Annotated in this window: 57 protein-coding genes (2 of these 57 only partly in view); 23 read left to right on the forward strand and 34 right to left on the reverse strand. The window is 47.1% G+C overall.

Features of this window, described 5'->3' with window-relative positions; all coding sequences use genetic code 11:
* The 4 genes from HQ865_RS22190 to HQ865_RS22205 all read right to left on the reverse strand — a co-directional run.
* Positions 1-287, reverse strand: partial view of an SDR family oxidoreductase gene (locus HQ865_RS22190; RefSeq protein ID WP_173417004.1) — the beginning only. It extends 490 nt beyond the left edge of the window; 287 of the gene's 777 nt are visible here — the first part of the coding sequence; the start codon lies at positions 285-287; its stop codon lies beyond the left edge, outside the window.
* 126 nt (positions 288-413) lie between these two features.
* Positions 414-1,502, reverse strand: a complete 1,089-nt coding sequence (locus tag HQ865_RS22195; protein WP_237073546.1) for a glycosyltransferase — start codon at positions 1,500-1,502, stop codon at positions 414-416.
* A gap of 73 nt (positions 1,503-1,575) precedes the next feature.
* A complete protein-coding gene (locus tag HQ865_RS22200; protein WP_173417005.1) occupies positions 1,576-2,199 on the reverse strand; it encodes a lysophospholipid acyltransferase family protein in 624 nt (207 codons plus the stop codon).
* Positions 2,196-3,017, reverse strand: coding sequence for an alpha/beta fold hydrolase (locus HQ865_RS22205; RefSeq protein ID WP_173417006.1), 822 nt, complete (start codon positions 3,015-3,017; stop codon positions 2,196-2,198). The genes HQ865_RS22200 and HQ865_RS22205 overlap by 4 nt, the downstream gene beginning before the upstream one ends.
* Positions 3,018-3,272: 255 nt before the next feature.
* Between HQ865_RS22205 and fabF the strand changes: the two genes are divergently transcribed.
* On the forward strand, positions 3,273-4,511 hold the full coding sequence (fabF, locus tag HQ865_RS22210; RefSeq protein ID WP_173417007.1) for a beta-ketoacyl-ACP synthase II: 1,239 nt from the start codon (positions 3,273-3,275) through the stop codon (positions 4,509-4,511).
* A 279-nt stretch (positions 4,512-4,790) separates the two neighbouring features.
* Here the strand turns inward: fabF and HQ865_RS22215 are convergent, their stop codons facing one another.
* Complete coding sequence (locus tag HQ865_RS22215; RefSeq protein WP_173417008.1) at positions 4,791-6,353, reverse strand: Do family serine endopeptidase; 1,563 nt, start codon at positions 6,351-6,353, stop codon at positions 4,791-4,793.
* A 200-nt stretch (positions 6,354-6,553) separates the two neighbouring features.
* Between HQ865_RS22215 and dapF the strand changes: the two genes are divergently transcribed.
* Positions 6,554-7,339: a diaminopimelate epimerase gene (gene dapF / locus HQ865_RS22220; RefSeq protein ID WP_173417009.1), complete on the forward strand. Its 786-nt coding sequence runs from the start codon at positions 6,554-6,556 to the stop codon at positions 7,337-7,339.
* Between the two features lie 169 nt (positions 7,340-7,508).
* On the opposite strand, the gene HQ865_RS22225 is transcribed toward dapF, so the two are convergent.
* From HQ865_RS22225 to hpt, 9 genes are all read right to left on the reverse strand, one after another.
* Positions 7,509-8,087 (reverse strand): outer membrane beta-barrel protein, encoded by a 579-nt coding sequence (locus HQ865_RS22225; protein WP_173417010.1) that lies wholly within the window; start codon positions 8,085-8,087, stop codon positions 7,509-7,511.
* Positions 8,088-8,395: 308 nt separating this feature from the next.
* Positions 8,396-9,172, reverse strand: coding sequence for an enoyl-CoA hydratase/isomerase family protein (locus HQ865_RS22230; protein WP_173417011.1), 777 nt, complete (start codon positions 9,170-9,172; stop codon positions 8,396-8,398).
* Positions 9,173-9,301: 129 nt separating this feature from the next.
* Positions 9,302-9,724, reverse strand: coding sequence for a cobalamin B12-binding domain-containing protein (locus tag HQ865_RS22235; protein WP_173417012.1), 423 nt, complete (start codon positions 9,722-9,724; stop codon positions 9,302-9,304).
* Positions 9,725-10,053: 329 nt separating this feature from the next.
* Complete coding sequence (locus HQ865_RS22240) at positions 10,054-10,473, reverse strand: HIT family protein (RefSeq protein WP_173417013.1); 420 nt, start codon at positions 10,471-10,473, stop codon at positions 10,054-10,056.
* Between the two features lie 79 nt (positions 10,474-10,552).
* Positions 10,553-11,026 carry a transcription elongation factor GreA gene (greA, locus tag HQ865_RS22245; protein WP_173417014.1) on the reverse strand — a complete coding sequence of 158 codons (474 nt, stop codon included), beginning with the start codon at positions 11,024-11,026 and terminating at the stop codon, positions 10,553-10,555.
* A 199-nt stretch (positions 11,027-11,225) separates the two neighbouring features.
* Positions 11,226-12,152 (reverse strand): 2-hydroxyacid dehydrogenase, encoded by a 927-nt coding sequence (locus HQ865_RS22250; protein WP_173417015.1) that lies wholly within the window; start codon positions 12,150-12,152, stop codon positions 11,226-11,228.
* Positions 12,153-12,191: 39 nt separating this feature from the next.
* Positions 12,192-12,452 (reverse strand): type II toxin-antitoxin system RelE/ParE family toxin, encoded by a 261-nt coding sequence (locus HQ865_RS22255; protein ID WP_173417016.1) that lies wholly within the window; start codon positions 12,450-12,452, stop codon positions 12,192-12,194.
* Positions 12,436-12,675 (reverse strand): hypothetical protein, encoded by a 240-nt coding sequence (locus HQ865_RS22260; protein ID WP_173417017.1) that lies wholly within the window; start codon positions 12,673-12,675, stop codon positions 12,436-12,438. Before HQ865_RS22260 ends, HQ865_RS22255 begins: the two co-directional genes overlap by 17 nt.
* 167 nt (positions 12,676-12,842) lie before the next feature.
* A complete protein-coding gene (hpt, locus tag HQ865_RS22265) occupies positions 12,843-13,379 on the reverse strand; it encodes a hypoxanthine phosphoribosyltransferase (protein ID WP_173417018.1) in 537 nt (178 codons plus the stop codon).
* A 75-nt stretch (positions 13,380-13,454) separates the two neighbouring features.
* On the opposite strand from hpt, the gene HQ865_RS22270 reads away from it, so the two are divergent.
* The gene (locus HQ865_RS22270) at positions 13,455-14,684 is read left to right on the forward strand and encodes a M16 family metallopeptidase (RefSeq protein ID WP_173417892.1); all 1,230 of its coding nucleotides are present in this window, start codon (positions 13,455-13,457) and stop codon (positions 14,682-14,684) included.
* Between the two features lie 279 nt (positions 14,685-14,963).
* On the opposite strand, the gene HQ865_RS22275 is transcribed toward HQ865_RS22270, so the two are convergent.
* Positions 14,964-15,344, reverse strand: a complete 381-nt coding sequence (locus tag HQ865_RS22275) for an RNA recognition motif domain-containing protein (RefSeq protein WP_173417019.1) — start codon at positions 15,342-15,344, stop codon at positions 14,964-14,966.
* 259 nt (positions 15,345-15,603) lie between these two features.
* Here HQ865_RS22275 and HQ865_RS22280 point away from each other — a divergent pair, with 259 nt between their 5' ends.
* Complete coding sequence (locus HQ865_RS22280) at positions 15,604-17,994, forward strand: DUF2339 domain-containing protein (protein WP_173417020.1); 2,391 nt, start codon at positions 15,604-15,606, stop codon at positions 17,992-17,994.
* Positions 17,963-19,180 (forward strand): DUF3999 family protein, encoded by a 1,218-nt coding sequence (locus HQ865_RS22285; RefSeq protein ID WP_173417021.1) that lies wholly within the window; start codon positions 17,963-17,965, stop codon positions 19,178-19,180. The genes HQ865_RS22280 and HQ865_RS22285 overlap by 32 nt, the downstream gene beginning before the upstream one ends.
* 8 nt (positions 19,181-19,188) lie before the next feature.
* Here the strand turns inward: HQ865_RS22285 and HQ865_RS22290 are convergent, their stop codons facing one another.
* Positions 19,189-19,692, reverse strand: a complete 504-nt coding sequence (locus HQ865_RS22290; protein WP_173417022.1) for a GNAT family N-acetyltransferase — start codon at positions 19,690-19,692, stop codon at positions 19,189-19,191.
* Between the two features lie 257 nt (positions 19,693-19,949).
* On the reverse strand, positions 19,950-20,309 hold the full coding sequence (locus tag HQ865_RS22295) for an endonuclease domain-containing protein (protein WP_173417023.1): 360 nt from the start codon (positions 20,307-20,309) through the stop codon (positions 19,950-19,952).
* Between the two features lie 235 nt (positions 20,310-20,544).
* Here HQ865_RS22295 and hisS point away from each other — a divergent pair, with 235 nt between their 5' ends.
* Positions 20,545-21,924: a histidine--tRNA ligase gene (hisS, locus tag HQ865_RS22300; RefSeq protein ID WP_173417024.1), complete on the forward strand. Its 1,380-nt coding sequence runs from the start codon at positions 20,545-20,547 to the stop codon at positions 21,922-21,924.
* Positions 21,925-22,141: 217 nt separating this feature from the next.
* Here the strand turns inward: hisS and HQ865_RS22305 are convergent, their stop codons facing one another.
* Entirely contained in the window at positions 22,142-23,065 is a 924-nt protein-coding gene (locus HQ865_RS22305; RefSeq protein WP_173417025.1) for a coiled-coil domain-containing protein, read from the reverse strand.
* Between the two features lie 255 nt (positions 23,066-23,320).
* Between HQ865_RS22305 and HQ865_RS22310 the strand changes: the two genes are divergently transcribed.
* The 6 genes from HQ865_RS22310 (at position 23,321) to HQ865_RS22335 (ending at position 29,049) form a co-directional block, all read left to right on the forward strand.
* A complete protein-coding gene (locus HQ865_RS22310) occupies positions 23,321-24,871 on the forward strand; it encodes a glycoside hydrolase family 10 protein (RefSeq protein WP_173417026.1) in 1,551 nt (516 codons plus the stop codon).
* A 345-nt stretch (positions 24,872-25,216) separates the two neighbouring features.
* Positions 25,217-26,095 carry a lipoyl synthase gene (lipA, locus tag HQ865_RS22315; RefSeq protein WP_173417027.1) on the forward strand — a complete coding sequence of 293 codons (879 nt, stop codon included), beginning with the start codon at positions 25,217-25,219 and terminating at the stop codon, positions 26,093-26,095.
* 23 nt (positions 26,096-26,118) lie between these two features.
* The gene (locus HQ865_RS22320; RefSeq protein WP_173417028.1) at positions 26,119-26,670 is read left to right on the forward strand and encodes an RNA polymerase sigma factor; all 552 of its coding nucleotides are present in this window, start codon (positions 26,119-26,121) and stop codon (positions 26,668-26,670) included.
* A 1-nt stretch (position 26,671) separates the two neighbouring features.
* On the forward strand, positions 26,672-27,496 hold the full coding sequence (locus HQ865_RS22325) for an anti-sigma factor (protein ID WP_173417029.1): 825 nt from the start codon (positions 26,672-26,674) through the stop codon (positions 27,494-27,496).
* Between the two features lie 463 nt (positions 27,497-27,959).
* On the forward strand, positions 27,960-28,481 hold the full coding sequence (locus HQ865_RS22330) for a transposase (protein ID WP_173417030.1): 522 nt from the start codon (positions 27,960-27,962) through the stop codon (positions 28,479-28,481).
* A 397-nt stretch (positions 28,482-28,878) separates the two neighbouring features.
* Complete coding sequence (locus tag HQ865_RS22335; protein ID WP_173417031.1) at positions 28,879-29,049, forward strand: hypothetical protein; 171 nt, start codon at positions 28,879-28,881, stop codon at positions 29,047-29,049.
* Here the strand turns inward: HQ865_RS22335 and HQ865_RS22340 are convergent.
* From HQ865_RS22340 to map, 3 genes are all read right to left on the reverse strand, one after another.
* Entirely contained in the window at positions 29,042-29,362 is a 321-nt protein-coding gene (locus HQ865_RS22340; RefSeq protein WP_173417032.1) for a hypothetical protein, read from the reverse strand. The two genes, HQ865_RS22335 and HQ865_RS22340, sit on opposite strands and share 8 nt — an antisense overlap.
* 457 nt (positions 29,363-29,819) lie before the next feature.
* Complete coding sequence (locus HQ865_RS22345) at positions 29,820-30,437, reverse strand: hypothetical protein (RefSeq protein ID WP_173417033.1); 618 nt, start codon at positions 30,435-30,437, stop codon at positions 29,820-29,822.
* 41 nt (positions 30,438-30,478) lie between these two features.
* Complete coding sequence (map, locus tag HQ865_RS22350; protein ID WP_173417034.1) at positions 30,479-31,243, reverse strand: type I methionyl aminopeptidase; 765 nt, start codon at positions 31,241-31,243, stop codon at positions 30,479-30,481.
* Positions 31,244-31,590: 347 nt separating this feature from the next.
* On the opposite strand from map, the gene HQ865_RS22355 reads away from it, so the two are divergent.
* From HQ865_RS22355 to HQ865_RS22365, 3 genes are all read left to right on the forward strand, one after another.
* Positions 31,591-32,706 carry an acyltransferase family protein gene (locus tag HQ865_RS22355; protein WP_173417035.1) on the forward strand — a complete coding sequence of 372 codons (1,116 nt, stop codon included), beginning with the start codon at positions 31,591-31,593 and terminating at the stop codon, positions 32,704-32,706.
* 145 nt (positions 32,707-32,851) lie between these two features.
* Positions 32,852-33,721, forward strand: coding sequence for a DMT family transporter (locus HQ865_RS22360; RefSeq protein ID WP_173417036.1), 870 nt, complete (start codon positions 32,852-32,854; stop codon positions 33,719-33,721).
* 191 nt (positions 33,722-33,912) lie between these two features.
* Entirely contained in the window at positions 33,913-35,397 is a 1,485-nt protein-coding gene (locus HQ865_RS22365) for a lipase family protein (RefSeq protein WP_173417037.1), read from the forward strand.
* A gap of 259 nt (positions 35,398-35,656) precedes the next feature.
* On the opposite strand, the gene HQ865_RS22370 is transcribed toward HQ865_RS22365, so the two are convergent.
* Positions 35,657-37,528, reverse strand: coding sequence for a M1 family metallopeptidase (locus HQ865_RS22370; protein ID WP_173417038.1), 1,872 nt, complete (start codon positions 37,526-37,528; stop codon positions 35,657-35,659).
* A gap of 135 nt (positions 37,529-37,663) precedes the next feature.
* Between HQ865_RS22370 and HQ865_RS22375 the strand changes: the two genes are divergently transcribed.
* From HQ865_RS22375 to HQ865_RS22395, 5 genes are all read left to right on the forward strand, one after another.
* The gene (locus HQ865_RS22375; RefSeq protein ID WP_237073548.1) at positions 37,664-37,819 is read left to right on the forward strand and encodes a DUF433 domain-containing protein; all 156 of its coding nucleotides are present in this window, start codon (positions 37,664-37,666) and stop codon (positions 37,817-37,819) included.
* Positions 37,816-38,154: a DUF5615 family PIN-like protein gene (locus HQ865_RS22380; RefSeq protein WP_173417040.1), complete on the forward strand. Its 339-nt coding sequence runs from the start codon at positions 37,816-37,818 to the stop codon at positions 38,152-38,154. Before HQ865_RS22375 ends, HQ865_RS22380 begins: the two co-directional genes overlap by 4 nt.
* A gap of 217 nt (positions 38,155-38,371) precedes the next feature.
* Positions 38,372-39,091, forward strand: coding sequence for a pyridoxine 5'-phosphate synthase (locus HQ865_RS22385; protein ID WP_173417041.1), 720 nt, complete (start codon positions 38,372-38,374; stop codon positions 39,089-39,091).
* Between the two features lie 97 nt (positions 39,092-39,188).
* Entirely contained in the window at positions 39,189-42,098 is a 2,910-nt protein-coding gene (gene gcvP / locus HQ865_RS22390) for an aminomethyl-transferring glycine dehydrogenase (RefSeq protein WP_173417042.1), read from the forward strand.
* A gap of 85 nt (positions 42,099-42,183) precedes the next feature.
* Complete coding sequence (locus HQ865_RS22395; RefSeq protein ID WP_173417043.1) at positions 42,184-42,552, forward strand: hypothetical protein; 369 nt, start codon at positions 42,184-42,186, stop codon at positions 42,550-42,552.
* Between the two features lie 154 nt (positions 42,553-42,706).
* On the opposite strand, the gene HQ865_RS22400 is transcribed toward HQ865_RS22395, so the two are convergent.
* The 3 genes from HQ865_RS22400 to HQ865_RS22410 form a co-directional block, all read right to left on the reverse strand.
* Positions 42,707-43,720: a M64 family metallopeptidase gene (locus HQ865_RS22400; protein WP_173417044.1), complete on the reverse strand. Its 1,014-nt coding sequence runs from the start codon at positions 43,718-43,720 to the stop codon at positions 42,707-42,709.
* 393 nt (positions 43,721-44,113) lie between these two features.
* The gene (locus tag HQ865_RS22405; RefSeq protein WP_173417045.1) at positions 44,114-44,884 is read right to left on the reverse strand and encodes an NADAR family protein; all 771 of its coding nucleotides are present in this window, start codon (positions 44,882-44,884) and stop codon (positions 44,114-44,116) included.
* 20 nt (positions 44,885-44,904) lie between these two features.
* Positions 44,905-46,227, reverse strand: a complete 1,323-nt coding sequence (locus tag HQ865_RS22410; RefSeq protein ID WP_173417046.1) for an APC family permease — start codon at positions 46,225-46,227, stop codon at positions 44,905-44,907.
* A 69-nt stretch (positions 46,228-46,296) separates the two neighbouring features.
* Between HQ865_RS22410 and HQ865_RS22415 the strand changes: the two genes are divergently transcribed.
* On the forward strand, positions 46,297-47,037 hold the full coding sequence (locus HQ865_RS22415) for a class I SAM-dependent methyltransferase (RefSeq protein ID WP_173417047.1): 741 nt from the start codon (positions 46,297-46,299) through the stop codon (positions 47,035-47,037).
* Positions 47,038-47,075: 38 nt separating this feature from the next.
* Here the strand turns inward: HQ865_RS22415 and HQ865_RS22420 are convergent, their stop codons facing one another.
* The 9 genes from HQ865_RS22420 to HQ865_RS22460 form a co-directional block, all read right to left on the reverse strand.
* Complete coding sequence (locus HQ865_RS22420; RefSeq protein ID WP_173417048.1) at positions 47,076-47,405, reverse strand: response regulator receiver protein; 330 nt, start codon at positions 47,403-47,405, stop codon at positions 47,076-47,078.
* Between the two features lie 169 nt (positions 47,406-47,574).
* Entirely contained in the window at positions 47,575-48,297 is a 723-nt protein-coding gene (locus HQ865_RS22425; protein WP_173417049.1) for a pirin family protein, read from the reverse strand.
* Positions 48,298-48,522: 225 nt separating this feature from the next.
* Positions 48,523-49,107 carry a Crp/Fnr family transcriptional regulator gene (locus tag HQ865_RS22430; protein WP_173417050.1) on the reverse strand — a complete coding sequence of 195 codons (585 nt, stop codon included), beginning with the start codon at positions 49,105-49,107 and terminating at the stop codon, positions 48,523-48,525.
* A 48-nt stretch (positions 49,108-49,155) separates the two neighbouring features.
* Positions 49,156-49,773 carry a hypothetical protein gene (locus HQ865_RS22435; RefSeq protein ID WP_173417051.1) on the reverse strand — a complete coding sequence of 206 codons (618 nt, stop codon included), beginning with the start codon at positions 49,771-49,773 and terminating at the stop codon, positions 49,156-49,158.
* 153 nt (positions 49,774-49,926) lie between these two features.
* Complete coding sequence (locus HQ865_RS22440) at positions 49,927-50,247, reverse strand: hypothetical protein (protein WP_173417052.1); 321 nt, start codon at positions 50,245-50,247, stop codon at positions 49,927-49,929.
* A gap of 79 nt (positions 50,248-50,326) precedes the next feature.
* On the reverse strand, positions 50,327-50,698 hold the full coding sequence (locus HQ865_RS22445; protein ID WP_173417053.1) for a hypothetical protein: 372 nt from the start codon (positions 50,696-50,698) through the stop codon (positions 50,327-50,329).
* Between the two features lie 31 nt (positions 50,699-50,729).
* Positions 50,730-51,737: an NAD(P)H-dependent glycerol-3-phosphate dehydrogenase gene (locus tag HQ865_RS22450; RefSeq protein WP_173417054.1), complete on the reverse strand. Its 1,008-nt coding sequence runs from the start codon at positions 51,735-51,737 to the stop codon at positions 50,730-50,732.
* A 165-nt stretch (positions 51,738-51,902) separates the two neighbouring features.
* Entirely contained in the window at positions 51,903-53,246 is a 1,344-nt protein-coding gene (locus tag HQ865_RS22455) for an efflux RND transporter periplasmic adaptor subunit (RefSeq protein ID WP_173417055.1), read from the reverse strand.
* Positions 53,247-53,277: 31 nt separating this feature from the next.
* Positions 53,278-54,666 (reverse strand): TolC family protein, encoded by a 1,389-nt coding sequence (locus HQ865_RS22460; protein WP_173417056.1) that lies wholly within the window; start codon positions 54,664-54,666, stop codon positions 53,278-53,280.
* Positions 54,667-54,756: 90 nt separating this feature from the next.
* Between HQ865_RS22460 and HQ865_RS22465 the strand changes: the two genes are divergently transcribed.
* The gene (locus HQ865_RS22465; protein WP_173417057.1) at positions 54,757-55,374 is read left to right on the forward strand and encodes a polysaccharide deacetylase family protein; all 618 of its coding nucleotides are present in this window, start codon (positions 54,757-54,759) and stop codon (positions 55,372-55,374) included.
* A 267-nt stretch (positions 55,375-55,641) separates the two neighbouring features.
* On the forward strand, positions 55,642-57,671 hold the 5' portion of the coding sequence (locus HQ865_RS22470; RefSeq protein WP_173417058.1) for a 2-oxoglutarate dehydrogenase E1 component. It continues 775 nt past the right edge of the window; the window shows 2,030 of its 2,805 coding nt (coding positions 1-2,030); it begins with the start codon at positions 55,642-55,644; the stop codon falls past the right edge of the window.

The following is a 57,671-nucleotide window of genomic DNA, read 5'->3' on the forward strand; positions in this document are numbered from 1 at the left end:
GGGCCGCCGGCATTATTCAGCAGGATATCAACACGGCCGAATTTAGCGGCGGCTTTCTCTATAAAACCCTGCAATTCACCCGCCTGCGATACATCAACAGACATAGCAATTACTTCGTTCCCGGTCTGTGTACTTATTTCGGCAGCGGTTTTGCTGAGTTCGGCCCCATCGCGCGAGCCAATGATAACCTTTGCGCCTTCGGCAGATAAGGCCGTGGCTATGGCCCGTCCCAGGCCTTTGCTGGCAGCTAAAACAATGGCTACCTTATTGGTGAGTTTTAAATCCATGGTGATGTGTTTGTTTACTAAACTCGTCATTGCGAGGAACGAAGCAATCTCTAAGCTATACAGGGCAAATATAAAGGTTTTGGGTGGGTGTAGAGATTGCTTCGTACCTCGCAATGACGAAATAGTTTACACCCGCCTACCCTTCCACACTGTAGTCTTCGTTAAATACCGCTGTATCGATAAAAACGAGATCAGCATCAAACTAAACATTTGCAGAGGATGCAGCAGCACATTTTTCCACGCACTTTGCCCGGCCGAAAGCGATATCATAATACGGCTAAGGATGATCAACCCGCACATTAGCGCGATGAGCCCGGTATTTAGCGTGGTGAGAATAATAAGCGGGCCGCCAAGCAATATCATTAAATATACAAGCAGCGATAACACATTGTAATTAAATGCGGCCAGCACATCCCGGCTAAAGCCGTTCAGCGCGTCTTCATAACCTGTATAGGCCCGGCAGCTAATCAGTCTATTGGCCAATAATGTTTCCGCACGCAACCCTTCCTCTTTTACCAGGCGCATGATCTCCACATCTTCTACTACTTTTTGCTTTACCTGCTGATGCCATTGGTGGCGATGATAGGCCACGGCTTCAAACAGCATAAACTGCCCGCTGGCGGCGGCAATGGCCCGGTTCCTCACCAGATATACCAATTGCAGGGGCAGCAGATTAAGCAAAATATAATGCATTAGCGGCACTACCAGGTGTTCGCCCAGGCTGTGCATTTCCTGGTTGCTGAAAAGGCTTAGCATCCCCAGGTCCCGCAAATGCATACGGTGCAGCGCGCTGTTGATGAGGCCATCGGCTACCTGTTCGTCAGCATCAAGAAATAATAAATATTCGCCCTGCGCTTTTTTGGCTAACTGGTAGCAGGCATAGTTTTTACCAAGCCAGCCCGGCGGCAGCGGCTTGCCTTTTATCACACTGCATTTGGGGTGTTTTGCCGCAAAATCCTCACAGAGGGCAAGCGTGTCGTCGGTAGAGTTATCGTCAAGGATAATAACCTCGTAGTTGTGATAATCCTGCGCGTGAATAGATCGCAGCAAGTTAAGGATATTATGGGCCTCGTTACGGGCAGGGATAAGAATGGATACCTTATTATGATAAGGCTTATGCACGCGGCGCAACTTTGGGTCGGACATGAAATTAAACAGGCTGACCACAAAACGCAGGATAATAAAAAAGAAGATGACCGACAGTACTATAAACACTTTGATAAAATTATTGCCGTAGCGATGGGTTTAAACCCATCGCTATATTACATAAAATTCTATTGCATCCGCATCAGTGCTGCACATTAACCTGTTCTTCAAGGGATTTTTTATGGTGTTCGTTTATCTGCGCTTTCAGCCGTTCAAAGTCGAAGTCGCGGTTGGTGCCACAATCCAGCAGGTGGAAATATACCGATGGTTTAAAGCTTTCAAAATACTCGATAAAGGCGCTGTAGTAAATGATCTGGCAATCGCCTTTTATTTTTTTTACGATGTGGGCTATACCGCGCTCGATATTGATCCCGGTAGCATGATTAGACACCAGTTCGCCCTGCGGGAAAACTGTGACCATATTGTTGGGGTCGTTCAATAATTCGGCTGTATAATTAAGGGAAGTGATCACCTCTTTGGAATGACGGTCGATAGAAAAGCCACCCATATATCGCAGCCATTTGCGTGCTTCTATATGATCGTGCTGCATCATGATATGAAATTTGTGGTGCAACACTTTGGCGGTTATCCAATCAGACCAAAAACCGTCCCACCAGCTAAAATGGTTGCACAATAATAAAACAGAATGCCCCGGTTTAATATCAATGGTATTATGCTGTATTACCCTGAAATGCGTACGCATACGGAAGTACACATACTTGCGGAAAAGATATTGGGCAATATTGTTACGGCGATGCGTGATCATATACAACGACAATTTAGCAGATATTCGTCTAATTGCGATGTTACCAGCCAGTGCCCCATCGGCACCTCATGTATTTCGGCCCTTTTTATTTGGCTTAATACCGGCATAGCCGCGCTTTTTGGGAAAAGCAGATCGCTTTTCCCAAAAATAAACACGCATTTAATATCGTGCCGGTTAAGCACCCTGATCACTTTAGCGGTATCGGGCTTTAACTGCTTAATGAGGTTAAGCGTGTAATAAACGTCCAGTCGCTTTTTGGGTGTGTCAATTTCGTTGTAAGCAATGGTATGCAGGTTATCATCAATCACCCCAAGCCGCTTCAGGCTCCTGAGTGCCGACGGCGCCATCCATTTGCTTTTGGTAGTACTGCGGAATAGCTGTCGGCCCAGGAAGTTATGTTGTATAAATTGGAACCCTTTGTACGGCGCCAGTCCATCGGGGGCCATTAATATGATCTCATCAATCCAATCCGGAAATTCCTCCAGCAATATCAGGGCGATATCGGCACCTATGGAATAGGCCATCAGCGATACCTTTTGCTGACCGTATTTTTTAAACCACTCCAGCAGATACAGCTTTGCCATTTGCCGGGGCATGCCGGTAATAATTTGCTTTTCTGTCCAGCCCTCCAGTGTACTATCGCCATGAAAAAAATGATCGAAGCCATAGATCTTATACTTGCCTATCACCGACTTATCGAGCACATGAAATTGCCGCCCCGTCATGCCGTAGCCATGAAAAGCCAGCATGGGTTTAGCCCCCCTGCCATATTCGTGAAAATGAACCTTGCCCAAACCGGACAGCTGCAAAAAACCCATAAGCGACAATGATAACGAATATTTCTACCCCTCCCAAACCCTCCCCGTAAGGGAGGGCTAAAAAATATTATTAAGGCAATTTAACCACAAAGTTCACAAAGAAATAGCAAACTCATTAGCACAAAGAACACAGCGGTTTTTAAACTTAAATCATCGGTAACAAAGGCTTTGTGCCCTTTGGGGTTAAATTACCGCTAACATCTTCCCGACTTTCGGTCTTGCGCACTTCCCGACTTTCTGATTACCTTTGCCCCTATGAAACGTGTTGTAATTACAGGCATGGGCGTGATAGCCCCTAACGGAAATAATATTAATGAATTTTGGGGCAATGTAGTGAACGGCGTTAGCGCCGCCGCGCCCATCACCCGTTTTGATGCCGAGAAGTTTAAAACGCGCTTCGCCTCGCAGATCCGGAACTATAACCCGGCTTTAGACCTCGACCGCAACGATATTAAGCGTGGCGACCTCTACTCGCAATACGCGCTGATTGCCGCCAGGCAGGCCATTGCCGATTCGGGCTTCGATATCAGCACCATGTCGCCATTTGATGTGGGGGTGATCTTCGGCTCGGCGCAGGGTGGGTTCGAAACTTTTGAACAACAATTGGTTGAATATCATGCCAGCGAACATCAGCCGCATTTCAACCCGTTCTTTATCCCTAAAACGCTCATCAATATGGCTTCGGGTTTGATATCTATTAAGTATGGTTTTATGGGCATCAACTTTACCACGGTTACCGCCTGTGCCAGCTCAAACACCGCTATGATGGAGGCCATGAACTATATCCGCTGGGGTAAAGCCAAGATCATCGTTACCGGTGGTTCGGATGCGCCAGTTACTGAGGCATCTATCGGCGGTTACAACGCGTTGAAAGCATTATCAACCCGTAACGATGACCCAACCAAAGCATCGCGCCCATTTGATGTTGACCGCGACGGCTTTGTAATGGGCGAGGGTTCAGGCGTATTGGTTTTAGAGGAATACGAACACGCAAAAGCCCGCGGCGCGCATATCTACGCCGAGGTGGCCGGTGCAGCCATGACATCGGACGCTTATCACATAACCGCCACCCATCCGCAGGGATTGGGAGCTATACAAGCCATGAAATCGGCACTGAATGATGCCGGTTTAAATAAGGAAGATATCGGCTTCCTGAATGCCCACGCTACCTCAACCCCCGTTGGTGATCAAAGCGAGGCCATCGGCATCCATTCGGTTTATGGCGACAGCAAAAACCTGTTTGTAAGTGCCAGTAAATCCATCACCGGGCACCTGCTGGGCGCGGCCGGAGCAATAGAAGCCATCATCGCTGTAAAATCAATTACCGAAGGCGTAATTCCGCCAACTATTAATACTACCACTATCGATCCGCATATCCCTGCCGGCCTGCAAATTGTAACCGGCGATGCCATTCAGCACAACGTGAAGGCGGCCATGAGCAATACCTTTGGCTTTGGCGGGCATAATGGGGTGGTGGTGATGAAGAGGGTGTAGCCCCGGCCCTCTAAAGGGTAATAGCCCATGATTAGACAGTTCCCTCCCCATGGGAGGGAATCGCCACGCCCCACGCTTTTTATCGCACGTTGTCTAATCATGGGCTATTACTCTCTAAAGGGGGACTGAATGTGCAGATGCGGGAATGTGCAGATATGCAAATGATATATTAATGTAGAGTAGAGCCAGATAATTATCTGGCTCTACAGTTTATATAAAATAAAAGCCTCCCGGTAAATACCAGGAGGCTTTCAAATTTATAATCACTCTTTTAAAATCTTAACGCAGCGAGAACGCGTTGTTGAATTTGCTGCCGTCTGGGTTGATACCCGACAGGAATAGCATGCCGCGGCGGTTGCTGGCGTCGAGGCCTTTTTCTACGTCTTCCACGCTGTTAACCGGGGTTTTGTTTACACCGGTGATGATAGAACCTGTGGTTAAGCCTAAATCATCAAACATACCGCCTTGTGTTACACCGGTAACCATTACGCCCGATGTTACATGGTGCTCGTCCTTTTGTGCCTGGGTAAGGGCTTTAAGCGTACCACCCAGTTTGCCAAACAGCTGCGCGCTGCCGCCGTTTGCTGCAAGGGTGCTGGCATTACCGGCATCACCCTTCAGGGTTACGGTAAAGTTCTTCTCCTGATTATCGCGGCTAACGGTGATATTTACCTTATCGCCCGGCGCCTTACGGCCAATATGCTCGGTCAGGTCAGACGATTCGGTAACCAGCGTGCCATCAACCTTAGTGATGATATCACCCGATTTGATACCGGCTGATTCGGCACCACCCGCAGGTACTACCTTATCTACATATAAACCAATGGTACGGTCTTTTACACCTACCAGTTCGGCCTGGTCGCTGTTGCTCAGGTCAACATATGTTACACCCAGATAACCACGTTTAACCGAACCGTATTGTTTAATATCGTTCAATACCTTTTTAGCAAGGTTGATAGGGATGGCAAAACCATAACCTTCATAACTACCAGTGTGCGAAGCAATGGCCGAGTTGATACCGATCAGTTCGCCCTTGGTGTTTACCAGTGCGCCGCCGCTGTTGCCCGGATTAATGGCCGCGTCGGTTTGGATAAATGATTCGATACCTGAATTAGCTTTTGGCTTAGGCGCATTGCGCGATGGCGAGAAGAAATTGCCATTGCTATCATCATCGTCATCATTTTGTGTACCGATGATACCTATGCCACGACCTTTAGCACTTACGATACCGGCAGTAACGGTCGAGGTCAGGTTGAAGGGGTTACCCACAGCCAGCACCCATTCGCCTACACGCACATCGTCGCTGTTGCCTAATTTAACGATCGGCAGGTTGGTAGCGCTTACCTTGATCAGGGCCAGGTCGGTATTAGGGTCTCTGCCTATTACCTTAGCTTCCAAAATGCGGTGATCGTTAGTGGTTACCTGGATCTTTTCGGCCTTATCAACCACGTGGTTGTTGGTTACGATATAACCATCAGGCGAAATAATTACACCCGAACCCGATGCCTGCGGCGCGCGTGGTGCCTGCCTTTGGCCACGTTGCGAACGCTGACCGAACATCTGTCCAAACATATCTTCCATGCTGCTGCCACCTTGCGATGCGGCATAAGTGGTGCGGATATAAACAACGGCAGGCGTTACAGCCGCGGCGGCAACGGTAAAATCAGTTTCGCCGGCCGATGATGTGATATTTGATGGTAATGGATTGTTGGTAAAATAAACCTTTTGTTTTTCTTCAAAGCTAAGTCCGTCATTATACTTAGTCTCCATAATTTTGTAGGCCCCAATGGCCATAGCGCCGCCCACAAAGGCGGTTAGCAGTGTTAAACCAAACTTTTTCATATTATTATTCACTTTTCGTTTACTTAGTTTAAACAGGTTTAGTTTCGTTTTTCAAATTTAATACCAATAAGACTACATCAGCAACAATTAGTTAACGCTTATTTTGTTAAAAAATGTTAAATGGACAGGCCACCGTCATTTATACCTGTTTACAGTGGCCAATGTTTTACTGCACACAATTAATTGCTTAATATTGAACTGTGAAAATTCCGTTTTATAAATACCAGGGCGCAGGCAACGATTTTGTGCTGATCGACAACCGCGATTTAGCTATCGATCATCATAATCCAGCTATGATAGCCCGGCTGTGCGACCGCCGCTTCGGTATCGGCGGCGATGGCATCATGTTCCTGCAAAGCAAGGAGGGCTACGATTTTGAGATGGTTTATTATAACGCCGATGGCCAGCCCAGCAGCATGTGCGGCAATGGTGGCCGTTGTATTGTAGCCTTTGCCAAATTTTTAGGCGTGATAGATACCGAGACTGAATTTTTGGCTGTCGACGGCCCGCATTATGCCAAAATTTCAGTAAGCGGCGATTGGGTGAGCCTGCACATGATTGATGTAGACACCGTAAGCCGTGATGCCGATGATTACGTGATCAACACCGGTTCGCCGCATTATATCCAAAAAGCGACAGGTTTAGCCGATAAGGATGTGTATGCCGATGGATACGCCATCCGCAATAACGATACTTACAAAGCCAAAGGCATCAACGTAAATTTTGTGGAGCCGATGGACGAGGGCTACTTTGTACGCACTTTCGAGCGTGGCGTTGAAGACGAAACTTATGCCTGCGGAACCGGCGTTACTGCCGTAGCCCTGGCTATGGCAGTAGAGAATGGCAAAACCGGTGCCCTTACCACTCCCATAAAAGTATTGGGCGGTAATCTGAATATCCGCTTTAATTACGATGGTAAGGTGTTTAACGATATTTATTTAGAGGGGCCAGCAGTGCAAGTGTTTGCGGGAGAGGTGGAGATATAGCCCCATACCGTCATCCTGAGCGATAGCGAAGGATCCCAAACTATGTACGTCCGCCCTGCTTATCTGGGATCCTTCGCTATCGCTCAGGATGACGGGACCATGTATATAAAAAACGGCGACCCAAATTGGGCCGCCGTTTTCTGTTTTTCAAAGATAGGTAGGGCTTTGATTACAAATTGAACGAGTATGCAGCACGCAGGCCAACAAAATTGATCTTATTGCCGCCGCCATTAGTATAGCTGGTAGAACCCTCGTAACGCACACCCAGGTCGAGGTTGCTGCTGGCATTAAGCGGCAACAACACGCCTACCTGCGGGGCGTAAATAAACGCGGTCGACTTATCAAAACCCAGGTCTTTTTTGTTCAGCAGGAAACCGGCACCGGCTTCGCCCTGTACGTAAAAGTTATTTACCGGGAAGAATTTTAAACCCGCTTTGGCCGGCAGTAAATGAATGTCCTGCACGTTAACGGTAGTAGAACCAACGGTGATGGATTTACCAAAAATATTGTTGTAACCCGCGTTAACGGTAACAAATAACTGGCTGGCAATTGGCAGGTCGATCTGTGCCGAACCGCCCAGGTTCCAGTTATACTTGTCGGACAGGGCCCCTGTCGGGATACCGGCATCGGCACTGATACTTAAACGTGGACCATTAGCTGGGGTACTTGAAGATTTAGTTTGTGCTTTTGCGCCAAAGGTGAAAGCGGCTAACGCTAATACTAAGGCTGAAATTTTTAATGTTTTCATGATGTTATGTATTTAGATCAATGTCTTTCTTTTTGTTAAAAGACGAGGCAAAGTAAACGCATAAACCGAATACGATTTTTCATCGCATTGTCATGAATATTTAATCAATTGATTAACAATAAATTAATTTTTGACCGATTTGGTTTAATGGTCAGCTTATTGTAAATAAAGTGGGTTTCTGTCATCTGAGTGCGGTTTTTTATGCGGGTGATTAAACCACAAAGGGACCTCACACTGCCCTCTCCAGAGGAGAGGGTTCTAAAAAACTGCAAAAAGCCCCCTCCTCCGGGGAGAGTTTGGGAGGGGTTTTACTTCCCCGTAAACACTGGCTTGCGCTTATTCAGGAAGGCATCCACGCCTTCTTTCATATCCTGCGTACCGAAGCAATTACCAAAGGCGGCAATCTCTTTTTCAAAGCCATCTGGGCTACCGGCAGCGTTAACGGCATTAATGGCGGCTGCTACGGCCAGTGGCGCGCGTTGCAGTATCTTGTTCAGGATTTCTTCGGCTTTGGCAAGCAGATCAGCCTGTGGGGTTACGTGGTTTACCAGGCCGTGCTGCAGGGCTTGGTCGGCGCTGAGCATGTCCGATGTCAGGATCATTTCCATGGCTTTGCCCTTACCCACCAGTTTGGGCAGGCGCTGGGTACCGCCGTAACCGGGTATCAGGCCCAGGGTTAACTCGGGCAGGCCCATCTTAGCATTATCGCTGGCTACGCGGATGTGGCAGGCCATCGCCAATTCCAACCCGCCGCCTAAGGCAAAGCCGTTTACCGCAGCGATGACCGGTTTCGGGCCGTTCTCTATCAAATCGAAAACGCTGGTTTGGCCAACGCGGGCCAGTTCCTTGCCACCCTCAGCATCCAACGCCGGGAAGCCGGAAATATCCGCCCCGGCCACAAAAGCCTTGGTGCCCGCCCCGGTGATAATGATGCCGCCGGTTTGCCCATCAACAAAGGCAGCTGTTAAAGCAGCGTGCAATTCTTCAAGGGTTTCCTTGTTAAGGGCGTTCAGCTTGGCTTCGCGGTTAATGGTGATGTATTGGATGCGGTCTTTGCTTTCGGTAAGGATGTTTTGGTAGGCCATGGTGATGTTACTTAATTAAATAAACCGTCATGCTGAGCGATAGCGAAGCATCCCCGGTTAGCAAGTCGGAAATGCATAGTTTGGGATGCTTCGCTATCGCTCAGGATGACGGGTTGGTGTTGTTATCTTTTAAAAATTACGGTGCTCGTGCACCCAATCGGTAATATACTTTACAATATCAACAGTGCTTGTTCCGGGCGGGAATAGTTCGCCAACACCCTGAGCCTTTAATTCGGCCATATCATTGGCGGGGATAATGCCGCCGCCGGTTACCAGCACATCGTCCATTCCTTTCTCTTTAATAAGCGCCAGTATTTTGGGGAATACCGTCATGTGGGCGCCGGAAAGGATGGAGATGCCGATGGCGTCCACGTCTTCCTGCAGGGCGGTGTTTACCACCATTTCGGGGGTTTGGCGCAAGCCGGTGTAAATTACCTCCATGCCGGCATCGCGCAGGGATGTGGCAATGATACGCGCGCCGCGGTCGTGCCCGTCGAGCCCAACTTTGGCAACTAATACACGTATTGGGCGGTTAAATGGGTTTGTGCTCATAAATTGGTTGATACAAACATCAGCAAAAAAATCCGCCTTGCAAAGTGGTTTAAACTCACCCCGACAGCGCTTCGCTGGTCGGCCCTATCTTCGCTGCGCGGGGCAGCGGGCAGGAGTAATTAAAGAGTAATCTTTATCCCCTCTTTTCGCGTAGCGAAGAGAGGGTGGTCGGGCGAAGCAACGACCGGGTGAATCTATGCGTGCGGCAAGTCACCGCAACAGGTTCGGTAGCGGATCGTCTTATAATCATCAGGCGTTCCGATAGGAACGCCTGATGATTATCTGGGTTATTATTTCTACCAACCAAAAATTCCTAACGGAACTTCACTTTACGCCTGCCCCTCCCGGTATTCCTCACGCAAGGCATCTTTGATCTTCTGCGTAGTGGCTTCAAATTGTTCGGGGGTAAACTTCAGTTTAGGGTTGCTGAAGTTGATATCGTTTGCCTCGTTCATGGGGATGAGGTGGATATGCGCGTGCGGCACTTCCAAACCCATTACCACCACGCCGATGCGGGCGCAGGGGATGGCGGCCTTTAAGCCACCGGCTACAATTTTGGCAAACAGCTGCAGGCCGGTATAGGTCTCGTCATCCAGATCGAAAAGGTAATCCACCTCTTTTTTAGGGATCACCAGCAGGTGGCCCTCGGTAAGCGGACTAATATCAAGAAAAGCCAAAAAATCGTTGCTTTCGGCTACCTTATACGCGGGTATATCCCCGGCTATTATTTTTGTGAAAATGCTTGCCATTTTAGTTGATTACGTTTATTGGGTTGATTAAGTGAGTAGTTCAGAACTTAATCAACCTACTCACCCAATCAACCACTCACTACCGTGAAATTTCCAATATCTCAAACTCCATTTTGCCGGCGGGTACCTGGATCTCGGTTTTTTCGCCAACCTTTTTGCCCAGCAGGCCTTTGGCTATGGGCGATGTTACCGAGATCTTACCGGCCTTCAGGTCGGCTTCTGTTTCCGATACCAGCTGGTAGCTCATGGTAGCGCCGTTCTTTACGTTCTTTATTTTTACGATGGAAAGGGCCAGTACCTTCGATGTATCCAGCTTCGATTCGTCAAGCAGGCGCGCGCCCGATAAAACTTCTTCCAGTTTGGCAATTTTTGCTTCGTGCAGGCCCTGCGCCTCTTTAGCCGCGTCGTATTCGGCGTTTTCAGAAAGGTCGCCTTTATCACGGGCTTCAGCAATAGCCTTAGCTATTTGCGCGCGTCCCGATGTTTTTAACTGTTGTAATTCGTCCTTTAATTTCTCTAAACCTTCTTTGGTGTAATAGGTAACTTCTGCCATGGCACAATTATTTTATCCTGTTGCTTAAAGCCAAAAAAAAACCGCCCTCCCCGTTTTAAGAAGGACGTTATGGCTGTTCATTAAAAACAAACAAGACTACGTTGGCCGGTCGGCCCGCATAGTCTTGCCTTTGTTGTAAAACGAAGATAAGCTATTTAAGTTTTAATTTCCAAATTTTTTTGGCCGGATATAAGGTCCTTTACCCGGCAAACCCGGCCAGCTTTTGTGCCAGCACCTCGCTTAATTTACGGTACGAGTCGAAAGTCCAACCTGCTACATGCGGCGTTAACAATATTTTGCCGCATTGTATCAGTTCATCAAACCAGGGCTGCTGCCCTAATGCCGGAAATTTTTCTACCTCAAGCACATCAAGCCCGGCGCCTAATATTTTGCCTTGTTTAATGGCGTTGAGCACCGCCTGCGTTTTTACCACCTTGCCACGCGCGGTATTGATGAGGAAGATGGGCTTTTTAAAGTGGAACAAGTATTCATCATCTACCATGCCATTAGTTTCGGGCGTTAGGGGGATGTGGAAGCTCAGCACATCGCTGTGTTTTACTATTTCTTCCATGCTCACTTCGCGGGCGTATTGATCGCTAAAACCGGTGCGGTATTTATCGTAAGCGATAACGTTTACCTCAAACCCGCTGATCTTGCGGGCAAAGCTTTTGCCCATGTGGCCGTAGCCGATAATGCCTACGGTTTTGCCTTTTAGTTCGTACCCCCGGTTGGCTTGGCGCTTCCAGCTTCCGGCGCGGATCTCGGCATCGGCACGGTTAAAATTGTTCATGAGGGATAACAGCATGCCGATGGCATGTTCGCCCACCGCGTCTGAATTACCCTCGGGGGCGTTCATCAGTTCGATGCCTTTGCCGATGGCGTAATCCTCGTCGATATTATCCATACCGGCACCCGCCCGGCAGATGAATTTAAGGCGAGTCGCGGCATCCAGCACCGCCTTATCTACCTGGAATTTAGAGCGGATCAGTAAGCCCTGGTAATTGCCGATAATAGCAAAGGCTTCATCGGGTTTAATATCGGGGCGGTATTCGCAAACGTAGCCAAGGGCTTCGGTTTGTTCTATAAAAATGGGGTGTATATCGTCTACGATGAGGATGTTTTTCATTTAAGAAGTTAGTATTTATTTTTTGCCGGATCCTGGCGGTTATCCCAAAAGGTAAGTAAATAAATATGCGTTTTCGTTACCCGGTACAAGTGAGTTTTGTTTGCCGATAACTGCCTTGCGCACACGTTTGCTTTTAGACGCTTTAAATATATAAGGATTTAATGCAATATTATTTAATAGCTGCTGAGTTCTTTTAACGAAGTTAGCTACTTCTCTATCGGTCCAATTTGCGCTTAAATAATCTAAAACTTGAAGATAGGTTGCTTCTGCTTCATTCGACCATTCAATCTTTAATGCCATATTTTACCTTAATATCATGCATTACCAATTCATGATCCCGAACCCTCCCATTTTCTACGTCCTTTAAACCTCTTTCTAAACTTTCTTTTACGTACAAAGGCAAGTCATCATAAAAATCATGTTCTTTTTCCCCAAACACCAATTTCAGACGCTCTATTACTTCACGGCTATTCGTTTCCAGTAACTGCTTCATCAATTCGATTTTTTCTGCCTGTAAGTCCATAATCAAATATAATAATTATAAAACACTTATAAATTAAGCATGCAGCAGAAAATTGTTTAAGAGATGTCATCAAACTATGTCAATTGCCGGCACAACCGCCCTGCTAATCGGGGATGCTTCGCTATCGCTCTGCATGACGTCGGGGTTATGTTTGGGGCGATGCGGGCTTACACTTTCTTATAAATATCCCGCAAGTTCCGCCCCTGCTCTTTATAATCAAGCCCGTAGCCAACCACAAAGTCGTTGCCGATGTTGAAGCCTACATACTCCAGTTCTTCAACCGAGATCTCCATAGACATGGGTTTAAGCAGCAGCGAACATACTTTTATCGATGCGGGGTTGCGCTGGTATAGCTTTTCTACCAGGTAGTTCAGGGTGTTACCGGTATCCACAATATCTTCCACAATAATTACGTGGCGGTCTTTAATGTCCAGTACCAGGTCGATATCCTCGCGTATTTTGCCGCTGGTGGCGGTGCCGCCGTAGTACGATGCCAGTTTGGTAAAGGTAACCTCGCAGGGGATGCTAACGTTTTTGATCAGGTCGGCGATGAACAGGAAACAACCGTTCAGCACGCCGATAAAGATGGGGGTCTTATCCGCGTAATCTTCATTTAAATGTTCAGCTATCTCGGCAATACGGGTTTGTATCGTATCATGAGGTATCAGTTTTTCAAATTCCAGATCGGCTACGGTAGTTTTCATCCCACTAAATTAAAAATTAATAGCAGAACGCGAAAAATATTATCCTTTAGATAACAGTATATTTACAGCCGAATGATAGACTACCAGGTACATACGTTGCCCAACGGCATACGGCTTTTATTTAAACATTCGGCATCGCCCATTACCCATTGCTGCTTTATGGTGAATGCCGGCGCGCGCGATGAAAAGGACGGCAAAGACGGACTGGCACACTTTATTGAGCACCTGCTGTTTAAGGAAACCCAGCGCCGCGGCACCACACAGATCCTGAACCACCTTGAACTGGTAGGCGCCGACCTTAACGCCTATACCACCAAAGAGTATACCTGCCTGCACGCCTCGCTGCTGAAGCAACATTTGGAACGGGCGCTCGACCTGTTTGAAGATCTGGTGTTCCACTCCACCTTCCCCGATGATGAGATGCAAAAGGAGCGCGGGGTGATCCTTGACGAAATTGCCAGCTACCTCGATCAGCCCGAAGAGGCCATACAGGACGATTTTGAGGGCATCCTGTTTAAAGGGCACCCCATCGGCAATAATATTTTGGGCACGCCCGAATCGGTAAACGCGCTGAGCAAGGCCGATATCGACGATTTTATCGACAGCAATTACAACACATCGCAAATGGTTTTCGGCGTGTTTGGCGATTATGATTTTAACAAGCTGATCAAGCTGTTCGGCAAATATTTTGAACGGGTTAAACCCAACCACAAGCAAGAAGCACGCATAGCGCCGGCCGCAGTTTTGGGCCAGACGCATATCTTGAAAAAGCCCATCTCGCAAACGCATTGCATTATTGGCAGCAGGGCTTATCCATCCAATCACCCGGATAGATACGGTCTTTTATTATTGAATAACCTGTTGGGCGGAATGGGTATGACCAGTCGCCTTAATTTAGAGATCCGTGAGAAGCACGGCATCGCCTACACTATAGAATCGGCTTACACCTCGTTTACCGATACCGGCATCTTTAACATCTACTTTGGTACCGATGCCGAAAAAGCTGATAAAGCCCTGCGGCTGACCCATAAGGAACTGAAAAAGCTGCGCGATAATAAATTGGGCCCTACCCAATTGCACCAGGCCAAGCAAAAGTTCATCGGCCAGATAGCCCTTGCCGAAGAGAACCGCATGAGCCTGATCCTATCCATGGCCAAAAGCCTGATGGATTTTAACCGGGTAGATTCGCTGGAAGAGGTTTTTGCAAAGATAAACGCCGTTACAGCCGAACAGCTGCTGGCTATTAGTAACGAGGTGCTGGATGCAAATGCGTTATCTACCTTGATATTTGAGCCGGGGGAGTAAGCTCAGAACTTGTCATTGCGAGCGATAGCGTGGCAATCCCGTAGTGTGTTTACATGCGATGAGATCATTAATGTTTTTAATTGTTTGTTAAAGGCATTAATGAGATCCCGTTGGTCGGTTGTCCGCGTCGCCCCATCGCATCACCGCCCTTGCTTCTCTGCAATTACAATTGGGCTTTAAACAAAAAACCCGTTTAAAAGATCATCTTTTAAACGGGCCTGTTTTTTATAAGTATCCTTTTATTGGAAGTACTATTTACAATTATTAATTATTTAAAAATTAGCTCCAGCGACCGCTGTTACGGTTGTTGTCTTTCTGGTAGCCACCGCCACCACCACGGTTACCGCCGCCGTAGCCACCGCCACCGCGATTGCCACCGACGCCGCCGTAACCACCACGGCTACCGCCTGTGCTTGGTTTGCGCTCTTCTGCCTGGCTAACTGCAATAGTTCTGCCGCTAATTTCGGTACCGTTCAGGCCGTCGATAGCTTTCTGAGCCGATTCGTCATCAGCCATTTCAATAAAACCGAAACCTTTACTTCTGCCGGTTTCGCGGTCAGTAATAATTTTAACCGAACTAACTTCGCCGTAAGCTGCAAATAGTTCCTGTAAATCAGCTTCCTCTACCTTGTAGGGAAGACTTCCAACAAAAATTTTCATCAAGTTTTAATTTAATCGCCAAGCGCTTTTGGCGCTTAACAGCATTTCAGTAACACAAAAAATTTAATTGTGTTTATTTAATTTCAATAATAGGCAAATTATATTCAATATGAAGTATTTATTTACCGTTAGCTTTTAAATATTCTTTTTTTGTTTGATTATACGGCTATGATCGAATAATTGTTATGTTGTGCCGTTTTTTTCAGACTTTTAAATATCGCAAAGTAATAACATATACCTTACACCTTTAATCAACCTAATGGAATTATTTACCGCCGCGTTGCTCATCGTCATATTATATATGCTTTATTATATAAAAGCTGATATGGACAAAAAAATAGATGACCTGGAAAGCCATATCATCAACCTTAAGGGCATGCTAAAAAAAGTGCTGGACGAACGGGCCGCCGCCCCTGTTGCACCAAAGCCCGCTGTGCCCGATGTTCCGAAACCGCCCGTACAGGAGACACCCCGGCCGGCGGTTATCCCATCGCCAAAAATTTCGCCGACCGAAGAAGTTAAGCCAACGCCAAAAACTGGTGACAATAAACCGGCAACACCGACCGAAACCGGCAAGGCAACAGAAATAGCCAACATCATTACACAACCGCCTGTTTACTACGAGCCTAAAAAATCGTTTTTTGAGCGCTACCCCGATCTGGAGAAATTCATCGGCGAAAACCTGGTGAATAAAATAGGGATAGCCATCCTTGTGCTGGCCATTGGCTATTTTGTAAAATACGCCATCGATAATAATTGGATAGGCCCGGTTGGCCGCGTGGGTATTGGCATACTGTGCGGTAGCATATTAATTGGCTTCGCGCATAAGCTGCGTAAAAACTATCACGCGTTTAGTTCGGTACTGGCGGGCGGCGGCTTGGCGGTTTACTATTTTACCATTACGCTGGCCTTTCATCAGTTTAACCTGTTCAACCAAACGGTCGCCTTTATCATCCTGATCTGTATTACACTGTTCGCGGTGGCGCTGGCCTTGCTTTATGATAAGCAGGAACTGGCCATTATAGCGCTGGTAGGCGGCATGGGCAGTCCGTTTATGGTAAGTAACGGGCATAGCAACTTCAATGCTTTTTTTATGTACCTGGTGATATTGAACGCCGGGTTGCTTATCATCGCCTATTACAAAGCCTGGCGTATCCTCAATATCAGTGCGTTTGCACTTACGGCGCTGGTATACATCACCGTATTATTTAATCTGCCTACCGCCAATGATGGCACCGCGCTTATTTACGGTTCGGTATTTTACCTGTTGTTTTTAGCTATCAATATCGCGCACAATGTAAAGGAAGGCAAGGCATTCATAGCCTCCGATTACAGCATCCTGCTCATCAACACCGCCCTTTATTTCAGCGCCGGCCTCTACCTGCTTAGCGATATGGGCCAGGCCGATTACCGCGGCTTGTTCAGCGCCGCACTAGGTGCGGTTAACCTGGTGCTGTCGTACATCCTGTTTCGTAATAAAAAGGTAGATACCAATATCCTGTACCTGCTTATCGGCATTACGCTCACTTTTGTTTCGCTCACGGCGCCTATCCAATTGCATGGCAACAACATCACGCTGTTTTGGGCCGCCGAAACGGTGCTGTTGTACTGGTTGTTCCAGCGGTCGGGTATTAAGCTGATGAAGATCACCGCTATGCTGGTGTGGGTGTTTATGTTCATCAGCCTGGTAATGGATTGGTCGGCGGTTTATGGCGATCATTCCATATTGACCGTGCTGGCCAATAAAGGCTTTATCACCACCCTATGCGCGGCCATCAGTAGTTACCTGCTTTACCTGCTGGCCAAAAAGGATACGCAAACACTCCTGCTTCCGCTTATCAGTGTACATACAGGCAAGGTCGTGTTTCGCACCAGCGCTTTCGTGCTGCTGTTTTTAAGCGGCCTGTTCGAGGTAAATCACCAGTTTATCACCCACTTCCCTTACGCGTCGCTTAACATCACTTACATTGTGTTATACACCGCTGTATTTGTTTGGCTGCTCAACCGGTTTGTATTACAAAAAGGCACGGCCGGCAACGACCCTAACGTGGGTGTCGCGCTGATAGCCGGTGCCATAACCGTATATTTTGTGTTTATAAGCGATGTGTTTAGCCTGGAGCGCCAGATGGTGGAAAGGCATACTCCGCCCGGTATTCACTTCGCGGCGCATTGGGTAGCGGCTGTGGCCATCGGCCTGCTGTTTTATAAGCTGATCAATATGCTGCGGTATAAAATAACTGCGCCCGATGCCGTCAACTGGCTGATCTGCGCCGCGGTGGTGGCCTTCCTTAGCTTTGAGGTAAGCTTGCTGAGCAACTGGCTGTTTACTTCGGCCGCTTATCCGTTTGAGCGGGTGGAAACCGTTTATATTAAAACCGGGTTACCGGTACTATGGGGGCTGTCGTCATTTGCCATGATGTGGCTGGGGATGCGGCACCGGCACCGCACCTTGCGCGTGATATCGCTCAGCCTGTTTACGCTCACCCTGTTAAAGCTGTTTATATTCGATATCCGCGATATCCCGGCAGCCGGAAAAATAGTGGCCTTCTTTTGCCTGGGTGTACTGCTGCTTATTGTATCGTTTATGTATCAAAAAGTTAAAAAAATTATTGTGACCGATGAAGGTACCGAACAAAGTACTGAAGCTTAACCTGCTGTTTTGCCTGTGTGCCGGATCGCTGGCCGCGCAGCAGGCGCCGTTTAAATACCGGGCAGATGTGGCCGGTGTAGATTCGGCGGGATATTACCGGATCAATTTAAGCCCGGAGCTGACCGCCCGGGCCAAAGCCGATCTGTCCGACATCCGGCTGGCGGGTACCGGCGGCAATTTTGTAGCTTATGTAAAAAATGGCGATATGCCGGCAAGCGGGCGTCCGGCCTTTGTTAACTTCCCGCAGGTAAAAACCAACAGCAAGCCCGATACCAGCACCATATTTGTAGCCGAAAACCCAACCGGCGCGCCGATAAGCCATTTATGGCTGAAGTTAAAAAACACCACCGCCTCCAGGCGCATCACCCTAACCGGAAGCGATGACCTGAAGCAATGGTTTGCCATTAGCGAAGACACGGGGATAAGCCCCGCCACAGCAGGCGACGATAAGGGTGTTTACCAACATCAACTGCAATTCCCGGCCAGTAATTACCGCTACCTGAGGGTTGAGATAGGCAACGGTAAAAAAAGCCCGCTGAACATCATCAAAGCGGGCATTTATACCTATCTGCCATCGGTGCCACGGTATGTGCCTTTAACCGGGCTAAGCTTTAAGCGCGCCGATTCGCCAGATCATATCACACATATTTATATCAATTTTAAGGAAGCCTACACGGTCAATAAGTTACATCTCCCGGTAAGCACCAAAACCTATTTTCACCGCGCGGTGAATGTTTACACAAACGATACCGATCATCGCTGGCTCAGCAGCAAAACACTTACCGGCGATGACATGTACATCAACCTTTCGGTTAAAGCTAAAAGCCTGGATGTGCAGATCGTTAACAACGATGACGAACCTTTGGCTATCGACCGTGTGGAGGCCAGCCAGTCGCAGGATTATATCATTGCCCGGCTTGAACCTAAAAATGCCTATTACCTGCTATTGGGAAGCGACAGCGTGGCAACGCCAAAATACGATCTGCAGTTTTTTGTGGAGAAGTTAAGCGGCCCGCTGCCCGAAGTTAGCCATCAACTGCTGGTGCCAAACCCGGCTTATCAGGCTATAAAAGCCCCGCCAGCCAAAAGCTACCCTTATTTATTGTGGCTGTCTGTAGCGGTAGCGGTACTGGTATTACTATCGCTAACCATTAAAATGACGCGGGAGGTGGCGAAGAAGAATTAAGTAAAACATTATTTTATCTCCACCCGGAAAAAAGCCAGCTCCTCATTTTCACGGATGATATTATCCTGCCGTACCAATCCGGCCTTCTCCAGCACTTTTTGCGATGGGATATTGCCATGCGTAGTAACGGCCACAATGGTGTTGATCTCCGGTTGCGCGGACGCGTAGGTTATCAGTGCGTTTACCATTTCGGTAGCCAGGCCCTGCCCCCAGTATTTTACGTGCATGCAGTAGCCTACCTCCAGCGTATCGGGCAGGTTATCGTAATTACGCAGCAGGCACATGCCCACATAGCCGCCATCGGGTTTATGTTCGATAGTCCATTTGCTGAAGATGGCGCCCGCCTCGTCGGCAGTTAAGGTATCCCGGAAGCCCTTACGGTTTTCATCGGGTGTGCGTTTGGGCAGATGCTCCTTTACCTGTTCGTCGCTAAGCAGGGCGATGTAGGCGTCTTCTTCTTCGGGCTGGAAGTTGCGGATAATGAGTCGGGGCGTTTGGGTTATAATTGGCATGGGGGTAAAGATAGGGAGATTATGATTTGAAACCATAGAATGGGTGTTAGTCTGATATGTTGAAGACTGTGTGGCGGCTCTGCTAATTCGTGGACTCACCCGGTCCTCGCTTCGCTGGACCACCCTCTCTTGCCTTTGGCAAAAGAGGGAATAGATATCAGGCATTGCGTTTTCCCTCTTTGCGCGTAGCGCAGAGAGGGTGCCCGAGCGAAGCAACGGGCGGGTGAGTCCACCCGTATGCATATCAACAACGCCGGTCAACCCAAATGCGCTTTTATCCTATTCAAAACCACCGGCATATTATCCAAAATCTCTGCATTTGTAATTCGCAATATTCGTAAGCCTAACGCACGTAATACCTCATCCCGATTATCATCATACTCCTTTTTGTATAGATGTATCGGTCCATCGGCTTCTATTACCAATTTTGCCTCGTGACAATAAAAGTCGGGAATGTAGTATAAGTTTCGGCCTTGTACAGATAAAACGCAGATGGGATGCTGCCTTAAAAACTTATGCTTTAATACATTTCTGTTTCTGAGTGCTTGCCATAAAGCTTTTTCGGCGGGCGTTTCTTTTTGACGTAGTTCGCGGCATAGGTTGATAATGGAAGGCATGCTTAAAGATAAAAAGCCGTGGTTTGAATTGCAAGCGGAGAGGACTCACCCGCCCGTTGCTTCGCCGGGCACCCTCTCTGCGCGTAGCGCAGAGAGGGAATTGGGTTACCCAATATTTGCTTCTTCCCTCTTTTGCCGAAGGCAAGAGAGGGTGGTCCAGCGAAGCGAAGACCGGGTGAGTCCACAGTTATGCATTACCACCAATAAAAGCAGCTTTTTTGTACCTTTGCGCGCTATGGCATCCATCAAACCATCTGTACCCAAAGGCACCCGCGATTTCTCGCCGGCCGAAATGGCTAAGCGCAACTTTATTTTCGATACGATAAAATCTGTTTTCCGTAAATATGGTTATCAGCAGATAGAGACACCATCGATGGAAAATTCATCTACCCTGATGGGGAAATACGGCGATGAAGGGGATAAGCTGATATTTAAGATCATCAACAGTGGCGATTTTTGGAGCGATGCCGAAAGCAAAAAGCAAAAGACTGAAGGCTTTGAATTTAGTGCAAAAAGCCTTTTGCCGATCATCTCCGAAAAAGCCCTCCGCTACGATCTTACCGTTCCCTTTGCCCGCTACGTGGTGATGCACCAAAACGAGATCACTTTCCCCTTCAAGCGCTTCCAGGTGCAGCCGGTATGGCGTGCTGACAGGCCGCAAAAAGGCCGCTACCGCGAGTTTTACCAGTGCGATGCCGATGTGGTGGGTTCGCCATCATTACTGAACGAGGCCGAGTTTGTGCTGATCTACGACGAGGCCCTGAGCAAACTGGGCTTGAAGGATTTCAGCATCAAGATCAATAACCGTAAGATCCTGTCGGGCATTGCCGAGGTAGTGAACAAGGCCGACCAGATAGTCGACATGACCGTAGCCATCGATAAACTAGATAAAATTGGCTTAGAAGGCGTAAGCAAGGAACTGCTGGAGCGCGGCTTTACCGAAGAAAACATCGAACAGATAAAACCCATCATCCTGTTAGAAGGAACCACCGAAGAAAAACTGGCCAGCCTGCGCTCGGTATTGGCTAATTCGGATGTTGGCTTGAAGGGCTGCGAAGAACTGGAGACCGTTTTTAACTACTTAAAAAGCTTTACCATGCAAAACGGCAAAGTAGAGCTGGATATTACCCTGGCCCGTGGGCTAAACTACTACACCGGCGCCATCTTCGAGGTGAAAACCAACGAGGTGCAAATGGGCAGCATTGGCGGCGGTGGCCGTTATGATGACCTGACCGGTATGTTCGGCCTTAAGGACCTAACCGGCGTGGGTATCTCTTTCGGCGCCGACAGGATCTACGATGTGCTGGAAGAACTGAAACTATTCCCTGAAGCTACCAGCCAGAGCACACAAGTGTTGATCTGCCCGTTCGATGCTGAGGGCGAAGCCTACGCTTTACCGCTATTACAGCAACTGCGCAACAAAGGCATCAATACTGAACTGTATCCCGCCGGTGCAAAAATTAAAAAACAGCTTGATTACGCCAATAACAAGGCCATCCCAACCGTGATCATCATCGGTGGCGATGAAATGGTTACGGGGCAGTTGACCGTGAAAGATATGGTTAATGGCACGCAGCAGAAGCTGACAGTGCCGCAGATCATAACCAAACTATAGGCCCATTGTCATTGCGAGGCGCAAGTGGGGGCTTGTGAAATGGGGCGACGCGGCAATCTCATAGGCAGATCCTCGTTGCATGTCCTATGAGATTGCCGCGCTATCGCTCGCAATGACAGGTTGGTAAAAAGCGAGGGGCTAAACACAACGTGTTTAGCCCCTCGCTTTTTTATTTCATTTGCACATCTGCATATTCACGCATCTGCACATTCGCAACTTATTTCAGCGTAAAGCTGGTCTTACCCATGGTGTATCCATCCGAATATAAAATTACGGTGTAAGTACCCTTCACAAATGCCGGGTCGCTTTGGCTTACCCAGTCAATTACGTATTGGGCGCCGTCGTCTTTGTAATCAATAGAGGTGCGGTAGGTTGATTGCAGGTCCTGGCCATCAGCGGGGAAAGTTACAGTATCGCTGGTAGTGATCAGGTTGCCGGTTGGGTCAAGGATGCGGATATAAATATCGTGATTGGCCTTGGCGGCTACCGGGTTACTGGCTACAGTGAAATTGATCTTGATCTTTTTAGCGGGGCTGGCACGGGTTACATCCACCTCCTTGCCGCTGCCCCTTACCTTGTAGGCCACTACATTGGCGGCGCCAATTTTTAGGGCCGATGCGGCCTGCACTTTGGTATTTAGGTCCTGGTTTTGTTTTTCAAGATTGGTGGCCTTTTCGTTAACGGTAGCCAGGTTGGTCTTAAGGGTATCACGTTCGGTAGTAAGGCTGGTGTTTTGTTTTTTCAGCTCCTCAATATCGGCAGTGTACTTGGTAACAAAGTAGCGTAATTGCTTCACATCCTCCTGCGCTTTTGAAAGTTCAGCTTCGGTTAGTTTACCCTTGGCCAGTTCAGACCGCAGCACGCGGATCTTGGTTTTTAACGAATCATTGGCAGCTATCATTTCGGCGGTCATTTTGGCCTTACCGGCGTTAACCTGCTCTATCTGGGCTTCAAGGCTGTCTAATTCGGTTTGCAAACGCACCTTTTCGTCTGATGTGCTGGCTACTCTTACGTCTGATTTGTTTTTTTGCATGTACAGGTAAACATCGGTTACCAGTAAGGCTATCACAACAACAATTAAAAAGTAGATGACATTGGAGTTTTTACGTGGAGCTTGCGTTGGTTGGTTTTCCTTTTCCATCTCTATAAATTAAGTATCCATAAATAAGTGGCATATAAAATGCCGTGGTAAATAATGGGTGTTTTAACACCTTAACTTTCTATAACCACATTTTAGCAGATTGGTTTGCGGCTGTTTATGTAAGTTTTTCGCTATAAACGTATCGCTAAATGTAGTTACATTATGTTTAAAAACACAAAATAGATGTAATTATTGCCCGTTATAGTTAAGTAAAAGTGCTGTATTTATATCTTTGCAGCTTTATAAATATTACTGATGGCAGTTTGTAAACGTTTGTTCTTCACCATTTCCGCTATATATTTAGGCCTGACTTCGCAGGCACAATCGCCAGTAATTCCGCCGCAGGATATGGCCCCCAAACGCGAGTTCCGCGCGGCCTGGATAGCCACTGTTGTTAATATCGACTGGCCAAGCAGTCCGCGGCTAAGTACCGCTCAGCAGAAAAAAGAACTGACCGATATCCTCGATTTCGACAAGCAGATCGGCCTTAACGCCGCCATGTTCCAGGTGCGCCCTGCTGCCGATGCTTTTTATTTTAAAAGCAAGGAGCCATGGTCTAAATGGCTTACCGGCAAACAAGGCCAGGCGCCCGACCCGGTTTACGATCCGCTTGACCTGGCCATTACCGAAGCCCACAAACGCGGCATGGAACTGCATGCCTGGTTTAACCCCTACCGCGCCACTATGGATGGCAACTTCGCCGCTTTGGCCCCGCAACACATCACCCGCATAAAACCCGAGTGGTTTTTTATTTACGACAACATCAAGCTGTTCAACCCCGGCATCCCCGAGGTGCGCGATTATATTATTGAGGTGATACTGAACGTGGTGGACAATTACGATATAGATGGTGTACACATGGACGATTATTTTTATCCATACCGTGTTGCCGGGCAAAAGATAGGCGATGCCGATGCCTTTAAAAAATACGGGGGCGACTTTACCAATATCGACGATTGGCGCCGCAACAACGTAAACCTGCTGATCAAGGCCCTGGGCGATAGCATCCACAAACATAAGCCTTTTATGAAATACGGCATCAGCCCGATGGGGATCTGGGCCAACAAAAGCCAAAACCCCGAAGGATCGGACACCCATGGCGGCGACTCGTACTATGAATTGTATGCCGACTCGCGCAAGTGGATAAAAGAGGGTTGGGTAGATTACATCAATCCGCAACTGTATTGGACATTTAAATACCGCCTGGCCGCCTTTGAAACCCTGCTTGATTGGTGGAGTGATAATACCTACGGCCGCCACCTGTATATCGGCATGGCTGCTTATCGTATTAACGAGCGCCTTTCGCCGGGCTTTAAGATCCCCTCGCAAATGCCCGATCAGATCAAATACATCCGCGCCAATCCGCGGGTGCAGGGCAGTGTTTATTTCAGCCAAAAATCGCTCATCAATAACCCGCTGGGCTTTGCCGATTCGTTAAAGAAGACGTATTATAATCATCCGGCACTACCGCCGGTAATGATCTGGTTGGATTCCATCCCGCCAAACCAGCCGCAGCAATTGCTGGCTACAGCCCTGCCAGGCAAGGTTAGCCTTAAATGGACTGCCCCATTGCCCGCCCGTGATAAGGAAGCTACCTATGGCTATGTGATCTACCGCTTCGGTGCCGATGAAAAGGTTGATGTTGGCCGCGCCGAAAACATCCTCAGCATACGCTATAACACCGAGCAGCTATTTGAAGACCGCACTGCCGAGAAAGGCAAGAAATATATTTATGTGATAACGGCTATAGACAGATTGAAGAACGAGAGCGAACATAGTGAGCCGGTGACGGTGGTTGGGAAATAGTTTAATGTGCAAATATGCAGATGTGCGTATGTGCAAATAGGGAAAAATGTGCAGATATGCGGATATGCAAATGATTTAAGAGTATGCAGATTAATTTGCATATCCGCTAAGTATGTTCCCCAACCACAGCGATGGGTTTCAAACCCATCGCTATAAAGCACTAATTCATCATTTGCACATTTGCATACCTGCACATCCGTCCCATCATCTGCACATTTGCACATCTGCATATCTGCACATCCATCCCATCATCTGCACATTTTGCATATCCGCACATTTGCACATCCATTTGTCACCTTTTTTAAACACGCTCCCCATATTACTTTTTTACCTAACTTTGCAGCTATGATCGATCTTCCGGTTATCCCTGTAAGCCAAACCCAACGCAAGCCAGATTGGCTGCGGGTAAAATTGCCTATCGGTAAAGAATACGCGCACGTGCGCGGTTTGGTTGATGAGCATAAACTGCACACCATTTGCGAAAGCGGCAACTGCCCCAATATGGGCGAATGCTGGGGCGCGGGCACGGCCACCTTTATGATATTGGGCAACATCTGCACGCGTTCGTGCTCTTTTTGCGCAGTAGCTACCGGCCGGCCGCTGGCTGTTGACGTGGACGAGCCTAACCGCGTGGCCACATCAGTAAAGCTGATGCAGGTGAAACACTGTGTAATTACCTCGGTAGACCGCGACGATCTGAAGGACGGCGGTTCCATCATTTGGGCCGAAACCATCAACGCAATCCGCCGCGAAAGCCCCGATACTACGCTGGAAACCCTGCTGCCCGACTTCCGTGGCATTTGGGAAAACCTTGACCGTGTAATTGCCGTACGCCCAGAAGTTGTATCTCACAACCTGGAGACAGTACGCCGCCTTACCCGCGAGGTGCGTATACAAGCAAAATACGACCGTAGCCTGGAAGCTTTAAGTCGCATTTCGGCTGCAGGTTTGCGCACCAAATCGGGCATTATGCTGGGTTTGGGCGAAAAGGAGGAAGATGTGCTGGAAGCCATGCAGGACCTTTTAAATGCAGGCGTACACATACTTACCCTTGGCCAATACCTGCAGCCAACCCGTAACCACCACCCGGTTATCGACTGGATCCATCCCGATCAGTTTGCCTATTACAAGCAGGTTGGTTTAGACATGGGTTTCAAATATGTAGAAAGCGGACCTCTGGTGCGGTCGTCGTATCACGCTGAAAAACATTTATTTGAAATCTAAATTTTCTTTTTAATTTCACTTCGTTGACTCCGAAAAGAAAAATATCGTTTACAGAAGAGGAATTGGTGCGTGGCTTACAAAACCGTGAAAAGGTTGCTGTAGAGTCCCTGTACGATAATTATTCCGCTTCGTTATATGGTGTTATTTCCCGGATAGTTAACGAAACAGAATTGGCTGAAGACATCCTGCAGGAAACCTTTGTCAAGATATGGCAATCGTTTAGCAGCTACAGCCCCGATAAAGGCCGTTTATTTACCTGGATGGTAAATATCGCCCGAAATTTGGCTATCGATAAAGTACGGTCGAAAGATTTTCGTAACCAAAATAAAAACCAGGAGTTAGAAAACACCGTAAATTTAATCGACGAGCAAAATAATACCGTCTACAAGCCCGAATTACTGGGGATCAAAGATCTGGTTACTACGCTAAGGCCCGAGCAGAAGTCCATCCTTGATTTAGTTTATTTTAAAGGTTATACGCACGTAGAGGCTGCCGATGAGCTCGGCATCCCTTTAGGTACCGTAAAAACTCGTTTAAGAATGGCTATACAAGAGTTAAGGAAACATTTTAATTAAAGTGGAAGAAGTAAAGGCATATATCGAATCGGGGGTACTGGAACTTTATGTTCTGGGTGAGGTGAGCCACGCTGAGCGGCTTGAGGTGGAAGCGATGGCCTTAAAACATCCTGCTATTAAGGCCGAGCTGGAGGAGATCGAACGGTCGATGGAGCTGTTTGCCGAAGAGCACGAAATTGAACCATCGCCCGAGTTGCGTAACCGTATCCTGAACAGCATGGTAACCAACCTGGCCGACGACCGCACCTTCCGCAGCAAGCATACCGAAACCGAAGACGCGCCCGTGGTGCCGATGCGAACGTCGGAAAGCAGTAGTTTTTACAAATATGCCTTTGCCGCCTGCCTGGCCCTGTTGCTGGTAAGCAGCATAGCCTTATATAATGTATATAACCAGCTGCAGGATTCGAAGGGGCAGATCCTGGCCCTTAACGCGCAGAAAACCCAATACGCCAAAACCGTAAACCTGCAAAGCGACGAACTGGAGATCTACCGCGGCAATTACAAAATGATCAAACTGCCCGGAACAGGCAAAACGCCAAAAGCATGGATGATGCTGGCCTGGAGCCCGGTGAAAAAGCACGTGATGATAGACATGGCTAATTTGAACCTGCCCGCTAACGATGCCGCCCACCAATACCAGCTTTGGGCTATTGTAGATGGCAAGCCAGTTGACCTGGGCGTATTCGACGCCAAACCAGATTCGGCTACGGTAATGAAGATCATGAAATCGGTTGATAAGCCGCAGGCTTTTGCCGTAACCTTAGAGCCTAAAGGCGGCAGCGTGAACCCAACAATGGCCAATATGACGGTGATTGCCACCATCTAAAAAAATATTTTCAATTTAGTGTAACTATTTACTTAGTTTTACGTCTTATAATATGAAAGCGTATTTCGTTCTTTATAAGATCAGTTAATAGTTAGAAAAGGGATGCATGATACCTGCATCCCTTTTTTTGTGCGCGGTGGGTTTTAAGGGATGCGATTACATATGCTACGTTACTGTAATAACTAAGAGCGGTTCGTGAGGACACGAACCGCGGGGCCATTGCCTGTGCCCCACAGGCAATTTGCAGTTAACACAACTGCCTCGCAATAATACATTCAACGCTTCAACCCCATTGCGTGTGTCCCCACAGGCAATCATAAAGCCAGCATTCGGCAAGAGTTGTTCGTGAGGACACGAACAACGGGATAATCTGATTTTATACTCTCCTTCCATTGCCTGTGTCCTCACAGGCAATTTGCAGCTATCAATACAACTCACCCAGAAATATTGTTATATTTCATCAATGGAACTGAACCAAATATATTTTTATACCGCCAGTATAAAGGATTGGACCTCACTATTAAATACCGATAAATTCAAGTTGATAGTTTTAGATAGTATTATCCATTTAGTAAAGAAAGAGAAAATCAAAGTTTATGGATTTGTTATTATGCCTAATCATATCCACTTAATTTGGGAAAGTGTAAGTATGAATGGTAAGGAAAAGCCACACGCCAGCTTTATGAAATTTACAGGTCATCAATTTCTTGAAGAGTTAAGAAAAAGGGATGGCGGAATACTTGAGCGCTTTAAATCGGAAGACGGAAATAGAAATTATCAATTTTGGCAAAGAAACTCGCTGCCAATAAAAATGTATGATAAAAAGATATTAGAGCAAAAGCTTAATTATATTCATCTAAACCCCTTACAAGCACACTGGAATTTGGTGAGTGATCCTAATGAATATTATTATTCGTCATGTGCCTTTTATGAGCGGGAGGATATGACGTTCGACTGGATAACAGATTATCGGGATGCTATGTGAGATTTGATGAGAATTGCTAGTGAGGACACGAACAGCGGGGTAGAGATTGATTTGGTTAAATTAATGATAACTTAGTTATATGCAGAAAGGCGTTAAACACCTACTCCTTATATCGTTATTGTGTAGCACATATGCCTGCGCCAATGCCCAGAACAATAAAAAAGAGATTCCGTATGCGAAGTTTTTTACAAACCCCAAGATAGGGAGTATCTACCTATATGTGTCGGCTAAAAAAGATAAAACGTACCTAACTTATTTGGGTATGATAAGCGGAGGTAAACAGCACTCTTATAAAATAGTAACTTCTACATGGATTTGGGGCGCTGCTCATCGGGCAACCAATAGAATATTGGTGTATACAGATAAGAATAAATACTTGGGCAACTACTATGTAACAATGACAAATGAATTGCCAACGTATATGCAAGGTAACAAGTTGATATTTTCTACTGAACAGAACACCTGTATCTGCAAGATAGATTTCTCTAAGGGGCCACCGGCACAGCTATATAACGAGTGCGCAGGCGATACTTATAAGTTCGATAAAAATAATAACCCAATCAATTAACCGCCAACTCCACTTCCCCTATAAACAAAACCATCATCCGTTTAAAAACGGACCGCAGCTTGGCCACAAGCTTTTTAAACGGTGAAGTTGCCGGCAGCGGCGTGCTGTCTTGCCCGTCATGATAATATGGCAAAGCCTCCTTTTCCATCTCCCTTAAAACAAACTGGTGCACCAGGGGATCGCGGTTGATGATCTCATCCATTTCGGCCAGCTCTTTTAAGGTCGGTTCGCCGTTCAGGCGTTTTTCCCAAAGTACCTCAAATCGCTCCTGCGAGTCGGTACGCCTTACGATGAACCTGTTATTACTATCCATGGCTTTTTGCTTAGGTTGATTATGCCGCAAATCAGGTGCCATATTTATAAACGACTATTCATCAGCCAGATACAAAAAAAATATCTGTAAACATACGGTCGCTTTTGAAACAGTGTGGTGTTCGGAAATGTGCGGATGATTTTACAATTTTCAGGTTGAGGGTTTTCGTGTGCTACAAACAGGTAGCCCCTGTGGGCAATGTCATTAAGTTAAGGATGATCAGCCAAATAAAGCCCCCTCTAAATCTCCCCCGGTAGGGGAGACTTAGGCGGCACAAGCGTAAAATTCTTAAAGTCCTCCCCTTTGGGGAGGATTATTTCATGAGGGCTTCGCCGTTTAGGTGGGGCTTAAAAGCGTAACTTAATGACATTGCTCCAGCGGGACATCGGAATTGTCCAACGATTGCCCAATGGGGGTAGGAATTGCACTAATCACAGTCTTTTTTAACCCTGCTAAATTACTTGCCTGCTTTCCCGGCTTGAAAATCCCCCGCGCCTGTGCAATACTCCAGTCCCAAAACAAGGGCCATGGTACTTGCAAAACAAATCTTCTGCATAATGGGCAGGTAAGTTACCTGGTGCATGCCGTACATGTAAAGGGTAACATAAAAGATCAGCAGACCGATGATGCAAAGCACCTTAAACAGGTGCAGTTTAGATTTCAGCACAAAAACGGTAATGTAAAACATCCCTATTAAAAACAGGGTGCTGGATATGGTGATCATCACATCGTGCAGCGGGGTAGCTATTAAAAAGGTGAAGACCATGCCGCCGGCGCCGATGTATTTAATTACGTTAGCCGCGCCCCTTTGCGGTATCCGTTTGGCAAACCTAACAAAGAAGCAGGCCAAGCCCGCCGAAAGGAAAACCATGCCGCCAACCGCCCAAAAGCGGGCGGGGTTATGCATGCCGTTAACCGCTGTTTCGCCAAAAAGGTTGCTCACGTAATTATTGGCCCAGCTATACCCAACCGAGTTTTTATCAACCTGCGAGCCACCGGGGTAATTTAAGGTGGCTATTACCAATAACAGTATAGCAGCGATGAGCAGCAATAAAGTGGTATGCTTTTTTAGCATCGGTGATTGTATTACAGCAATAAATATCGCATTAACACTTATCAATCCCAAATCCCGTTCTGCGCGGTGAATATCACCGGCTGGTCGCCGGTTACCATAATGGTATGCTCGTGCTGGGCAACAAAGCCGCCCTTGTTGCCTACCAGCGTCCAGCCATCGGCCTGGGTATCGGTATAGGTAGACCGGGTTGAAATAAAGGTCTCTATCGCTACCACCGAATTCTTTTTGAAACGCGTTTGGTTATCGCGGTCGCAAAAGTTGGCTATTTCGTGCGGTTCCTCGTGCAGGCTGCGGCCAACGCCGTGGCCGGTCAGGTTTTTTATTACAGTATAGCCCGCTTTTTTAGCTTCGGTTTCAATCAGCTTACCGATATCGGATATTTTAACGCCGCCCTTAATATTGCTGATGGCCTTTTTTAATATCTCTTTCGATGCTTGCACCAGTTTACCATGGCCGTGAATGTCCTCACCTAAAATAAACGAGCCGCCGTTATCGGCCCAAAAACCGTTCAGCTCAGCCGATACGTCGATGTTCACCAGGTCGCCCTCCTGCAGGACGGCATCTGCCGATGGAACGCCGTGCGCCACCTCACCGTTAATGCTGATGCAGGTATGCCCCGGGAAGTTATAGGTTAATATCGGTGCCGAGCGCGCGCCCATTTGCGCCAATAATTCGCCGCCATAATCGTCAAGTTCTTTGGTAGAAATGCCTGGTTTGGCATACTCGCGCATCTTCTTTAGCGTAATGGCCACAGCATCGCTGGCCTGCTGCATCCCTAATCTTTCTTCTTCGGTGGATATGGACATGGGTGGTTTATTTCTTTGAGGACAAAATTAAGAATTTGTTGCGAGGGGTCGTCTCTATTTTAAAATTACAACAATCCCCCGTTTTTAGCCCGTAATCGATCTTAATGGGTAAACAGTACGAATGGTCTGTGAGGACGCAGACTGCGGGGAAGATGGCACAACGTATGCGGTCTAACGATGACACAAACTACGGGGAAATTACCCCGGCGCCTGTCTCCCTACAGACACTTTTGATTTTGTTTACTTAAAGTTTAAAATTCAATTTCCGGATGGGTACGTCTGCAATCTCCGGCTGGTTTCACTTATAAATTTGCTTGAATTATTAATTTTAGATAGTTTGGCGCAACATGGATACCAACAAAACCGCGCCGGCAATTCTGCAAACCAAACAACATTTCGAGATATTGGATGGCCTGCGGGGCGTAGCTGCCCTCTCCGTGGTGATATTTCATTTTATGGAATGGGTTTACAGCGATTACGGCAAAAACTTTATCGGGCATGGTTTCCTGGCAGTCGATTTCTTTTTTTGCCTTTCGGGCTTTGTTATCGGGTATGCTTATGATGACCGGATAGCCAAAATGGGCATGGCGGAGTTTTTTAAATCGAGGGTCATCCGCCTGCACCCGCTGGTGATATTAGGCTCGGTACTGGGCCTGCTGGCCTTCCTGTTCGATCCGTTTGTCGGCCATCCGGGAGTATACAGCGCCGGGATGATCGCCCTTACCTTGTTTTGTTCGTTACTTATCAGCCCGTTCCCCATCATGGGCGACAGGGGGTTTAACCTGTTCAGCTTCAACGCACCAGCATGGTCGCTGTTTTGGGAGTATATGGCAAATATTGTTTACGCGTTTGTGCTTTATAAAATAGCCCGGCGCTACCTGTTGCTTTTAACCGTCCTTGCTGCCGCAGCACTTTGCTTTGTAGCTTACCGTTCGGGTAATTTAATGGGCGGCTGGAGCGGCCCTACCTTTTGGGATGGCTGCGCGCGGATATCCTATTCGTTTTTAGCGGGGTTGCTGGTTTACCGCTACAACTTTATCATCAAAAACAAGCTGGGTTTTACCGGCATCGCCCTATTACTGTTCCTGGCTTTTATTATGCCGTTTAATAAATGGAACTGGGTATCCGAACCTTTGGTCGTACTGTTTTATTTCCCCCTGCTAATTGCTTTGGGCGCGGGCGCCACTTTAACACCGGGCTTAAAAAAGCTTTGCAATTTTTCGGGGAAGATCTCCTACCCCCTGTACATGACGCATTATACCTTTCTATGGATGTTCGGCAACTACTACCTCAGTCATAAACCGGGTACCGCGCAATTGTCGCTCATTGTCATCACCTCGGTTATCCTGTTGATCGGGTTCGCGTACCTGGTAATGGTAGTTTATGATATCCCCGTAAGGAAATACCTTAGCAATAAGCGCAACGAGTGGCTTGCCAAACAAAAAGCTACTAATCGCCAATAATTTATAGTAGTTTTGCCCTACTATGCTTAACGTTAGCTGTCTTCCTCCTCCAGCTTCATTTTTATAGATCAAAGGACTATAATTAATGGTACATTCCTGCTTTCACGGGCAAGGGGCGCATCAACGTATCTTCAAATTTTAAAAAATGAAACAAGCATATATTAAATTACATATCGCCCTTATTTTGGCGGGCTTCACCGGTATATTCGGCAAATTGATCACCCTTAACGCGGCGCTGATCAGTTGGTACCGTTTATTCTTTTCAGCATTGATCATGCTGCTATTTTTTGCCGTTAAAGGCAAATTCACGGCCATTACAAATTCATCAAAACTAAAGATCGGCTTTACCGGTCTTTTATTAGGTATCCACTGGATCCTGTTTTATGGCAGTATCAAGTATTCAAATGTTTCTGTCGGGGTGGTGTGCTTTGCCCTCAGCAGCTTTTTCAATGCCATCCTTGGGCCGGTTATCAACAGGCGCAAATTATCTATAAAGGAGCTACTGCTCAGCAGCCTTACGCTTTGCGGCATCGGGTTGATATTCGGGATGGATGCCAGTTATCGTACAGGTATTATCCTGGGTGTGTTTTCTTCCATGTTCTCGGCCTTGTATACCTTGTATAGCGAGCGGATTGTTAAAGACTATGATAGCGCCACCTTTATGCTTTGGCAAATGGGCGGCGGCTCTATCGGGCTTACGCTGCTGATGCCATTGGTGCTTTGGATCACGCCGGTTAATTTGCTCATCCCATCTGCGGCCGACTTTGGCTGGCTACTTGTTTTGGCGGCTTTTTGCACCGTGTTGCTTTACTTCCTCATCAACGCGGCGCTGAAAAAGATCTCTTCGTTTACAGTGAGCCTTACATTCAATTTAGAGCCGCTTTATACCATCCTGCTGGCAATAGTTATTTTTAAAGAGGGGCGCGAGTTTACCACCGGGTTTTATTGCGGGTTGATGCTGATCGTGAGTTCGCTGCTATTCCAAATGTATAGCGTAAAGCGTTTGAGTAAATAATTGAGGGATTTTTTGATGAATATTTAAGCATACGGGCAATCATTTTGCCTGTATGCTTTTTTGTAAACGATTGTTAGGGCTTTAAGCGATTTATTTTTTGTGCTTAATTATTCCTTAAAGCTATAAATATTATATTTGAGAGTAATATTTCAATTGTAAACCTTATTCTTCAAAAATCTCAAACCTTTCTCATGAAAATTTCATCCCGCTTTAACTTTGTGCAGCAGGTGTTTGCACTTAACATGTTCTCTAACCTGGCGAGCGATAAAAAAGGCACCGACCATGAACTTACCCACGACCTAAACACGCTATTGCAGGCCCTGCTTGCCAATGCCGACATGCAGAAGTTTATGGACAACTGGGTGGTGGTATGGGGGCCGGTAGTAGGCTCGTACGGCATGGATGCCAAAAACCCTAAGCGCGAGGTTGTAACTAATGCCATGTATGTTGCCGCTAACGATAAGGGGCAATATGTGGTAGCCGTATCGGCCACCAACCCGGTATCTAAATACGGCTGGCTTGTTGAAGACTTTGACGTGCGCACCATGGTTGCGTGGAAGGAACTGTTAGAGCCAGGCATACAAACCGAGGGCGAAACGGTTTGCATATCAAACGGTACCGCTGTTGGTTTACAGCATTTGCTTACCCTAAGGGATCAAACCACGGGCACTACCCTTATCGACTACCTGAAGTTTACTTTTGCCCAAACACCACACCCGGTAACGCTGGCTGTATCCGGCCATAGCCTGGGCGGGGCGCAATCGTCGGTACTGGCCCTGTACCTCGATCAAACTTTACACATGTGGAACCCCGACCGTAAGGTAGTAGTATCGGCCATGCCTACCGCGGGCGCATCGCCGGGTAATAAAGCTTTCTCCGATCATCATAGCTATGTAATGGGCACCCGCACACTCCGTTTCTGGAACAAGCTGGATCCTGTTCCGCATGGCTGGGAACCTAATATGGTTGAGCAGGTGCCGTTTTTATATTATCCATACCTGCAACCCGGCGCGCTTTTAAAAGGCATTGCCGCCGGTGCTTTATCGCAAAGCCTTATTGGTTCGGCCTCGGTACCCAACGGTGGTTATTACACGCAGCTTCAGCCGCAAACACCACCGCTTCCGGGGCAGGTGGGCATTACCCAAACTCGCGCTTTTTCGGCAGCCGAAATTGTGCAGGCTATTTTTGATATCGGCATAGACGAAGTTTTACAAGCCTTGAAAATCACCGGCGAAGCAGCCCAACTGATAAAGGCGCAGCTAAATGTATATATTGAAGATATTGCCAACGAACAAACGCTCGACGAGTTGCTGGACGAACTGGAAGCCTACATCATCGGCAAATATGGCGCTGAAGGCAGGGCGTTGATACAAATACTGGAAGTATTGTTCCTTGAAATTGAGAACGTGGCGCTGTTCCTGGCGCAGCTTGCCCTGCAGCATGTTACGTACTACCCCGACCTGATGGGTACCGCCAACATGCACGCCTTGTCGCAGGCCATCATCAACAACCTGGTAAACGCCGGCGCACTCGATGACAGTTATACCAATCGGATGGATACCATGTTCGACCCTCGGCGGGGGTTAAACCTATTTGTTAAACTGGGCGAAATGATATTAAAGATCCTTACCCCCGATTTTCTGAAAGCTAACGGTATGGGGCAACTATTATCCTGATATTGATCCGCAATAAAAAGCCGCTTTGCAACGCAGGGCGGCTTTTTTATTGGCAAAATTTTACCCCTCATGCGTTAAGCGTTCCCTGTGCCTCCTTTGTTTACGTGTAGCCGATAAACGCGCAGTGCATTTATAGCATCATCGCAGATAAAGGCTGATGCGTCTTTTAAAAAATGTCAAGTTAAATGATAACAGATATTCCGCAAACAGAAAGAGCTGGTTATTTAACCAGCTCTTTCTGTTTGCGGAATGCTTTAAACTATTGCGCTGTCCAGGTATTATCCTTTTCGTTGGCATCCATATAAATGCCATTATCAATGGTAATGCTTTTAACCTGTTTAGCGGCTTTTACGTTTACTATCGCCTGCTTTTGGTCTTTTTCCCAAACGGCCGGGGTTTGGTGGAAGCTTTCGGTAGAGCCATCGGCATAAGTGGCTACCACGTTGAACGGATTGGCGAAGCCGCCTACGTTCTTAATATCCAGCGTGTATTTATTGCCCGATATGCTTACGTTGGCCAAACTCAGATCGACATAAGACGGGGTGTAGAACCAGTTGTAAAAGAACCAATCGAGGTTTTTGCCCGAGCCGGCCTTCATCGAGTTAAAGTAATCCCAGGGGATAGGGTGCTTGCCGTGCCAGTTATCCATATAGGTATGCAGCGCTTTCCTGAACAGGTCATCGCCCAGCAGATCCTTCAACGCCAAGTAGCTTAACGATGCTTTGCCATACGAGTTATTGCCCGCGCCGAAAGTAACATTTGGTGATGGGGTGATAGTAGGATTTTCTTTATCGTGCGCGCCGTGGATCCAGCGGGTAACGCGGAATTGTTTGTAGAAATCATCGGCACCCTTCTGGCCTTTTTCTTCAATACCTATCAGGTATTCGAAAGTTGTGGCCCAGCCCTCGTCCATAAAGGCGTAGTAGCTTTCGTTGGTGCTCATGTAAAAAGGCATATAGGTGTGGGCTTGCTCATGGTCTTGCACCAGTTGGGCAAAACCCAGGTCGGTTTGATGGCTGTCGTTCATCATCATCGGGAACTCCATATCGGCAAAGCCTTGTACCGCGGTCGATTTCTCGAACGGATAAGGTACGCCCGGCCAGTTACGCGAGAACCAGGCCAGCGAGTGGCGGCCATGCTGTACCGAATGATGGAAATCTTCCGAAGCATCAGGGAACGCGGCCTGCATGCTCACGCGGCGTTTGGTTTTATCGTCAACAATTACACTGCCGGCATCCCAATCGTAATGGTCGCTCACGGCTACGGCCATATCGCTGATATTGGATGCTTTAAACTTCCAGGTGTTGGTGGCGTTTTGAGCGGTAACTACCTTATCGGCCAGATCTTTAGCCGTGGCCACGTGGATGGTAGAATCGCTGGTGAACGATTTTTTCAGGCGTGCCGCTATCTCTGGTTTCAAAACTTCATCAGGGTTCAGGTGTGTACCTGTCGACCATACAATAAAATCCTTCGGAACGGTTACGCTCAGTGTGTAGTCGTTCAAATCGTTATAAAACTCTAAGCCACCACCAAAAGGTTGGGTATCCCAGCCTTTGTAATCGTCATAAACCGATACGCGAGGGTAGAAATAGGCGATATAAAAGGTAGTCGGGTCGATAATACTTTCGCGGCCGCGGCCCTGTACCATCAGGTAGTGCCAGGTAATATCCAGCGTTACCGACTGGTGCGGCAGCAAGGGTTTGGCCAGTGGCATCATGTAATTGGTTTCCGAAACTTTGGCATTATCCCAGGTGGTTTTGGTGCCGTTAACCGAGATCTCGTCAACCTGCAAGCCATCGGTAGGGCTTGGCGTAGCGCCCGGTGCCGACACAGGCCCGCGGCGGTGACTGTTAACGATCAGCTTCATGTTCAGGCTATCCAGTTTATCGGGGCTTTCGTTATAATAGGTAATGTGTTCCACCCCCTTAACCGTACTGTGCGGCGGGTTAACGGTGATGGCAATATCATACTTCCCGTGGTTCATCCAGAAGTTTTTGCCGGGTTTGCCATCCATACCGCGGGTACCGTTGGCATAGGTTTTGGCCATAGGCTGCGGAATGGTTAAGGTTTGCGCGTTGGCCGCCACAAAAGCGCAGCAGGCAAAGGCCGATAGTAAAAATGATTTGATCATATCAAAGACTTTTAAAGGAATATTGAATAGGCTAATATAGGAAAGAAGATTTAAGTACTATATTTGTATATGAGCTGGAAAGAGCGTATAACAGTTAATTTGTTACAATGCGGAGGACGCCCTTGTATACGGGGGATGCGAATCCGTGTAATTGACGTGCTTGACTTACTGGCATCAGGCCTTACCCAGGAACAAGTGTTGGAAGAACTACCCGATCTTGAAAAGGAAGATATTGAAGCCGCACTTAAATATGCGGGTAGCCGGCTTGATCACCCAATTATAGCTGCATGAAGATTTGGGTGGATGCACAGCTTTCGCCTGTTATTGCCTTGTGGATAAATGAATCCTTTACTGATATTAACGCAGTTTCCATGCGTTCCTTAGATATGTTGTACGCCTCGGACATAGATATATTTAAGGCCGCCCGTGCACAATCTGTAGTGATTTTAAGCAAAGATGCAGATTTTGTAAAATTGATAGAATTGCATGGTATCCCTCCTCAATTAATATGGGTCACTTGCGGAAACACCTCAAACAGCCGGATGTTCCAGATATTAAAAACCGCGCTACCGCAAGCCAAACAGTTGTTAGAAAGTGGTGAACAGATTGTTGAAATCGGTAGTTAATCGAAATCAACCATTCTTTCCTATAGATTAAAACCTCTCCTCCTTACCCCGCATTTTCCGTTAACCACTAATGATATGACTGCCGTTAACTTGCAAATTCAAAACTAAAATAGGTTTAATAAACCCTTTCCTTTAACATTGCAAATAATTAAACCTAAATGCAGTTTAGGTTTGTTAATCGTATTCAATTGCCACAAAAAATTTACCTGGTATATATATGACCCGCTTATCCGTAAATATTAATAAAATAGCCACGCTGCGTAATTCGCGCGGGGGCAATAATCCCGATTTGATACAGGTGGCCAAAGATTGCGAACGCTTTGGCGCGCAGGGCATTACCGTGCACCCGCGCCCTGACGAAAGGCATATCCGTTACCAGGATGTGTTCGATCTGAAGGAGATCGTTACCACCGAATTCAATATCGAAGGCAATTGCCAGGAGCAAAAATTTATCGACCTGGTGCTTTCTAATAAGCCCGAACAGGTTACCCTGGTACCCGATGTATTGGGCCAGATCACCAGCAACCATGGCTGGGATACCATTAAGCATAAGGATTATTTAAAGGAGATGATCAGCATCTTTCAATTACATGGTATCCGTGTATCGATATTTGTAGACCCCGATGTAAAGATGGTGGAGGGCGCCGCCGAAACCGGCACCGACCGCATTGAACTGTATACCGAGGGCTATGCCAGCCATTATCACCAAAACCGCGAGCAGGCGATATCGCCATACATCCACGCGGCGCAGGCGGCGCAAAAGCTGGGCTTAGGCTTAAACGCCGGGCACGATCTTGACCTGCACAACCTGCAATACTTCGCGCAAAATATCCCGGGTTTACAGGAGGTAAGTATAGGCCACGCCCTGATTAGCGACGCCTTGTATTATGGGTTAGAAAATACCATCCAAATGTACCTGCGGCAACTGGCTTTGTAATTGCGCGGGTAAATTGATTGTCACGATTTGTTTACTGATTGTTAGTGATTTGTTAAAATTGTACCTTTGCGCAAACTAACAAGGGGACAAACATTTCATGACACTTAACACCGCTTACCAGGAAAAATTCCAATCGCGACACATTGCTCCAAACGAGGCTGATACAGCGCAAATGCTGAAAACAGTTGGCGTAAACTCGCTGGATGAACTGATAGATCAAACCGTGCCGGCAAAGATCAGGCTGAAGCAACCGCTTAACCTGCCTGCCGCTTTAAGCGAGTTTGATTACCTGAACACGCTGAGGCAAACCGCTTCAAAAAACAAGGTATTTAAAAGCTATATTGGCCAGGGTTATCACGATGTGATCGTTCCCGGTGTTATTCAGCGTAATATTTTAGAAAATCCCGGATGGTATACCCAATATACCCCTTACCAGGCTGAGATTGCCCAGGGCCGCTTACAGGCCCTGCTAAATTTCCAGACCATGGTTATCGATTTAACCGGAATGGAAATTGCCAACGCATCGTTACTGGACGAAGGTACCGCCGCCGGCGAGGCCATGTTTATGCAGTACAGCCTGCGTAAAAACCAACAGGCCAGCGTGTTCTTTGTATCCGAAGAGGTGTTGCCGCAAACTATCGATATTTTAAAAACACGGTCGGAGCCTTATGGCATTACCCTGCAGGTAGGCGACCACCGCACGGTTGAGCTTAACGAGAACATGTTCGGCGCCATTGTGCAATACCCTGCCGGCGACGGACAGGTTTACGACTACGCCGGTTTTGCCGCAGATGCCCACGCTAAAGGTATCAAGCTAACTGTAGTGGCCGATTTGATGAGCCTGGTATTGCTTACGCCTCCGGGCGAGTGGGGTGCCGACATTGTAGTAGGTACATCGCAGCGCTTTGGCGTACCGATGGGCTTTGGTGGCCCGCACGCGGCTTTCTTTGCCACTAAGGATGAATACAAACGCAGCATGCCGGGCCGTATCATTGGGGTAACTATTGATAGCGCCGGTAACTATGCCCTGCGCATGGCCCTGCAAACCCGCGAGCAGCATATCCGCCGCGATAAGGCAACATCAAACATTTGTACCGCGCAGGCGCTGCTGGCTATTATGGCCGGTATGTATGCCGCTTACCACGGCCCGCAAGGCTTGAAGCTGATCGCCGAGCGTATCCACGGCCTGGTTGTTTTGTTAAGCCAGTCGCTGGAGCAATTGGGTTACGAGCAGCTGAACAGCGCTTACTTTGATACCGTAAAATTTGACCTGGGTAACCTGGTTAACCCGATACATTCGGAAGCTTTAAATAACGAGGTTAACTTCCACTACAAAGGCTCGCAGATCTCTATCGCTATCGATGAAACGACATCGCCGGAGGATATCAAAACCATCGTAAAATTCTTTGCCAAAGTAAAAGGCAAGACCATTAACGATGTTGATTTTGACGGCCTGCAAGCTAAACTACAAACCGTTATCCCAACTAATTTACAGCGCAAATCGGCTTATTTAACCCACCCGGTATTTAACAGCCACCACAGTGAGCACGAAATGCTGCGCTATATCAAATCGCTGGAAACGAAAGACCTTTCGCTTTGCCACTCGATGATCGCTTTAGGATCGTGCACCATGAAGCTGAACGCTACTACCGAAATGGTACCCGTTACCTGGGCCGACTTTGGCAAAATGCACCCCTTTGCGCCAGCCGATCAAACCGGCGGTTATATGCAGTTATTTGATGAACTGAACAACTGGCTGAGCGAGATCACCGGCTTCGCTGCTATGAGCTTGCAGCCAAACGCAGGCGCTCAAGGCGAATATGCCGGCCTGATGGTTATCCGCGCTTACCATATGGACCGCGGCGATCATCACCGTAACATCGCGCTGATCCCATCATCGGCACACGGTACCAACCCTGCTTCGGCTGCTATGGCGGGTATGAAGATAGTTGTGGTAAAATGCGACGAGAACGGAAACATTGATGTGGCCGATATGCGCGCCAAAGCCGAGCAATATAAAAACGAACTTTCGTGCCTGATGGTGACCTATCCATCAACCCACGGCGTTTTTGAAGAATCGATCATCGAGATCTGCGAGATCATTCACCAGAATGGCGGCCAGGTGTATATGGATGGCGCAAACATGAACGCGCAGGTAGGCTTAACCAGTCCGGCCAACATAGGTGCCGACGTTTGCCACCTTAACCTGCATAAAACATTCTGTATCCCTCACGGCGGCGGCGGCCCCGGCATGGGCCCTATCGGTGTGGCTAAACACCTGGTGCCTTACCTGCCCGGTCACGCGGTGGTAGATATTGATAAAGGCAAATCAATCCCGGCTGTTTCGGCAGCGCCATGGGGTTCGGCCTCGATATTGATCATCTCGCACGCCTACATCGCTATGATGGGCGGTGATGGCTTGACCAATGCTACCCGCTACGCTATCCTGAACGCCAATTATATTAAAGCGCGCCTGCAGCACCACTACCCGGTATTATACACCGGCGCTAACGACCGCTGCGCGCACGAAATGATACTGGATTGCCGCGCGTTCAAAAACTTCGGCATCGAGGTTACGGATATTGCCAAACGTTTAATGGACTATGGTTTCCACGCGCCTACTGTATCGTTCCCGGTTGCGGGTACCGTGATGGTAGAGCCTACCGAATCGGAACCGAAGCACGAGCTTGACCGTTTCTGCGATGCCATGATCAGCATCCGTCATGAAATTGACGATGTAGAAAAAGGCTTATCGGATAAAACCGACAACCCGTTGAAGAATGCCCCGCATACCGTTGGCGTAGTTACCGGTAATGATTGGGAACACCCATATACCCGCCAAAAAGCAGCCTTCCCGCTGCCTTACGTTGCGGCCTACAAATTTTGGCCATCGGTTGGCAGGGTTAACGACACCTACGGCGATAGAACGCTGATCTGCTCGTGCCCGCCACTAACCGATTACGAGTTTGAAGAAAGCGAAGTGACCACGCCTGAGTTTGGAACGTGAGAATTTGAGGTAAAAGGTTAAAGGCGAAAGCTGAAAGGTTTTTGAAAATATGTAAATTGAGGCTCCCTAACGGGGAGCCTTTTTTATGGAACCTGTTTACAAAAATGAAGACTTACTTAAACTAACCAAAGGTAGCTATTACATTCACGATGCTGTGGTTTCGCGCTTTGACATTTACATGAGCGATTATAAACTGTGTATCGATGTGTATTTTATTTCGCGCAATAGAATTCAACAAACAGAAACTACGTTAAGGGTGCATTTTGCAGATGTAATTGAATACGGCTTCTATTATAATAATACACGTTATTTTTATAATGTAGAAAGGTACAAGTTTTTTAAATCAGACAAGGGATATTACTTAAGTCTTGATCCTGTTAGTGAAACAGATGAACTATCGGAAGATGATCAGGATTTTATTTTGTGTAGAAGCGTTGAGGGAAATATTTTATAAGCTCCTATGCTGGCGCTGGTTTGAAGGCTGGGAGTTGTGGTGGAAATCAACCGGTGCCTGGTATCGCGGAAGTTTAAAAACTTCCGCGAATTATGCCCACAGGTTACGCTGCGCTAAACCTGCGGGAGCGTGATATATTAATATCGCGCGTTCATCAGTAAGATACATCTGGCGCCCAGGGCCCTGGAATAGGATTGGGCTTCACCGGCGACACCGGGGGTGTTGTAACAGGTACGATCCTTGGCTGTATCGAGTTTTTGTCCCTGTCTAAAAAATCGTTCAAATTAAAAGTAACACCGGTAATTTTGCATATCCGTTTTGCTATCGCCTCGCGGCATGGGGCGTTAAAGTTTGAATAAGTATAAGGATCGCGCATTACGCTGTTTTGTTCAGGGCGATAAACTCCCTTTGACACAAAATATCCACCCTCGTAGATACCAACCACGGGCGAATAGGTTTTTAACTTCAGGTATGATGCCCACTTTACCTTTGCCGGATCGGTAGTGACATCTAAATTGGGGTAGCCGGCAACGGCGTTTTTAAGAACAGGTTGATCGCCGGTGTTGGCACTTTCCTCGCCAAGATCGGCAAAGGTATGCCCTATTTTATGCAACAGTACGCTTAAATACTTGTCGCCCGCAGGCACTATATCCAGTTGATTATCTAAGTAGCTTGCATTTTCGGCATTATTCACCAATAGGATGATCAGGTTGATCGTTCCGTTTGAAACAGCCAGGCGTGCGTAATCACTGCATTTTTTATTGTTAGCACTAAATAAATTTGTGGCAGTTAAAAGCGCGGTATTAAAAGCCGTATTTTCATTTGGAACATTGTTTCCGGGTTTGTTATCTTTTGATTCGGCGCAAACCTCGTAAATATTGAAGTATTCTTTATACGAACTAAACGGAGCGGTTGTAAAAAGATAGTTGACCACGCCCTTCGCCTTTGTATCAAATTCGCCTCCCACCTGTAGGTCCTTCTTTTCATAACCATCGCCTAAAATAACCACATTAACGGCCGCAGGAGCACTGCTTGCCAGCAAAGGGACTACTTCCCTGTCGTTTCGATATTGAATAAAGCTCGCCGGCTTAGGGTCTTGGTTAAGCCTGCACGAGCACAAAAAAAGCAAAACAAGTCCGCAGCCTGCCAGCATATTGCGCTTTGACATACAATAGGGTTTAAAATCAATAATTAATCAGGACTGTAAAAGTAGTATTATTTTCGACATCTTAAAGCGCAGATTATAAGATATTTAGAAAAATTTTACATACGTATTGGTATGTAAAATTTTTAATTAATAAACAGATAATAATGCAAGCAATTGCATGATGATTAAATAAATTAGTTATAGCATTGGGCTATTTAACTCTCTTCTTCCCGCAGCAACTGGCTAACCGTACCAACACTCTTTAACAGCCGGGCTATTTGCCTTTGGGTGTGGTTTTGCGTGTACAAATTATGGGCTCAGCTGTCCCGCAGTTCCAGACTACGTACATATATACCTGAAGTTTTAGACTTCAGGGCAGTAGCGTACGGTTGCTTTTGTTTGCAGGGTAGTATATTACTCATTAAAATCAAAAATTTCGCGCCATACATACGGCACAGGATTGGTTAATTTAAAGATCAACTGTTCGCGCAGGTCCAGCTCATCGTACCATGCCCAAAAACGCATGGCAAGGCTTTCACCGTCACCCATTTGCCAAAACATATCATAGGGATGAATTTCAGGGTGCGCCTTCCAGGGGATAGCCACCGGCGAAATTACAGCACTGAAATGGCCATATTCTTTTAAAAGATCGCGCGCTTCCATCAGGGCGAAGCCTAATAAATTCTGTCCGTTCCAAAAGTGCGGGTTGTTTATATTTTCTGCATCTTGTGCCAGGCCAATGCCCCATATTTTATCAACCAGGCTGGCTTCCACCAAGATCCGGTTGGCGGTATTGATAAGGTATTGGGCAAATTGCGGATGTTGATTAAATTTATGAATGTTGCCTTTTACCACAATATTATATCGCTCCCTGTTCCAAATTATCTCATCAAAGCCACATACTTGCCTGCCCAATTCCTTTACCTCTCCGGGCTTAACTGCATTAATAATTTTATGGTACGTTTGGGTATCATCAAACAGCAGCGCCTTATTCGCCATCATCCAATGCTCGGTAGTTTTATAGCTGATGTCATCAACCACAAAAGGCAACTCATACCATTGGCTGAAGCAAAACTTCCCAACCTTATCATTGGTTTTATTGGAATGCCCCCAAAAGAAAAGGAATTTAAGCGGTTCGCCGCTATCATACCGGTTAAAAAGCCATTGTAAGTTATATTGATGCATCTTTAAATTATATAGATCTGTTATACTTTCAAATGCGGCCTCCGCCAAAGTATCAATCGCCAAACCACCTCGCCGCTTAGCAATGCCCCTATGGCAAACAAAGCAGGCTTCAACGCTTCGGACATAGACGATAGCACCCCGCTCAGGGCCACGGTATAAATGCCAACCGGCAATATCAGCAATATGCAGATCCATCGCGTGCTTAAGGGGATACGGAAAGGCCGTGTGCGGTCAGGCTCGTTAATGCGCATCTTCACCAGCGATACATACTCCAAAAACAGGCCCGCGCCATAAACGGTAACATCGATAATGATCAGATCGCCAAAGCTCCAGAAGCACATCAGGCTAATGAGCGCCGAACAAACGATGATAGAAATATAAGGGGTGTTGAACCGGGGGTGCAAGGTATGCAGGCGACCGGGCAGAAATTCGTCGTCGGCCATTACCTGCGGCAGGCGCGATACGGCCAGCAGGTTGGCAATGTACAGGCCCAGCGTGCTCGATAATCCCGCGAAGGCGATAAACGCCCCCAGCCAGCGCCCGCCGATCAGCATACCTAAAGCAGGCAGGCCCTCATCGGCAAAAGTTTGATAATTGATGCCCGATAACTGCGCGGTAACGATCACTAAAAAGTAAACTACCATCACCAAAATAAAAGCGGTTAAAACGGATACAAAGTACGATCGTTCGGGCTTTTCCACCTCCTCGGCATAAGTGGTTACATTATCCCAGCCGAAGCAATTCCACATCACGGTATAAATGCCTAAGCCCAGCGATGGATAGTCGATGCCCTTTAACGATGGCGGCGGCAACAGGAAACCGCCGGTATGATGGCTTGCAAACACCGCGAAAAGTACCAGGAACGGTACCAGCAAAATGGCGCCAAGCGCAACAGCCACCCGCCCAACCGGCACAATGCCCCAAATATTCAGCGCGGCCGAGAACCATACAATAACCAGGCAAACGGGTATTTTATAAGCGGCTATCCCCGGGAAAAAGAAAGTGGCGTATTGGATAAATAATACAGGGTAGATGGCCAGATCGGCAAAGGTGTATAGCCAGGTCCACCAGCCCTCGTAAAAGCCAAAGCGGCGGCCAAGCGCATGTTTCACCCACTGGTAATAGCCGCCGGTAACGGGCATCATGCTGTTCAGTTCAAGCACGGTAAATATGGCGGGGACATCCCACAAAAGCGGGGTTATTAATAATAATAGCAGGGCGCCATGTTCGTGCGCGTAACCCAGCAAAGGTTCAAGCCCGTAAGGGCCACCGGACACGGTAAAAAAGATAACGGCTATTAACTGCACGGGGCGGATCTTGCGGTATTTTTTTTCTGCGGGCATTGTGTCGGAAATTTATAGTTTATTTTTTAACTTTAAAGCATTGATTAAACCCTCTTACTGAAAAAACAAATGAACCCTACCTCATCACCGGGCAAGGTTAATTACGGTATCGACGCGCCCGGCGTTGTCCGTAACCTTGTTATTTTGGGCACTATCCTCATTATTACCGTTATTATTTTTCCGCATGTAAAAGTTGGCAGTACGGATATCGATACGCGTGGCTTTATATGGTCGGGCGCATCCTGTGTATTGGCTGGTTTGCTGATGCTGCTATATTCGTTAAACGGGAAATATCACCACCGCGACCGGATGCTGAGCCTGATCAGTTGGAAGGGTAACGAACAGGTGCTGGATGTAGGCACTGGCCTGGGTTTGCTGATGATAGGCGCCGCCAAACAGCTCAACACAGGCCGGTCTACCGGGATAGATACCTGGAGCAATACCGACCTGAGCCGGAACAAAAGAGAAAACACCATCAAAAATGCTGTGCTGGAGCAGGTAGGCAATAAATGCGCTATTATGAGTGAGGACGCTACGGAAATGAGTTTTGCCGATGAAACCTTTGATGTGATATTATCGAACCTGTGTATCCATAATATTTACGAAAAGCCCCGGCGCTTACAGGCCTGCCAGGAAATTGCCCGGGTATTAAAGAAAGGCGGCACAGCCGTTATTTCCGATTTTAGGCACATGCACGAATACCGGTATAACTTTAAGCAGTTGGGGTTGGATACCGAAATGATGGGGGCTAACTATTTAATGACTTTCCCGCCGTTGAATATATTGGTGGTGAAAAAGCAACCCCTCTAAATCTCCCCCGAAGTGGAGATTTCCTTATCGAAAATTCTTTAAGCCCGATGCTTTGGGGAGGGTTTGGGAGGGGTCAGGGCCCCGTATATTTCGGCTGTAAGCAAACCGCTGCCGCCGCCATAATGCTGTATAAATTTCACAAGCGGATTAATAGCCCGGCATGCGGGTTTTATCTTATCTGCCGATATGGCATCCATCCCGCTGCCCATTAATACCACATCAAATGGGCGCGCGGTAAAAAGCACCATTGCCTGGTGCTCGTCGGTTGCGCCGGTGCCATTCCATTCGGGGTTGTTATTGATCAACCTGATAATGGTCTGCAATATTTCGGGGTGGCGGCATACGGCCAGAATTTCTGTTTTGTTCATTTGATATGATTAAAATTAAAGTACGGGGAGCGTGCGATTCCGCCCATCGGGAGAGTGTAGGGAGGAGGGGTTTAGTCAGGATGTAATATCGTATAAACCCCTCCTGCCACTTCATGATCCCACCACACCCCTCCCGGTGGGAGGGAACAGCTTCTCTTTATCCTCTCATTTAATACTTAAACTCCATCGGTACTTCCATCAGCAAAAACTCGGCATCAGTTTCGGCGGTGATGGTAAATTTTTCGGTATCCCAAATGCCGTAGCCATCGCGGGTATTCAGCAACTGGTCGTTCACTTTTACATCGCCTTTCAGCACAAATATGTATACGCCATTGCCTTCGGCTTTAAGGTTGTATTCGCTGCTTACGCCTTTATCAAAATTGCCCATGTGGAACCAGGCATTTTGATAGATCCATACGCCGGCGTCGTCCTTATCGGGCGAGAGGATCTGTTGCAGCTTATTGTGGCGGTCGGCAGGATCGAGTGTTACCTGGTCGTACCGTGGGTCTACATTGCGTTTGTTAGGGAATACCCATATCTGCAAAAACTTAACCGCTTCGGCAGCATCTTTATTATACTCGCTGTGGTAGATACCGGTACCGGCGCTCATTACCTGTATATCGCCGTGCTTGATCACAGCGGTATTGCCCATACTGTCCTTATGTTCCAGGTCGCCCTCTAAAGGTATCGAGATGATCTCCATATTATCGTGCGGGTGCTTGCCAAAGCCACCTCCGCCCAAAACAACGTCGTCGTTCAGTACACGCAGTGCGCCGAAGTGGATACGGTGCGGATCGTAATAACCGGCGAAGCTAAATGTTTGATGACTTTTCAGCCAGCCATGGTCTGCAAAACCACGGGTATTGGCTTTATGTAATACGGTGTTAGCCATGATTGATAATTCTCCTTTTCTTGTTTTTGTTGATACAAATTTATCCCTGTTTTTACAGGAAATTCATGATGTAGGTCAAGAAAACAGGTGGAGTTATTAAACTGTACGTCATAGCGAGCGATAGCGTGGCTATCCCCGATGAGCAGAGACATTATGCAAGATTTACCTTCGAACCGGGGATAGCCACGTCGCTACGCTCCTCGCTATTGACGATGTGTGTGTGCGTTACCGCGCTTTTGCCATCTCGGCCCGTGCCCTGCTCAAAAATTCCGGACTAACCCCAATATAAGCAGCAATCTGCTTTTGCGGCAGGTGGTTGATAAGCGTAGGGTAGCGGTTGCAGAAAATCTTATACCGCTCCTCGCCGGTCAGGCTAAGGCGGTCTATCAGGCGTTGTTGATTGGCTACGAGGGATTTTTCGGCCAGGATACGGAAGAAGCGTTCGAACTTGGGGATCTCGGCGTAAAGCTTCTCCTGGTTTACTTTAGATAGCAGCAGCATTTCGGTTTCTTCCAGCGCCTCGATGTTCAACACACCGGGTTGCTGACTGATGAGGCTGTACATATCGGCCATCCACCAATCGGCCGGGGCAAAGCTGAGGACGTGCTCGGTACCGTTTTTATCGATACTGTATCCGCGCAGGCAACCCGAAGTTACAAAGGCCGAGTATTTGCAAACCTCGCCCTGCTGCAATAAAAGCTCCTTCTTTTTTAACTTTTTTGGCAGCAGGTACGAGGTGAACAATTCCATTTCGGCTTCGGTAAGCCGGATGTGTTTGGATACGTTATCTAAAATTAACTGGAAAGACATAAGCCGGTGGAAAAGCGAATTTATTATTAAATACGCTTTTCCCGACGGTTATTTTGTAAAATGATAGCTTACCCCCAAACTAACACCACCGCTGGCGCTGATACCAAACATCTCTGTTTTGGTTGCAGGCCCGCTAACTTGCGAAAAAGAACGGCCCTGCTGATATAACAATGCCCCATAAGCCATGTTAACGGCTATTTTTTTAGTTGCAAAAAAAGCGAAGTTGGGGCTTATTGCCGCAGAGAAAACATGATCGGTGTTTGGAGAGTTGCTATGGCCTGCGGATGTGAGGTACGAGCCATTAAACTGCGGAAAAAAGGCAAATTGCTGCCCTAAGGTAATATAATACCGCACATCAATACCGCCGCCCAGCATTTTTGATTTGCTTAAAGTAGACGATGTGTAGCCCGGCCCCTGGGTAAACGACGAATCTTTATAATAACTATACATAGGTGTAATACCAATTGCCCATTTAGAACCCACGAACATCCCAATGGTTGGCTTTACATTCAATTGCTGATTCTGATAAAAATAGGAGCCACTCGTGTTGCTTTTTTGATTAAAGTAAGATACGCTGCCGCCTAAATAAAGCGTCCCTTTTTCGGTTTGTGCCTTTGCGTTTAAGGCTGCTGTTACAATAACAAATGCTAATAATAATTTGCGCATGATTTTTATAGGTTTTAGTTTGAAAAGAACAGAACGGGGCAACTAATTATTTAGTGTAGCGCGCCGAAGCTTTAATTTATAAAACCTAATAATGAGGATATTAATTTTTTTGCCGGAAAAAAAGCAATAATACCGGGATGGGACCAGAAAGGCTTAGCGTACAAAATCCACCTTTATCGCATCCGGGTAAAGCAGGCTTAGGTTATGGTCATCTACCTTTTGTACTACAAATTTGGTAAATGGCTGGTTACCCTCGAAGGAGGTGTAGATGGTATCGCCCTTCATAAAGTAGTCTTCGGTAACGGGCGATCCAGCATTTTCGGTAAATTTATCGTCGGTGATGGTGAGTTTGGTGCTGCCATCCTTTGTTTTCCAATCGCCTTTTAATTTATTTTTCGGCGAATGCGCGCACGAACCAATAAACAGCACAGTTGCCGATGCCAGGTGGATAAATATCAGGATGAACGTTTTCATATGGCAGTATCTGCTCTAAAATAGCCGCCTAAAAAAGGCGGCTTTATCTGTTTAATATCTTTAAGACGTATTTTTAACATTAGGGTTTATCTATCAGCTGAGATTTTTTAAGGTAAACCCGGTGCCCTTTCTTGTTTACGTAATAATATTGTGCTTTGTTATTAATGTAAACGGTCTCTCCGTTGGGCGCTACCTTGCCATCCATTTTCTGGTCGATAACGGCGGCATCGCCCTTGGCGGCCAACTCTGAGGTTTTATTGGCTACTTTTTTGGCAGTAGCAGCGGTAGTATTGCCCACCTTTTTTGCCGTAGTGGCTGTGGCGTTGCCTACCTTTTTAGCAGTTTTATTGATCTTGTGGCCCAGGGTAGAGTCCTGGTGAGTTTGGGCGTGTGTTTGGCCGGCAGCAAATAAGCTTGCCGCGAACATCACGGTTCTGAACACATTTTTCATAACAGGCAATTTTAATTCAGTTATGGTATAACTAACTCAAATTTTCTGCCAAATGTTTCATTTCGTTGTACGGAGAGCGTTTTTGGTATAAAATATTGTAAACAGCATTACAAATAGGCATATATACATTGTGCTGTTTGTTGATCTGGTGTAGACAATTTACTGCATAATAGCCCTCGGCCACCATGTTCATCTCCAACTGGGCCGATGTTACGGTGTAGCCCTTGCCTATCATATTGCCAAAGGTACGGTTGCGGCTAAACTGCGAATAGGCGGTCACCATCAAATCGCCCAAATAGGCCGACTCTTTAATGTCGCGATCGATATGATGTATGGCTTCCACAAAGCGCTCTATCTCACGTATGGCGTTTGAGATCAGCACCGCCTGGAAATTATCGCCATAACCTAAACCATGGCAAATGCCGCTGGCAATAGCATAAATATTCTTCAGTACGGCGCTGTATTCGGTGCCGTAGATGTCGTCGGATACGATGGTTTTAATGTAGCGGGTATCTATCATCCCGGCAAAGCGGGCAGCCAGCTCGGTATCGGGTGAAGCGATGGTTAGGTACGATAACTTCTCCAGTGCCACCTCCTCGGCATGGCAGGGGCCGCTTAACACAAGGAGGTTGTTGAAGGGTATACCATAACGCTGGTTCAAAAACTCGCCGATGATGAGGTTCTCATCTGGCACGATACCTTTAATGGCCGATACGATCTTTTTACCCTCCAGGTCCTGCGGGGTAATCCCCGACAGGGCATCCTTTAAAAAAGCGGCGGGCACATTTAGCAGCACAAATTCAGCCTGGGCTAACATCGCCTTCAGATCGGTACTGATGTGCTGTGCCGGCACATTAATTTCTACCGAGCTTAAGTACCGCGGGTTATGCCTGAATTTGGTGAGGTGTTCAACCGCCTCGCCGTTGCGCATCCACCAGTATATATCTTTGGGCGTACTGTTATCGGCCAGCATTTTCACGTTGGCTGTAGCCCAGCTACCCCCACCTATAACGGCTATGGTATTTTTAGTTGTGTGCATTAAAATAAAATCACTGCCCGCTTACTATTGTTTTAAAACGGGAGAACAAAGTAAGGAAAATTTTAGCTTAATGCAGAAATGCAAAACCTAAAAGGTTTTAAAAGCAAAAAAGGCGAAAAGTCCGGAAACCTTTCGCCTTTTACCTTTCGGCTTTCGCCTTTAAATTTATTTCTTGTCGGTGCTGAACAGTTTAGATTTATCTACCTTTTCCACCTCCATTTTATCCTTCAGTGTTTTGGTAATGGCCTCAAACGGCGCCGATACCACTTCCTCGCCACCCTTCAGGCCGCTTAGTACCTGTATATAGGTATCATCCTGTATGCCGGTGGTTACCTGCACCTGCTTTACTTTGCCGGCTTCGTAAACAAACACATAGGTTTTTACTTCGGCGGCGTTGGCGGTTTTTGTCTTCTTGTCGTCGGCCGGTTTAGATTTATCAACCCCTTCGCCAGGTTTCTTATCATCGCGGGTGGTTACCGATTGAATAGGCACCGAAAGCGAGGTAGTACGGTTGGTTTGAATATCAACAGTAGCGGTTAAACCCGGGCGGAAAGGCGATGGGTTCTTTGCATCCTTATTGATCAGCGCGGTATACGATGCCGGGTCGATACGCACCTTAACCGTAAAGTTGGTCACCTGGTCGGCATTAGTGCCTACCACATTGGCCGAGCTACCTATTTCGGTAACTATACCGGCAAACTTTTTACCCAGAAACGCGTCGATCTCAATTTTTGATGAATCGCCTAAAACAACACGGTTAATATCGTTCTCGTTCACGTCAACGTTAACGTCCATTTTGCTCAGGTCGGATATGGTCATGATCTCGGTACCGGCAAACTGCGCTGTACCTAATACGCGCTCGCCTTTTTCAACCGACAGTTTTGATATCACACCATCAACAGGCGCGAAAATGCTGGTTTTAGCCAGGTTATCGTTAGCTTCCTTAACCGAAGCGGCCGACTGGGCCAGGCCGTAGGTAGAGCCGGTTACGTTTTGTTTGGCTGCTTCCAAACCCGCTTTTGACGCGGCATAATCAGCTTTAGCGGCGTCAAATTCGGCCGCGGTTAATACCTTCTGATCATACAGTTCTTTGGCGCGCTTGTATTTGGCTTCCGAGTTTTCGAAATTAGCTTTGGCCTGGTTAAGCATCTGGGTGGTATTGCCCACGTTTGCTTTTTGGGTATTGTACGATGCTACGGCGCGGTCGTAACCCGATTTTAAAATGTCCGGACGGATGCGCACCAGTAATTGGCCCTTCTTCACCACGTCGCCTTCTTTAACAGGCAACTCCACGATCTCGCCCGATACTTCCGAGCTAATCTTCACCTCAACCTCGGGTTTTATCTTGCCGCTGGCTGATACGGTTTCGTTAATAACGCGGGTCTCGGCCTTTTCGGTGGCTATCTGCGTTTTTTTAGCCTGACCGATGATGCCGGTCATCTTGCCGATAATTAACAGCACAATAAAGCCGCCAACTGCGTATAAAATGTATTTAGTGGTCTTTCCCATTGGAATGTGATTGTGTTTTGTTCTTTTAAAATTATAATGTGATAGGGTTGCCTAAATAATAATCGATAACCTTGCTGCGGAAGATCATATTATATTGCGCCTGGATCATATCGAACTGCGATTTATTCAGGTTAGTTAAGGAAGTATTGTAATTCAGCGAGTTTTCCAAACCAACATTATAACGCAGCTGGATCACATTGAACGCATCCTTATTGGCCTGGTACGTTTGCTGTGCCGAAATGTATTGGTTTGCCGCTCCACGCGCGTCAAGCACTGCCTGGTATATAATTTTTGATAAATTGTTTTTCGCTATCTGTGTATTTATCTCGGCATTTTTATAGCTGATGGTGGCTTTCTTTACGTTGGTACGCGCGTTAAACCTGCTAAAGATCGGGATCTGCAACCCTACGCCTACGCTTTGCGAAAAGTTATCGCTTAGCTTTTGTCCAAAAGTATAAGGCACTGTGCTAACCACGCCTGTGGCAGGGTCGATGATCTGGCGGGTTGGCTGTAAGTTAGAATAGTTTGATGACATGCCGCTACCCAGGCTAAGCGTAGGATAGAACGATGCCTTGGCTATTTTTATACCTTGTGCCGCCACAGCCTGTTGTGCTTCGGCCAGTTTTACATCCGGGTTTACACTTGCGGCTGTTTTAAAAACATCGTTAGCATTAAAAGCAGTTTTCACGTCGGTAAACTTGCTGATATCGGGCCTTTCAACCGCGATCTGTGTTGAAGCGGGCATCTCCATATATTGCTTTAGTGTTAAAAAGGATATATCCAGCTGGTTTTGCGCGTTGGTTAAGTTATATTCGGCAGTAGATAGGCCCGCCTTAGCCTGCGACAGATCGGCCATGGTTTGGTTGCCGGCCTTTACCGTTTTATCGGTGCGGTCCAGGTTTATTTTAGAAATATCAATTTGCTGCTTCGCTGCCAAAACCAGGTCCTGATTGGTTAAAATTTGCAGGTAAGCGATAATTACGTTTAAGGTAAGGTCGTTTTTTATTTTCGTGGTGTTCGATTTATCAACCTCTACCTGTAAGCGGTTTTGAATAATGGTATTGCGCAATGCCCCGCCCTGGAAAAGGATCATCGATAAGTTGATGCCCGGGCTTAAGCTAAAAATGCTGCGGCTGTTGTTGAACTGGTTGGTAGTAGGGTCGATAGCACGGCCAAAACTTTGCGAAGCGTTAACGCTCCCCGACAGGCCCGGCAACTGGTTGTTTTTCGACTGCTGGTAAGTAGCTTCGTCAAAAAGCTGGTTAAACGCCGATTGCTTTACCGTAAGGTTGTTTTGCAGGGCAAGGTCAACCGCTTTTTGCAGGCCAATTACCTGTTGCGCATTAGCCGATAACGCTATCCCCCCTAAAAGCAGGGCGCAAATGCCGGTTTTTTTAACTGTTAATAATAGTTGTTTCATTGCTATATATTTCCTGGCCTGGGCTTAAATACCGCTTTGCCGGTGTGATATTTGTTTACGTTATGGCGCTTTTTTAGTTTACTTTGCAATATGTACCTGGTTAAAACTCCCTGGTTGCTTAAAAAGCTGTACCCTGCCCTAACCTGGCACAAAGGCCGCGACAGCCATTGCATTTATCTCACCTTTGACGACGGACCCATACCGATTGTTACACCGTTTGTTTTAAATATTTTAAAACAGCATAATGCCCGCGCCACATTTTTTTGCATTGGCGATAACGTAACTAAGCACCCCGAAATATACAAACAATTATTAGATGATGGTCACCGCATCGGAAATCATACCTATAATCACCTGAAAGGCTGGGATACCGATGATAAAACTTACATTGCCAATTTTAAAAAATGCGATGAATTGCTGCATACCAACCTGTTCCGGCCGCCATATGGAAGGGCCAAACGATCGCAGGTGAAAAAGCTGAAATCGCTTAACCCGCAACTGGATGTGATCATGTGGGATGTGCTGAGCGGCGACTTCGACCAACAGTTAGCACCCTATGCCTGCCTGCAAAATGTGCTGAAGCACACCGGGAACGGATCGATAATTGTATTTCATGATAGTTTAAAAGCGTTCCCCCGGCTGGAATATGTTTTGCCGCGGGCGATGGAACATTGGGCTAAGGCGGGTTATTGTTTTGAAGTTTTATAATCCGGGGCGCCTTTTGTAGAGCCACATATTTGTGGCTCCCGACAGATCTATTTAACCTTTATCAAAAAAAAGCCACAAATATGTGGCTCTACGGCATATTGAATATCATAGTGTATTGGTATAAAATAAACCAAACGGTATTTTTTATTGTTTGATATTGATAAACAGGCATTATTTTGTGTTTATTTACGTCATTTATACAATAATTCTTTTCAGCGTTCGATTTAAATGTTTTAGTTTTGTAGTGTTTTACAGATCAGTTTCTACATGGATCGTCTAAATTATATCAATAGCGGCAACGCGGCCTATATCAACGAATTATACGGAGCATACCAACAAGACCCTGAATCGGTTGATTTTGGATGGCAGAAATTTTTTGAAGGTTTTGAATTCGGCCAGAGCGCCGATGGCGCAGCAACAGGAGCAGCGGGTTCAACCCCCGAGCACGTGCTGAAGGAAATTAACGTACTGAACATGATAGATGGCTACCGTTCGCGCGGCCACCTGTTCACAAAAACCAACCCGGTGCGCGAGCGCCGGCAATACTTTCCCGGTAAGGAACTGGAAACTTTCGGACTGAGCGATGCCGACCTGGATACCGTATTTAACGCGGGTGTAGAACTGGGCATGGGGCCAGCCAAACTGAGCGATATCCGCCAGATGCTGGAAGATACCTATTGCCAAACCATTGGCGCCGAATATAAATACATGCGTAACCCCATCAAAGTTAAATGGTTTGAGGAGCGTATGGAGCCAAAGCGTAACACGCCAAACTTTACTGCCGATGAAAAAAAGCAGATGCTGAACAAGCTGAACCAGGCGGTTATCTTCGAAAGCTTTTTGGGTACCAAGTTCCTGGGTCAAAAACGTTTCTCGCTTGAAGGTGCCGAAGCGCTGATCCCGGCCCTTAACTCGGTTATCGTTAACGGTGCTGATCTGGGTATCGAAGAATTTACCATCGGTATGGCGCACCGCGGCCGTTTGAACGTGCTGGCCAATATCATGGAGAAATCGTACAAAGAGATCTTCGCGGAATTTCAGGGTAAGAACTACGACGAGGATTCATCGCACGGCGGCGATGTGAAATATCACCTGGGCTACTCTACCGACGTAGCTACCCAGTCGGGCAAAAAAGTACACCTGAGCCTTTGCCCTAACCCATCGCACCTGGAAACAGTTGACCCGGTGGTGGAAGGTTTGACCCGCTCGAAGATCGACTTTAAATACAACGGCGACTATAATAAAATAGCACCTATATTAATACATGGCGACGCTTCTGTTGCCGGCCAGGGCATTGTTTACGAGGTATTGCAAATGGAAAAGCTGGACGGCTACCGTACCGGCGGTACCATCCACCTGGTAATTAATAACCAGATCGGTTTCACTACCAACTATAAAGATGCCCGTTCGAGCACTTATTGTACCGATGTGGCTAAAACCGTGCTGGCCCCTGTTTTCCACGTAAATGGCGACGATGTTGAGGCATTGGCCTACGTAATTAACCTGGCGATGGAATACCGCCAGACATTTAACGGCGATGTGTTTATCGATATCCTGTGCTACCGCCGTTTCGGCCACAACGAATCGGACGAGCCTAAATTTACCCAGCCGGTATTATATAAGGCTATCGAGGCACACCCTAACCCGCTGGAAATTTACAAGCAAAAGCTGATAGGCGAGGCCGTACTGGATGATGCAGGCGCTAAAAAAGTAGAGACTGATTTCCGCGCGGTACTGCAAAAAGACCTTGACGAAAGTAAATCAGAAGATCGTTTCCTGGAAAGCAAACCGATGTTCCTTGGCGCATGGCAGGGCCTGCACCTGGCTACCGATAAAGAAGTGGCCGCTACACAGGATACCGCTATTTCGGAAAAAGAACTGACCGAGATCGGTATGAAAATTACCGAATTGCCTAAGGATAAAGCTTTCTTTAAAAAGATAGAGAAACTGTTTGAAGACCGCCGCAAAATGGTGACCGATACGAAGATATTCGATTGGGCCATGGGCGAGCAAATGGCTTACGGTTCGTTATTAAAAGATGGCCACCCGGTACGTTTAAGCGGCGAGGACGTTAAGCGAGGTACTTTCTCGCACCGTCACGCTGTACTTACACTGGTTGATTCGGAAGATGAATACACCCCGCTGGATACTTTGGATACCGAAGCTAAGTTCAGCATCTACAATTCGTTACTGTCTGAATATGGCGTATTGGGTTTTGAATATGGGTACGCTTTAGCCAACCCCAATGCCTTAACTATTTGGGAAGCCCAGTTTGGCGATTTTCTGAACGGCGCGCA

The organism is Mucilaginibacter mali (genome assembly GCF_013283875.1).
GTDB lineage: Bacteria > Bacteroidota > Bacteroidia > Sphingobacteriales > Sphingobacteriaceae > Mucilaginibacter > Mucilaginibacter mali.

Bases quoted from the DNA above. Each gene is read 5' to 3' on its own strand.
- HQ865_RS22200 (WP_173417005.1), bottom strand. From the start codon at position 2,199: ATGATCACGCATCGCCGTAACAATATTGCCCAATATCTTTTCCGCAAG.
- HQ865_RS22205 (WP_173417006.1), bottom strand. From the start codon at position 3,017: ATGGGTTTTTTGCAGCTGTCCGGTTTGGGCAAGGTTCATTTTCACGAA.
- fabF (WP_173417007.1), top strand. From the start codon at position 3,273: ATGAAACGTGTTGTAATTACAGGCATGGGCGTGATAGCCCCTAACGGA.
- HQ865_RS22215 (WP_173417008.1), bottom strand. From the start codon at position 6,353: ATGAAAAAGTTTGGTTTAACACTGCTAACCGCCTTTGTGGGCGGCGCT.
- HQ865_RS22225 (WP_173417010.1), bottom strand. From the start codon at position 8,087: ATGAAAACATTAAAAATTTCAGCCTTAGTATTAGCGTTAGCCGCTTTC.
- HQ865_RS22230 (WP_173417011.1), bottom strand. From the start codon at position 9,172: ATGGCCTACCAAAACATCCTTACCGAAAGCAAAGACCGCATCCAATAC.
- HQ865_RS22235 (WP_173417012.1), bottom strand. From the start codon at position 9,724: ATGAGCACAAACCCATTTAACCGCCCAATACGTGTATTAGTTGCCAAA.
- HQ865_RS22240 (WP_173417013.1), bottom strand. From the start codon at position 10,473: ATGGCAAGCATTTTCACAAAAATAATAGCCGGGGATATACCCGCGTAT.
- greA (WP_173417014.1), bottom strand. From the start codon at position 11,026: ATGGCAGAAGTTACCTATTACACCAAAGAAGGTTTAGAGAAATTAAAG.
- HQ865_RS22250 (WP_173417015.1), bottom strand. From the start codon at position 12,152: ATGAAAAACATCCTCATCGTAGACGATATACACCCCATTTTTATAGAA.
- HQ865_RS22255 (WP_173417016.1), bottom strand. From the start codon at position 12,452: ATGGCATTAAAGATTGAATGGTCGAATGAAGCAGAAGCAACCTATCTT.
- HQ865_RS22260 (WP_173417017.1), bottom strand. From the start codon at position 12,675: ATGGACTTACAGGCAGAAAAAATCGAATTGATGAAGCAGTTACTGGAA.
- hpt (WP_173417018.1), bottom strand. From the start codon at position 13,379: ATGAAAACTACCGTAGCCGATCTGGAATTTGAAAAACTGATACCTCAT.
- HQ865_RS22275 (WP_173417019.1), bottom strand. From the start codon at position 15,344: ATGAAAATTTTTGTTGGAAGTCTTCCCTACAAGGTAGAGGAAGCTGAT.
- HQ865_RS22280 (WP_173417020.1), top strand. From the start codon at position 15,604: ATGGAATTATTTACCGCCGCGTTGCTCATCGTCATATTATATATGCTT.
- HQ865_RS22285 (WP_173417021.1), top strand. From the start codon at position 17,963: ATGAAGGTACCGAACAAAGTACTGAAGCTTAACCTGCTGTTTTGCCTG.
- HQ865_RS22290 (WP_173417022.1), bottom strand. From the start codon at position 19,692: ATGCCAATTATAACCCAAACGCCCCGACTCATTATCCGCAACTTCCAG.
- HQ865_RS22295 (WP_173417023.1), bottom strand. From the start codon at position 20,309: ATGCCTTCCATTATCAACCTATGCCGCGAACTACGTCAAAAAGAAACG.
- hisS (WP_173417024.1), top strand. From the start codon at position 20,545: ATGGCATCCATCAAACCATCTGTACCCAAAGGCACCCGCGATTTCTCG.
- HQ865_RS22305 (WP_173417025.1), bottom strand. From the start codon at position 23,065: ATGGAAAAGGAAAACCAACCAACGCAAGCTCCACGTAAAAACTCCAAT.
- HQ865_RS22310 (WP_173417026.1), top strand. From the start codon at position 23,321: ATGGCAGTTTGTAAACGTTTGTTCTTCACCATTTCCGCTATATATTTA.
- lipA (WP_173417027.1), top strand. From the start codon at position 25,217: ATGATCGATCTTCCGGTTATCCCTGTAAGCCAAACCCAACGCAAGCCA.
- HQ865_RS22330 (WP_173417030.1), top strand. From the start codon at position 27,960: ATGGAACTGAACCAAATATATTTTTATACCGCCAGTATAAAGGATTGG.
- HQ865_RS22335 (WP_173417031.1), top strand. From the start codon at position 28,879: ATGACAAATGAATTGCCAACGTATATGCAAGGTAACAAGTTGATATTT.
- HQ865_RS22340 (WP_173417032.1), bottom strand. From the start codon at position 29,362: ATGGATAGTAATAACAGGTTCATCGTAAGGCGTACCGACTCGCAGGAG.
- HQ865_RS22345 (WP_173417033.1), bottom strand. From the start codon at position 30,437: ATGCTAAAAAAGCATACCACTTTATTGCTGCTCATCGCTGCTATACTG.
- map (WP_173417034.1), bottom strand. From the start codon at position 31,243: ATGTCCATATCCACCGAAGAAGAAAGATTAGGGATGCAGCAGGCCAGC.
- HQ865_RS22355 (WP_173417035.1), top strand. From the start codon at position 31,591: ATGGATACCAACAAAACCGCGCCGGCAATTCTGCAAACCAAACAACAT.
- HQ865_RS22360 (WP_173417036.1), top strand. From the start codon at position 32,852: ATGAAACAAGCATATATTAAATTACATATCGCCCTTATTTTGGCGGGC.
- HQ865_RS22365 (WP_173417037.1), top strand. From the start codon at position 33,913: ATGAAAATTTCATCCCGCTTTAACTTTGTGCAGCAGGTGTTTGCACTT.
- HQ865_RS22370 (WP_173417038.1), bottom strand. From the start codon at position 37,528: ATGATCAAATCATTTTTACTATCGGCCTTTGCCTGCTGCGCTTTTGTG.
- HQ865_RS22375 (WP_237073548.1), top strand. From the start codon at position 37,664: ATGCGAATCCGTGTAATTGACGTGCTTGACTTACTGGCATCAGGCCTT.
- HQ865_RS22380 (WP_173417040.1), top strand. From the start codon at position 37,816: ATGAAGATTTGGGTGGATGCACAGCTTTCGCCTGTTATTGCCTTGTGG.
- HQ865_RS22385 (WP_173417041.1), top strand. From the start codon at position 38,372: ATGACCCGCTTATCCGTAAATATTAATAAAATAGCCACGCTGCGTAAT.
- gcvP (WP_173417042.1), top strand. From the start codon at position 39,189: ATGACACTTAACACCGCTTACCAGGAAAAATTCCAATCGCGACACATT.
- HQ865_RS22395 (WP_173417043.1), top strand. From the start codon at position 42,184: ATGGAACCTGTTTACAAAAATGAAGACTTACTTAAACTAACCAAAGGT.
- HQ865_RS22400 (WP_173417044.1), bottom strand. From the start codon at position 43,720: ATGTCAAAGCGCAATATGCTGGCAGGCTGCGGACTTGTTTTGCTTTTT.
- HQ865_RS22405 (WP_173417045.1), bottom strand. From the start codon at position 44,884: ATGCATCAATATAACTTACAATGGCTTTTTAACCGGTATGATAGCGGC.
- HQ865_RS22410 (WP_173417046.1), bottom strand. From the start codon at position 46,227: ATGCCCGCAGAAAAAAAATACCGCAAGATCCGCCCCGTGCAGTTAATA.
- HQ865_RS22415 (WP_173417047.1), top strand. From the start codon at position 46,297: ATGAACCCTACCTCATCACCGGGCAAGGTTAATTACGGTATCGACGCG.
- HQ865_RS22420 (WP_173417048.1), bottom strand. From the start codon at position 47,405: ATGAACAAAACAGAAATTCTGGCCGTATGCCGCCACCCCGAAATATTG.
- HQ865_RS22425 (WP_173417049.1), bottom strand. From the start codon at position 48,297: ATGGCTAACACCGTATTACATAAAGCCAATACCCGTGGTTTTGCAGAC.
- HQ865_RS22430 (WP_173417050.1), bottom strand. From the start codon at position 49,107: ATGTCTTTCCAGTTAATTTTAGATAACGTATCCAAACACATCCGGCTT.
- HQ865_RS22435 (WP_173417051.1), bottom strand. From the start codon at position 49,773: ATGCGCAAATTATTATTAGCATTTGTTATTGTAACAGCAGCCTTAAAC.
- HQ865_RS22440 (WP_173417052.1), bottom strand. From the start codon at position 50,247: ATGAAAACGTTCATCCTGATATTTATCCACCTGGCATCGGCAACTGTG.
- HQ865_RS22445 (WP_173417053.1), bottom strand. From the start codon at position 50,698: ATGAAAAATGTGTTCAGAACCGTGATGTTCGCGGCAAGCTTATTTGCT.
- HQ865_RS22450 (WP_173417054.1), bottom strand. From the start codon at position 51,737: ATGCACACAACTAAAAATACCATAGCCGTTATAGGTGGGGGTAGCTGG.
- HQ865_RS22455 (WP_173417055.1), bottom strand. From the start codon at position 53,246: ATGGGAAAGACCACTAAATACATTTTATACGCAGTTGGCGGCTTTATT.
- HQ865_RS22460 (WP_173417056.1), bottom strand. From the start codon at position 54,666: ATGAAACAACTATTATTAACAGTTAAAAAAACCGGCATTTGCGCCCTG.
- HQ865_RS22465 (WP_173417057.1), top strand. From the start codon at position 54,757: ATGTACCTGGTTAAAACTCCCTGGTTGCTTAAAAAGCTGTACCCTGCC.